This is a genomic window from Cryobacterium sp. Y62 (assembly GCF_002929785.1).
GTDB lineage: Bacteria > Actinomycetota > Actinomycetes > Actinomycetales > Microbacteriaceae > Cryobacterium.
The window spans coordinates 1-57,671 of record NZ_PJJK01000117.1; the positions used below are offsets into that span (position 1 = coordinate 1).

The 57,671-nt window shown below is 64.1% G+C and carries 51 protein-coding genes and 1 pseudogene (1 of these 52 running past the window's edge); 23 read left to right on the plus strand and 29 right to left on the minus strand.

Features of this window, described 5'->3' with window-relative positions; all coding sequences use genetic code 11:
• Positions 1-185: 185 nt before the first annotated feature.
• From CXY71_RS15810 to CXY71_RS15835, 6 genes are all read right to left on the minus strand, one after another.
• Positions 186-1,592 carry a dicarboxylate/amino acid:cation symporter gene (locus CXY71_RS15810; protein WP_104137493.1) on the minus strand — a complete coding sequence of 469 codons (1,407 nt, stop codon included), beginning with the start codon at positions 1,590-1,592 and terminating at the stop codon, positions 186-188.
• Positions 1,593-2,009: 417 nt separating this feature from the next.
• Complete coding sequence (gene narI, locus CXY71_RS15815; RefSeq protein ID WP_233204669.1) at positions 2,010-2,783, minus strand: respiratory nitrate reductase subunit gamma; 774 nt, start codon at positions 2,781-2,783, stop codon at positions 2,010-2,012.
• A 2-nt stretch (positions 2,784-2,785) separates the two neighbouring features.
• The gene (gene narJ, locus CXY71_RS15820; RefSeq protein WP_233198392.1) at positions 2,786-3,499 is read right to left on the minus strand and encodes a nitrate reductase molybdenum cofactor assembly chaperone; all 714 of its coding nucleotides are present in this window, start codon (positions 3,497-3,499) and stop codon (positions 2,786-2,788) included.
• Positions 3,496-5,163 (minus strand): nitrate reductase subunit beta, encoded by a 1,668-nt coding sequence (gene narH / locus CXY71_RS15825; protein WP_104137496.1) that lies wholly within the window; start codon positions 5,161-5,163, stop codon positions 3,496-3,498. Before narH ends, narJ begins: the two co-directional genes overlap by 4 nt.
• Positions 5,163-8,918, minus strand: coding sequence for a nitrate reductase subunit alpha (locus CXY71_RS15830; protein WP_104137498.1), 3,756 nt, complete (start codon positions 8,916-8,918; stop codon positions 5,163-5,165). The genes narH and CXY71_RS15830 overlap by 1 nt, the downstream gene beginning before the upstream one ends.
• Before the next feature lie 428 nt (positions 8,919-9,346).
• Positions 9,347-10,030: a metalloregulator ArsR/SmtB family transcription factor gene (locus CXY71_RS15835; RefSeq protein ID WP_104137501.1), complete on the minus strand. Its 684-nt coding sequence runs from the start codon at positions 10,028-10,030 to the stop codon at positions 9,347-9,349.
• A 152-nt stretch (positions 10,031-10,182) separates the two neighbouring features.
• On the opposite strand from CXY71_RS15835, the gene pdhA reads away from it, so the two are divergent.
• The 3 genes from pdhA to CXY71_RS15850 are packed head-to-tail and all read left to right on the plus strand — an operon-like array spanning position 10,183 to position 13,664.
• Positions 10,183-11,259 carry a pyruvate dehydrogenase (acetyl-transferring) E1 component subunit alpha gene (pdhA, locus tag CXY71_RS15840; RefSeq protein ID WP_104137504.1) on the plus strand — a complete coding sequence of 359 codons (1,077 nt, stop codon included), beginning with the start codon at positions 10,183-10,185 and terminating at the stop codon, positions 11,257-11,259.
• Positions 11,259-12,278 carry an alpha-ketoacid dehydrogenase subunit beta gene (locus CXY71_RS15845; RefSeq protein ID WP_104137507.1) on the plus strand — a complete coding sequence of 340 codons (1,020 nt, stop codon included), beginning with the start codon at positions 11,259-11,261 and terminating at the stop codon, positions 12,276-12,278. Before pdhA ends, CXY71_RS15845 begins: the two co-directional genes overlap by 1 nt.
• 9 nt (positions 12,279-12,287) lie before the next feature.
• Positions 12,288-13,664, plus strand: a complete 1,377-nt coding sequence (locus tag CXY71_RS15850; RefSeq protein ID WP_104137509.1) for a dihydrolipoamide acetyltransferase family protein — start codon at positions 12,288-12,290, stop codon at positions 13,662-13,664.
• Here CXY71_RS15850 and CXY71_RS15855 read toward each other — a convergent pair.
• From CXY71_RS15855 to CXY71_RS15865, 3 genes are read right to left on the minus strand one after another with little or no spacing between them, the layout of a single operon-like run.
• Positions 13,661-13,897 carry a ferrous iron transport protein A gene (locus CXY71_RS15855; RefSeq protein WP_104137512.1) on the minus strand — a complete coding sequence of 79 codons (237 nt, stop codon included), beginning with the start codon at positions 13,895-13,897 and terminating at the stop codon, positions 13,661-13,663. The genes CXY71_RS15850 and CXY71_RS15855 overlap by 4 nt on opposite strands.
• Positions 13,894-14,592: a TrkA family potassium uptake protein gene (locus tag CXY71_RS15860; protein ID WP_233204670.1), complete on the minus strand. Its 699-nt coding sequence runs from the start codon at positions 14,590-14,592 to the stop codon at positions 13,894-13,896. The genes CXY71_RS15855 and CXY71_RS15860 overlap by 4 nt, the downstream gene beginning before the upstream one ends.
• Complete coding sequence (locus tag CXY71_RS15865) at positions 14,585-15,982, minus strand: TrkH family potassium uptake protein (RefSeq protein WP_104137515.1); 1,398 nt, start codon at positions 15,980-15,982, stop codon at positions 14,585-14,587. The genes CXY71_RS15860 and CXY71_RS15865 overlap by 8 nt, the downstream gene beginning before the upstream one ends.
• Positions 15,983-16,268: 286 nt before the next feature.
• On the opposite strand from CXY71_RS15865, the gene CXY71_RS15870 reads away from it, so the two are divergent.
• Positions 16,269-16,829, plus strand: coding sequence for a hypothetical protein (locus tag CXY71_RS15870; RefSeq protein ID WP_146071786.1), 561 nt, complete (start codon positions 16,269-16,271; stop codon positions 16,827-16,829).
• Here CXY71_RS15870 and CXY71_RS15875 read toward each other — a convergent pair.
• The 4 genes from CXY71_RS15875 to CXY71_RS15890 form a co-directional block, all read right to left on the minus strand.
• Positions 16,826-18,217 (minus strand): FAD-binding oxidoreductase, encoded by a 1,392-nt coding sequence (locus tag CXY71_RS15875; RefSeq protein WP_233204671.1) that lies wholly within the window; start codon positions 18,215-18,217, stop codon positions 16,826-16,828. The two genes, CXY71_RS15870 and CXY71_RS15875, sit on opposite strands and share 4 nt — an antisense overlap.
• A complete protein-coding gene (locus tag CXY71_RS15880) occupies positions 18,214-18,927 on the minus strand; it encodes a phosphatase PAP2 family protein (protein ID WP_104137524.1) in 714 nt (237 codons plus the stop codon). The genes CXY71_RS15875 and CXY71_RS15880 overlap by 4 nt, the downstream gene beginning before the upstream one ends.
• Positions 18,928-19,084: 157 nt before the next feature.
• Positions 19,085-20,362, minus strand: a complete 1,278-nt coding sequence (locus CXY71_RS15885; protein ID WP_233204672.1) for a multidrug effflux MFS transporter — start codon at positions 20,360-20,362, stop codon at positions 19,085-19,087.
• A gap of 22 nt (positions 20,363-20,384) precedes the next feature.
• The gene (locus tag CXY71_RS15890) at positions 20,385-21,617 is read right to left on the minus strand and encodes an ROK family transcriptional regulator (RefSeq protein WP_104137895.1); all 1,233 of its coding nucleotides are present in this window, start codon (positions 21,615-21,617) and stop codon (positions 20,385-20,387) included.
• Positions 21,618-21,756: 139 nt separating this feature from the next.
• Here CXY71_RS15890 and CXY71_RS15895 point away from each other — a divergent pair, with 139 nt between their 5' ends.
• Complete coding sequence (locus tag CXY71_RS15895) at positions 21,757-22,761, plus strand: aldo/keto reductase family protein (RefSeq protein ID WP_104137527.1); 1,005 nt, start codon at positions 21,757-21,759, stop codon at positions 22,759-22,761.
• Positions 22,762-22,799: 38 nt separating this feature from the next.
• Positions 22,800-23,645 (plus strand): NAD(P)-dependent oxidoreductase, encoded by an 846-nt coding sequence (locus CXY71_RS15900; protein ID WP_104137530.1) that lies wholly within the window; start codon positions 22,800-22,802, stop codon positions 23,643-23,645.
• Between the two features lie 21 nt (positions 23,646-23,666).
• On the opposite strand, the gene CXY71_RS15905 is transcribed toward CXY71_RS15900, so the two are convergent.
• The 3 genes from CXY71_RS15905 to CXY71_RS20760 are packed head-to-tail and all read right to left on the minus strand — an operon-like array spanning position 23,667 to position 26,316.
• On the minus strand, positions 23,667-24,629 hold the full coding sequence (locus CXY71_RS15905) for a sugar kinase (protein ID WP_104137533.1): 963 nt from the start codon (positions 24,627-24,629) through the stop codon (positions 23,667-23,669).
• Positions 24,626-25,291 carry a bifunctional 4-hydroxy-2-oxoglutarate aldolase/2-dehydro-3-deoxy-phosphogluconate aldolase gene (locus tag CXY71_RS15910; protein WP_233204673.1) on the minus strand — a complete coding sequence of 222 codons (666 nt, stop codon included), beginning with the start codon at positions 25,289-25,291 and terminating at the stop codon, positions 24,626-24,628. Before CXY71_RS15910 ends, CXY71_RS15905 begins: the two co-directional genes overlap by 4 nt.
• Positions 25,288-26,316, minus strand: coding sequence for a LacI family DNA-binding transcriptional regulator (locus CXY71_RS20760; protein WP_158253132.1), 1,029 nt, complete (start codon positions 26,314-26,316; stop codon positions 25,288-25,290). Before CXY71_RS20760 ends, CXY71_RS15910 begins: the two co-directional genes overlap by 4 nt.
• Positions 26,317-26,398: 82 nt before the next feature.
• Here CXY71_RS20760 and CXY71_RS15925 point away from each other — a divergent pair, with 82 nt between their 5' ends.
• Positions 26,399-27,946: a UxaA family hydrolase gene (locus tag CXY71_RS15925; protein WP_104137538.1), complete on the plus strand. Its 1,548-nt coding sequence runs from the start codon at positions 26,399-26,401 to the stop codon at positions 27,944-27,946.
• Positions 27,947-28,115: 169 nt separating this feature from the next.
• Here CXY71_RS15925 and manD read toward each other — a convergent pair whose 3' ends face one another.
• Together manD and uxaC are read right to left on the minus strand one after the other, a co-directional pair.
• Positions 28,116-29,348: a D-mannonate dehydratase ManD gene (gene manD, locus CXY71_RS15930; protein ID WP_104137541.1), complete on the minus strand. Its 1,233-nt coding sequence runs from the start codon at positions 29,346-29,348 to the stop codon at positions 28,116-28,118.
• The gene (uxaC, locus tag CXY71_RS15935; RefSeq protein WP_104137544.1) at positions 29,345-30,823 is read right to left on the minus strand and encodes a glucuronate isomerase; all 1,479 of its coding nucleotides are present in this window, start codon (positions 30,821-30,823) and stop codon (positions 29,345-29,347) included. The genes manD and uxaC overlap by 4 nt, the downstream gene beginning before the upstream one ends.
• Positions 30,824-31,068: 245 nt before the next feature.
• Here uxaC and CXY71_RS15940 point away from each other — a divergent pair, with 245 nt between their 5' ends.
• From CXY71_RS15940 to CXY71_RS15965, 6 genes are all read left to right on the plus strand, one after another.
• Positions 31,069-32,076, plus strand: coding sequence for a LacI family DNA-binding transcriptional regulator (locus CXY71_RS15940; protein WP_104137900.1), 1,008 nt, complete (start codon positions 31,069-31,071; stop codon positions 32,074-32,076).
• A gap of 61 nt (positions 32,077-32,137) precedes the next feature.
• On the plus strand, positions 32,138-33,364 hold the full coding sequence (locus tag CXY71_RS15945; protein ID WP_104137547.1) for an extracellular solute-binding protein: 1,227 nt from the start codon (positions 32,138-32,140) through the stop codon (positions 33,362-33,364).
• 3 nt (positions 33,365-33,367) lie between these two features.
• A complete protein-coding gene (locus tag CXY71_RS15950; protein ID WP_104137550.1) occupies positions 33,368-34,492 on the plus strand; it encodes an ABC transporter ATP-binding protein in 1,125 nt (374 codons plus the stop codon).
• Positions 34,489-35,424 (plus strand): ABC transporter permease, encoded by a 936-nt coding sequence (locus CXY71_RS15955; protein ID WP_233204674.1) that lies wholly within the window; start codon positions 34,489-34,491, stop codon positions 35,422-35,424. Before CXY71_RS15950 ends, CXY71_RS15955 begins: the two co-directional genes overlap by 4 nt.
• Positions 35,424-36,347, plus strand: a complete 924-nt coding sequence (locus CXY71_RS15960) for an ABC transporter permease (RefSeq protein WP_104137552.1) — start codon at positions 35,424-35,426, stop codon at positions 36,345-36,347. The genes CXY71_RS15955 and CXY71_RS15960 overlap by 1 nt, the downstream gene beginning before the upstream one ends.
• On the plus strand, positions 36,337-37,869 hold the full coding sequence (locus CXY71_RS15965; protein WP_233204675.1) for a mannitol dehydrogenase family protein: 1,533 nt from the start codon (positions 36,337-36,339) through the stop codon (positions 37,867-37,869). The genes CXY71_RS15960 and CXY71_RS15965 overlap by 11 nt, the downstream gene beginning before the upstream one ends.
• A 55-nt stretch (positions 37,870-37,924) precedes the next feature.
• Here CXY71_RS15965 and CXY71_RS15970 read toward each other — a convergent pair.
• Positions 37,925-38,685, minus strand: a pseudogene (locus CXY71_RS15970) (aldo/keto reductase).
• 406 nt (positions 38,686-39,091) lie between these two features.
• Here CXY71_RS15970 and CXY71_RS15975 point away from each other — a divergent pair.
• Both CXY71_RS15975 and CXY71_RS20765 read left to right on the plus strand, forming a co-directional pair.
• On the plus strand, positions 39,092-39,589 hold the full coding sequence (locus CXY71_RS15975; RefSeq protein ID WP_104137555.1) for a hypothetical protein: 498 nt from the start codon (positions 39,092-39,094) through the stop codon (positions 39,587-39,589).
• A gap of 39 nt (positions 39,590-39,628) precedes the next feature.
• Positions 39,629-39,892, plus strand: a complete 264-nt coding sequence (locus CXY71_RS20765; protein WP_146071788.1) for a hypothetical protein — start codon at positions 39,629-39,631, stop codon at positions 39,890-39,892.
• Here CXY71_RS20765 and CXY71_RS15980 read toward each other — a convergent pair.
• From CXY71_RS15980 to CXY71_RS16020, 9 genes are all read right to left on the minus strand, one after another.
• Complete coding sequence (locus tag CXY71_RS15980) at positions 39,831-40,988, minus strand: Gfo/Idh/MocA family protein (RefSeq protein WP_104137558.1); 1,158 nt, start codon at positions 40,986-40,988, stop codon at positions 39,831-39,833. The two genes, CXY71_RS20765 and CXY71_RS15980, sit on opposite strands and share 62 nt — an antisense overlap.
• Positions 40,985-41,836 carry a sugar phosphate isomerase/epimerase gene (locus tag CXY71_RS15985; protein WP_104137562.1) on the minus strand — a complete coding sequence of 284 codons (852 nt, stop codon included), beginning with the start codon at positions 41,834-41,836 and terminating at the stop codon, positions 40,985-40,987. Before CXY71_RS15985 ends, CXY71_RS15980 begins: the two co-directional genes overlap by 4 nt.
• A gap of 99 nt (positions 41,837-41,935) precedes the next feature.
• Positions 41,936-43,087 carry a Gfo/Idh/MocA family protein gene (locus tag CXY71_RS15990; RefSeq protein WP_104137565.1) on the minus strand — a complete coding sequence of 384 codons (1,152 nt, stop codon included), beginning with the start codon at positions 43,085-43,087 and terminating at the stop codon, positions 41,936-41,938.
• On the minus strand, positions 43,080-44,003 hold the full coding sequence (locus CXY71_RS15995) for a PmoA family protein (RefSeq protein WP_104137568.1): 924 nt from the start codon (positions 44,001-44,003) through the stop codon (positions 43,080-43,082). Before CXY71_RS15995 ends, CXY71_RS15990 begins: the two co-directional genes overlap by 8 nt.
• Entirely contained in the window at positions 43,996-45,339 is a 1,344-nt protein-coding gene (locus CXY71_RS16000; RefSeq protein WP_104137571.1) for a Gfo/Idh/MocA family protein, read from the minus strand. Before CXY71_RS16000 ends, CXY71_RS15995 begins: the two co-directional genes overlap by 8 nt.
• A gap of 43 nt (positions 45,340-45,382) precedes the next feature.
• Entirely contained in the window at positions 45,383-46,702 is a 1,320-nt protein-coding gene (locus CXY71_RS16005) for an ABC transporter substrate-binding protein (protein ID WP_233204676.1), read from the minus strand.
• Positions 46,703-46,739: 37 nt separating this feature from the next.
• Positions 46,740-48,062, minus strand: coding sequence for an ABC transporter substrate-binding protein (locus CXY71_RS16010; RefSeq protein ID WP_104137577.1), 1,323 nt, complete (start codon positions 48,060-48,062; stop codon positions 46,740-46,742).
• Positions 48,063-48,081: 19 nt separating this feature from the next.
• Positions 48,082-49,020 carry a carbohydrate ABC transporter permease gene (locus tag CXY71_RS16015; RefSeq protein WP_104137580.1) on the minus strand — a complete coding sequence of 313 codons (939 nt, stop codon included), beginning with the start codon at positions 49,018-49,020 and terminating at the stop codon, positions 48,082-48,084.
• Positions 49,013-49,945 (minus strand): carbohydrate ABC transporter permease, encoded by a 933-nt coding sequence (locus tag CXY71_RS16020; protein ID WP_104137583.1) that lies wholly within the window; start codon positions 49,943-49,945, stop codon positions 49,013-49,015. The genes CXY71_RS16015 and CXY71_RS16020 overlap by 8 nt, the downstream gene beginning before the upstream one ends.
• Before the next feature lie 310 nt (positions 49,946-50,255).
• Between CXY71_RS16020 and CXY71_RS16025 the strand changes: the two genes are divergently transcribed.
• The 8 genes from CXY71_RS16025 (at position 50,256) to CXY71_RS22720 (ending at position 57,214) form a co-directional block, all read left to right on the plus strand.
• Entirely contained in the window at positions 50,256-51,296 is a 1,041-nt protein-coding gene (locus CXY71_RS16025) for a LacI family DNA-binding transcriptional regulator (protein WP_104137586.1), read from the plus strand.
• 110 nt (positions 51,297-51,406) lie between these two features.
• Positions 51,407-52,765 (plus strand): polysaccharide lyase family 1 protein, encoded by a 1,359-nt coding sequence (locus CXY71_RS16030; protein ID WP_104137588.1) that lies wholly within the window; start codon positions 51,407-51,409, stop codon positions 52,763-52,765.
• A 277-nt stretch (positions 52,766-53,042) separates the two neighbouring features.
• Positions 53,043-54,197: a Gfo/Idh/MocA family protein gene (locus tag CXY71_RS16035; RefSeq protein WP_104137911.1), complete on the plus strand. Its 1,155-nt coding sequence runs from the start codon at positions 53,043-53,045 to the stop codon at positions 54,195-54,197.
• Entirely contained in the window at positions 54,194-55,354 is a 1,161-nt protein-coding gene (locus CXY71_RS16040) for a dihydrodipicolinate synthase family protein (protein WP_104137592.1), read from the plus strand. The genes CXY71_RS16035 and CXY71_RS16040 overlap by 4 nt, the downstream gene beginning before the upstream one ends.
• Complete coding sequence (locus tag CXY71_RS16045; protein ID WP_104137595.1) at positions 55,351-56,211, plus strand: sugar phosphate isomerase/epimerase; 861 nt, start codon at positions 55,351-55,353, stop codon at positions 56,209-56,211. The genes CXY71_RS16040 and CXY71_RS16045 overlap by 4 nt, the downstream gene beginning before the upstream one ends.
• A gap of 189 nt (positions 56,212-56,400) precedes the next feature.
• The gene (locus CXY71_RS21215) at positions 56,401-56,538 is read left to right on the plus strand and encodes a hypothetical protein (protein ID WP_158253133.1); all 138 of its coding nucleotides are present in this window, start codon (positions 56,401-56,403) and stop codon (positions 56,536-56,538) included.
• A gap of 73 nt (positions 56,539-56,611) precedes the next feature.
• Positions 56,612-56,875 (plus strand): endo-1,4-beta-xylanase, encoded by a 264-nt coding sequence (locus tag CXY71_RS22715; RefSeq protein WP_368665903.1) that lies wholly within the window; start codon positions 56,612-56,614, stop codon positions 56,873-56,875.
• A gap of 15 nt (positions 56,876-56,890) precedes the next feature.
• Entirely contained in the window at positions 56,891-57,214 is a 324-nt protein-coding gene (locus CXY71_RS22720; RefSeq protein WP_368665898.1) for a hypothetical protein, read from the plus strand.
• A 128-nt stretch (positions 57,215-57,342) separates the two neighbouring features.
• Here CXY71_RS22720 and CXY71_RS22725 read toward each other — a convergent pair whose 3' ends face one another.
• On the minus strand, positions 57,343-57,671 hold the 3' portion of the coding sequence (locus tag CXY71_RS22725; RefSeq protein ID WP_368665899.1) for a D-arabinono-1,4-lactone oxidase. Its footprint extends 262 nt past the window's final position; only the last 329 of its 591 coding nucleotides appear in the window; the start codon falls outside the window, past its right edge — the gene reads right to left on this strand; it ends in the stop codon at positions 57,343-57,345.

Here is a 57,671-nt window from a genome sequence, read left to right on the forward strand (position 1 = left end):
CGCCATGCTGCGAGACGGCACCCTCTACGAAACTGAACACCAACTCGCTGCTTGACAAAAACATAGGGGCACCCCCCCGACGGTCGACGCACGGGGAACGAGCGATCGAGACCCGCCCAGGATCTCGATCGCTCGCAAGCTCGCGCCTCGACCAACAATCCGCGCCAACGAGCCGCGCCAGCGAGCTAGGCCCGCATGTCTGCCAGTTCGCTTGGCGCTGATTCCGCGGGGTCGTCCGTGAACGGCTGCGCTGTGCGCGGGGCGTTGTAAAGCTTCTCGTTCAACATGCCCTGGCGCTTGGCCACGATTGTCGGCACGAGGGCCTGACCAGCGACGTTGACGGCGGTGCGGCCCATATCGATGATCGGGTCGATGGCCAGCAGCAGGCCAACGCCGGCGAGCGGCAGCCCCAGGGTGGAGAGGGTCAGCGTCAGCATGACGACGGCGCCCGTGGTACCGGCGGTCGCTGCGCTACCCAGCACGGAGACGAGCACGATCAGCAGATACTGGGTGAGGTCCAGCTGGATACCGAAGAACTGGGCGACGAAAATTGCGGCAACGGCCGGATAGATGGCCGCGCAGCCATCCATTTTGGTGGTGGCGCCGAGCGGAACCGCGAAGGATGCATAGGCACGGGGCACACCGAGGTTGCGCTCGGTCACTCGCTGAGTCAGCGGCAGTGTGCCGATCGACGAGCGTGACACGAAGCCGAGCTGAACGGCCGGCCACACGCCGGAGTAGTACTGCTTCACGGACAGCCCGTGAGATTTGATCAGCACAGGATAGACCACGAACAAGACCAGGATGAGACCGATATAAATGGTGACCGCGAACTTACCCAGCGATCCCATGGTGTCCCACCCGTAGACCGCGACGGCGTTACCGATCAGGCCGATCGTGCCGAGCGGCGCGATCCGAATGATCCACCACAGCACCTTTTGAATGACTGCAAGAGCAGATGCGTTCAGATTGAGAAAAGGTTCGGCCGCCTTGCCCACTTTCAACGCCGCGATGCCCACGACAATGGCAATGACCAAAATCTGCAACACGTTGAAGCTGATGTTGGTGGTCGCGCTTGCGTCGACGACGCTCGTGCTTGCACCGAGACCGAGAAAGTTCTTCGGGAACAGCCCGGTCAGGAACGCCCACCAGTCACCGGTCTTTCCGGAGTATTCGGCATCCACTGCCATGCCGGTACCAGCTCCCGGCCGAATCAGCACGCCGAGGCCTATGCCGATCAGAACGGCGATCAGTGCCGTGATGGCGAACCAGAGCAGTGTGTTCCAGGCCAGCTTCGCAGCGTTGGACACCTGGCGGAGATTGGCAATAGAACTGACGACGGCCGTGAAGATGAGCGGGACGACAGCCGCCTGCAGCAGCGAGACATAGCTGGACCCGATGATCTTCAGTGTGGCTCCGAGGCCATTCGGGTTTGCTTCTGTGCTACCGGTGTATTTTGCAAGCAGTCCGAGACCGAGGCCGATGATGAGCGCGGCGATGATTTGAACGCCGAAGGACTTGACCCACTTGGGGATTCTGCTGGTACTGACGCGAACTGTTGAAGTCACAAGTACGACACTTTCTGTTGTCATGCGGTGTACCGCGCACGCTCGGCCCCCCGGTGCCCCAGGAGCGGGCCGGACCTCGTCAAGAATGGTGTCCGCGTGCGAGCGGCTCTAGGTGCAAGCCAGACCAACGACGCGCTATTCCCCCCTCGCAAGTCGACGCGTGAGCCCCCGTTGGTCGGGGCACGAAGCACGAGCGATCGAAACCCGCCCAGGGATCTCGATCACTCGCCAGGTCGTGCTTCGATCAACGAGCCGGCTACTCCTCGAGGTACCCCGCGAGCACCCGGGCGTGGTTCACGCGCGAGTCCTTAGGCCCCGTAGATCAGGGTTGTGATTCAGGGTTGTGATTCAGGGTTGTGACCCCGCACGGCCACAGCCGATCGACCAACACCCGGCATCCGTCGTCAGTGGATGCCTCCTAGTACACCTGCTTAGTGCGCTTTATTTTCTCGAACGCTCCAGCGGGCGCTCGCTCTTCTCCCAACCGCGACGCGGCGGGCGGGCCCCGGCACCACGGGGGTCGTCGCGCGAACGGTAGACGACGTAGGGACGAACGAGGTAGCCGAGCGGCGCCGAGAACACATGCACCAGCCGGGTGAACGGCCAGAGTAGAAACAGTGCCGTCGCCGTGAGCACGTGCAGCTGAAAGAAGAACGGCACGTCGCTCATGAGCGAGGGATCAGGCTGAAAACTATAGAGCGAGCGGATCCACGGCGAAATCGACCCACGATAGTCGTAGCCGCCGCCGAAGATTTGGTACAGCACCGTCGCCGTTGTGCCGAACACGATCGTGCTTGCCAGGAACACATACATGACCTTGTCCATGACCGTCGTGACGAGCAGCACCCGCTTGGTCAGACGCCGGCGGTAGATCAAAATAGCCAGCCCGGCCACCGTGAGTGCCGCCGCGAAGGTTCCCAGCCAGGTCGCCCCGAGGTGGTATAGATGCTCGGTCACCCCGAAGTACTCGAGCCACGACTTCGGGATGAACAGGCCGACGACGTGCCCGCCGATGACCATGAGCATGCCGTAGTGAAACATCGGCGAACCCCAGCGCAGCAGCCGGTTCTCGTAGGTCTGGCTCGATCGCGAAGTCCAGCCGAACTGGTCGTAGCGGTAGCGCAGCAGGTGCCCGACTACAAACACGCCGGAAGCGGCGTAGGGAAAGGCGACCCAGAGCAGGTAATCCCAGGCGGTCATACTCTCAGTACCCATTTCTATCTGGCTTCATTTGCGTGCGCGGAGAACGGCTTCAAATTGCCGAGATAGGTCATGCCGACCGTCTCGGTCGGCGGCCCCTCGTTTACAAGGTCCAGGTAGCGTTCGCGGGTTTCGTCATCGATCTCGGGAAGCGACAGCGACACGGCCTTCACAAGGTGGGCGTAGGGGCTGTCGAACTTCTCCAGCGCCGTGCGCAACACCTCGATGCCGTCCCGGTGTGCGGCAAGCAGCTCCTGCGCGATCGGTGAATCCGACAGCGCCGAGAACTCGAGCACCATCGGCAAGTAGTCGGGCAGTTCGTCGGCATCAACCTGCCAGCCAGCCGCCCGGTACGCCTCGACGAAACGCACGAGCGCCATGCCGCGGCGACGAGTATCGCCGGCCGCGTAGTAGGTGAGGTAGGGGCAGCATTTGCGCTTCAGATCGAAGGTCGCGGTGAAATGGGTGGCGAGGTCCTGCTCGCTCCAGCCGTCGATCGCCGTGAAGAATGCGTCGAACGCCTTTTGCAGCGGGTCAGGCAGTTGAGTAACGGACGCCCGCACCAGCGAAAACTGCCGCTGCCGCTCCGGTGTGGGGTAGTCCAGCAGAATCGACGCCGCCATGTGTGCGATGACCCCTTGCTCCGGCATCAACGGCACGGCAGCAATCGCCCGCAGAGCCACCTTCGGCGCCCGAAAACCAAAATTAAGGCGAGGCGGGCGGATGCTCATGCCGGACTCCCGGCATCTGCTATCGGCGGGAACATGCCCTGAGGTACGCCGGAGCCGTTCCAGTTGAGCAGGTTGACCCGCCCGGGTGTGGTCGGCGCGGTGGCGCTCGACCGCCCGGTCATCTCGTTGTAGTTGTCGACCGTGGCACCGAGCGGCATGCCGACGGTATTGCCGTAGGGGCCGCTGTGCCCAGCCGAGGCGGGCCCGCCCATGCCGGGTCCGCCGTCGTTGTCGAGCGAGCAGCCGAGTTCTTCGAGCTCTCGCGCGGTCTCGACGTGGGCCTTGGGAATGACGTAGCGGTCTTCATACTTGGCGATCGCGAGCAGCCGGTACATGGCGGTGATGGTCTCGCCGGTCATTCCGACCGCGTTCGGGATGCGCTCATCGGGCTCGTTGCCGAGGTTGATGTCGCGCATGTAGGCGCGCATCGCGGCGAGCTTGCGCAGCGAGAGCTCGACCGGAACGACGTCGCCCGCCGAGAACAGTCCGGCGAGGTATTCCACCGGAATGCGCAGTTTGTCGATCGCAGCGAACAGGGTGCGTGCGTCTTCGCCGTCGCTGCCGGAGTTGCTGACCACGTCGACCACGGGCGAGAGCGGGGGGATGTACCAGACCATGGGCATGGTGCGGTATTCCGGGTGCAGCGGCAGTGCGACCTCGTACTCGGAGATGAGCTGGTAGATGGGGCTGTTCTGGGCGGCTTCGATCCAGTCGTCGGCCATGCCCTCCGCCTTGGCGGCGGCGATGACCTCGGGATCGAACGGGTCGAGAAAGCAAGCACGCTGGGCGTCGAGCAGGTCCTGATCGTTTTCGATCGAGGCTGCGGCGAGCACCGCATCGGCGTCGTAGAGCATGAGGCCAAGGTAACGCAGACGTCCGACACAGGTTTCGGAGCAGATGGTGGGCTTACCCTGCTCGATCAATGGGTAGCAGAGCGTGCACTTCTCGGCCTTGCCCGTTTTGTGGTTGAAGTAGACCTTCTTATAGGGGCAGGCGGAGACGCACATGCGCCAGCCACGGCATCCGTCTTCATCGACGAGCACGATGCCGTCTTCTTCGCGCTTGTACATGGCGCCGGAGGGGCAGGCGGCCACGCAGGCGGGGTTCAGGCAGTGCTCGCAGATGCGCGGCAGGTAGAACATGAAGGTCTTTTCGAACTCCATTTTCACGTGCTCGCTCATCGTTGCGAGAATCGGGTCTTGCGCGGCGGTCTCCTGCGATCCGCCGAGGTCGTCGTCCCAGTTGCCCGACCACTTGATGTCGATGTCCTGGCCGGTCAAGAGCGATTTCGGGCGTGCGACCGGGCTTTGCGTGCCGGCCGGAGCGGTGGTCAGCATGTCGTAGTCGTAGGTCCACGGCTCGTAGTAGTCGTCGATCTGCGGCAGGTTGGGGTTGTTGAAGATCTGCGAGAGCTTCTTCAGTCGTCCGCCGGCCGCAAGCTGCAGGCGGCCGCGCTTGTTGCGCACCCAGCCGCCCTTCCACTTCTCTTGGTTTTCGTATTCCCGCGGGTAGCCCAGGCCTGGCCGCGTCTCAACGTTGTTGAACCAGGCGTATTCCACGCCGGTGCGGTTGGTCCACACCTGCTTGCAGGTGACCGAGCAGGTGTGACACCCGATGCACTTGTCGAGGTTCATGATCATCGACATCTGGGCCATGACACGCATTAGTAATCCACTTTCTGGCTGCGGCGACGAATCACGGTGACCTCGTCGCGTTGGTTCCCGGTCGGGCCGAGGTAGTTGAAGGCGAAGGACAGCTGGGCATAGCCGCCGATCAGATGGCTGGGTTTCAGCAAAATGCGGGTGAGCGAGTTGTTGGTGCCGCCGCGCATACCGCTGGTTTCGGCGACCGGCACGTTGATGGTGCGGTCCTTCGCGTGATACATGTACACCGTGCCCTCCGGCATGCGGTGCGACACGATCGCGCGGGCCACGACGACGCCGTTGCGGTTGTAGGACTCGATCCACTCGTTGTCGATCACGCCGATCTTGTCGGCGTCCTGCGGGCTCATCCAGATGGTCGGACCGCCGCGGGAGAGCGAGAGCATGAGCAGGTTGTCCTGGTATTCGGAGTGGATCGACCACTTTGAGTGCGGCGTCAGGTAGCGCACGGCCACCTCGGCGTGACCGGTCGGGGTCTTACTCGTGGCGCCGACGATCGAGTCGTCGAACAGGCGGTACATGTCCAGCGGCGGCCGAAAGATTGGCAGTTGCTCGCCCAGTTCGATCATCCAGTCGTGGTCGAGGTAGAAGTGTTGACGACCGGTGAGAGTGTGCCAGGGCTTCAAGTGCTCGACGTTGATGGTGAAGGCGCTGTAGCGGCGACCACCGTGCTCTGAACCAGACCATTCCGGGGAGGTGAGTACCGGGATCGGCGCACCCTGGACATCCGGATAGGAAAAACGTCGACCCTCGTTGTCGCTGGCCAGCTGGGCGAGCTTGACGCCGGTGCGTTCCTCGAGCTGCCGAAAACCCTGCGTGCCGAGGCGGCCGTTGGTCGTGCCCGAGAGCGCGAGCACCATTTCGCAAGCGTGAATAGCGGTCGACAGGCGCGGGCGGCCGGCGGCGGGACCGCTGGGAACGAGCCCGTTTTTCTTGCCGAGGTAGGCGACCTCGACGTCGGGGTTGAATTTCACACCCTTGGTGACCATGCCGAGCTTCGCGGTGAGCGGCCCAAGCGCGCCGAGCTGCGCGGCGAAGGCCGGGTAGTCGCGTTCGACCACGACGAGCCTCGGCATGGTGACGCCGGGGATGAGCGGCTGGTCGTTCAACACGGTGCCGTGCGGGGTGGCCATGCCGTCGGGGGTGTCGTGTTGCAGCGGAGCGGCGACGATGTCCTTGCGCACCCCGAGGTGCGTGACCGACATTTCGGAGATCTTCGCGGCGAGCACGTGAAAGATGTCGAAGTCGGTCTTCGCCTGCCACGGCGGCGCGATCGCGGGGTTGAATGAGTGAATAAACGGATGCATATCCGTCGTCGAGAGGTCATTCTTCTCATACCAGGTGGCCGGCGGCAAGACTACGTCACTGTAAATGGTTGTCGAGGTCATGCGGAAGTCGCTCGTGACCATGAGGTCGAGCTTGCCTTCCGGGGCGCTCTCGTGCCATTTCATGGTCTTCGGGCGGCGAGCCGGCATGGATTCCACTCCGCGTACGGCGGAGTCGGCGCCGAGTAGGTGCTTGAGAAAATACTCGTTGCCCTTGCCTGAGGAGCCGAGAACGTTGGCCCGCCAGACCACGAGCACCCGCGGAAAGTTCTCGGGGGCATCGGGGTCTTCGCAGGCGAACTCGAGCGAGCCGTCCTTCAGGGAATCGACGACGTATTCGGCGGGTTCCTGCCCCACGGCAACCGCGTCGTCGACCAGGTCGAGCGAGTTGCGGTTGAAGGTCGGGTAGCTCGGCATCCAGCCGCGCTTGGCCGATTCGACCATGGTGTCCGCGGTGGTGCGTCCCTTGAATATCCCGGTACCGAGCGGGCTGGCGAGGGTGTCGGCGCTCAGGCCGTCGTAGCGCCACTGGTCGGTGGCGAGGTAGAAGAAGCCGGTGCCGATCATCTGGCGCGGCGGGCGCACCCAGTCCAGGCCGAAGGCGTACTGGCCATAGCCGGTGAGCGGACGCACCTTTTCCTGGCCGACGTAATGGGCCCAGCCGCCACCGTTCACGCCCTGGCAGCCGGTCATGGTGGTCAGTGCGAGAAAGGTGCGGTAGATGGTGTCGGAGTGGAACCAGTGGTTGGTACCGGCTCCCATCAGAATCATCGAGCGACCCTGCGAGTCTTCGGCGTTCTGCGCGAATTCCCGGCCGATGCGTGCGGCGGCCTGCCACGGAACCGAGGTGATCTCCTCTTGCCAGGCTGGAGTTCCGGGGGTGGAGGCGTCATCGTAGCCGGTGGGCCATTCGCCCGGCAGACCGTCGCGGCCGACGCCGTACTGGGCGAGCAGCAGGTCGAACACGGTCGTCACGAGCACTCCGGCAACCTCGCGTACGGGTACGCCGCGGCGCACGATGCCGGCGGCACCGGCGTGGCGCTCACCGACGCTGTCAGCACTCGGCGTGATGTCGAAGCGGGGCAGGTCGATCGCGACAGAGGCACCGTCGTAATCCGGGGCATCCGCGATAGAGAGGAGTGGGTCGCGACCCTCGAGGTCGAGGTTCCATTTGCCCTTGTCGGCCTCGCTGAACCGGTGCCCGATCGACCCGTTCGGCACGAAGGCCTCACCGTTCTCGTCGAGCATGACCGTCTTGAAGGCTGCACTTGAAACGGATGCGTCGATGCCAGGCAGCGCATCGGCCGTCAGAAACTTGCCGGGCACCCACGCATCCTGACGCGGGGTGAGCGCGATCAGGTAGGCCGAGTCGCTGAACTTCTTCATGTATTCGACGAAGCGCGGGGTACGGCGGTCGACCAGGAATTCCTTGAGCACGACGTGGCCCATGGCAAGGGCGAGGGCGGCGTCGGTGCCGGGGTGCACAGCAAGCCACTCGTCGGCGAACTTGGAGTTGTCGGCGTAGTCGGGCGCGACGGTGATGACCTTCTGGCCGCGGTAGCGGGCCTCGACCATGAAGTGCGCGTCGGGGGTACGGGTGACGGGAACGTTCGAACCCCACATGATGAGGTAGCTGGAGTTCCACCAGTCGGCCGATTCTGGCACGTCGGTCTGGTCGCCGAACACCTGCGGGCTGGCGACCGGCAGGTCGGCATACCAATCGTAGAACGAGAGCATGGTGCCGCCGAGCAGCGAGATGAACCGGTTGCCGACGCCCTGCGACACGATCGACATGGCCGGAATCGGGCTAAAGCCGGCGATCCGGTCTGGGCCGTACTTCTTGATGGTGTGCACGTGGGCGGCGGCGACGATCTCGGCGGCTTCGTCCCAGGTCGCACGAACCAGGCCGCCCTGGCCACGGGCACTCTTGTACTGGCGGGAAGTTTCGGGATTGCCGGTAATCTCGGCCCAGGCCAGCACAGGGTCACCGAGGCGAGCCTTCGCTTCGCGGAAGAGGTTCAGCAGCACACCGCGCACGTAGGGGTACCGCACCCGGGTGGGCGAATAGGTGTACCAGCTGAACGCGGCGCCGCGGGGGCAGCCGCGGGGCTCGTATTCGGGGCTGTCCGGGCCGACACTGGGATAGTCGGTCTGCTGGGTTTCCCAGGTGATAATTCCGTCCTTGACGTACACCTTCCAGGAACAGCTGCCGGTACAGTTCACGCCGTGGGTGCTTCGCACCTCTTTGTCGTGGGTCCAGCGGTCACGGTAGAACGCGTCGGCGGCGCGGCCGCCGGTCTTGAACACGCTGCGCAGGTCCTCGCTGGTTTCGCCGCGGCGTAGAAAGCGGCCGAGCTTGAGCAGCGAATCGGTGACCGGACCGTCGGTGCCGGGCTTGCTGGTGGTGCTGGTCGTACCTGTGCGTGTTTTCACGGCTGCCCCTTGCGTGCCGGGGAATGCCGTAGTGGCACTCACCCTCAGAACGAGCTTCGCCGCTCACGTCGAGGCCTACAACCGCAAACCACCGTGAATAATGTTTTGCCCGGCCGGCGGCGCTTTCAGCGGACCAATCACAGGCTCTGGACAGTTGGGGCGACGTACGAGACGACACAAACGACCCTCGGGGCTTCGCGATGGGGCGTTTCGAAGCATCTCAGGTGGACGCCCGCGGCGAATTCGGCACCCCGATCAGGTTAGGCACCAAGATCGGGGTTCCCGTTTTAGTTTCAGAAATTTACCGCAAAGTCACGATCGATCCGCTCGATTTCTCCAGCGCCGCAGTCTGTTCTTGTGTCGTCACCTTATTGGCCATGATCATTCCCCATGTTGCCGTTCTGATCGGTTCGATGACGAATCTTCGATCAAGTTCGGCGCAAATCCCGCGTATTCAGAGGCTTGGTGTCGTCGGTCGCCACCGCCGTTGCGACGACGTCGATCACGCACAGGTGCGGGGCGTTGATGATGTTCAGTCCAACCGCGCGCAGCGGGCCATCGGCCTGCTCCAGCACTCCTTGAATCAACCGGTAGTGCACACCACAGACCTCGGGGTGGTCCTTGACCATCTCCGAGTATGGGCAGTCGTGCAGGTTGACCTGTTCACCATTGGCGGCGACGCTCGCGTCGAAGCCGGCCTGATCCAGGTGGTCGTCGAGGGCGTCGAGCTGACGCCGGGCTGCGGGGCCGGTGCAGCCGGCCAGGGCGGGCTGGCCTGCGGAAAGAAGCGGCAGCATCCGTCTCAACTGCTCGGCACGCTCCTGCGCGGCCGCGATCTTGCGGGCGCGAATCGAACCGAGTTCGGCACTAACCCCGCTGGCAGCGCTGTAGAGCATCTTCGGCCGCCCCTTGCTGTCGCGCGACTCGGGAGCACAGGTGACGAAACCGTCATTGATCAGGCGATCGAGGTGTTCGCGGGCGGTATTGGGGTGCAGACCAGCGGCTTCGGCGAGGTCGTTGACCGTCATCGTTCCGCGACTTTGCAGCTGGTAGAGCAGGTTCATGCGGCTCAGACTGGCGAGCGTTTTGTAACTCGGGGGTTGGGCGGCCATAACTCCATTATGACCTCCCGCAATGGGCGGCAGCAGAATAAATTATATTTCAACCCTTCCACCGCAGATTCTCCCGCTGAACGGTTGGAAAGCAAATCATTGCTCGCAAAGTAATAGTCTTAATAGACGAAATACGCAGGAAGTGGGACCACATGGCGGCAAAAGCCCGCACGCGACCGAAAGCAGGAGTCGAGTCCACTGGCGGTGAACCCGCCGAAACCCTCCGTGACTATTATGAGCGGATGTCGCTGGTGCGGGCCTTCGAACTGCGCTCCAGCGAGATGTATGCCCGCGCCAAAATCGGCGGCTACTGCCACCTAAACCTCGGTGAAGAGGCCACCGTGGTCGGCCTGACGGCCGCGATCGAAACCCGCGACTACCTGTTCACCGGCTACCGCGACCACGGCTACGCCCTTCTGCGTGGCCTGTCGCCTGAACGCGTGATGGCCGAGCTGTTCGGCAAGGTCACCGGCGTCTCCGGCGGACGCGGCGGTTCGATGCACATGTTCGACTCCGAAGCGCGCCTGCTCGGCGGCTACGGCATCGTCGGCGGGCAGATTCCCCCGGCCACCGGCGCCGCCCTCGCTCTGAAAAATCAGGAAACGGCTGGCCCAGACGCGGCCGCCGTGATGTGTCTGCTCGGTGACGGCACCACCAACATCGGCGCTTTCCATGAATCGCTCAACCTGGCCGGTTTGTGGAAGCTTCCCATCGTCTATGTGATCGTCAACAACGGGCTCGGCATGGGCACGACTGTGGAGATGGCATCCGCTGAGCCCGATCTGTACAAGCGCGCCGCGTCGTACCGCATGCCCGGCGTGCGGGTTGACGGGGACGACGTTCTCGCCGTGCGCGACGCCGCCCGGGACGCCCTCAAGCAGGCCCGCGAGTCGCGTCAACCGGTGCTGCTCGAGGTTATGTGCTATCGACTGCGCGGCCACTCAGTGGTCGACCCGGCCCGCTACCGCTCACCCGAAGAGACCACGATCGCCCAGCAGTCCGATCCGGTGCCGAGCTTTCGCGCCGAACTGATCGCCTCCGGTGTGCTCAGTGAAGCGGATGCCGCCGCCATCGACGAGGCCGCCGACGTGCGCGTCTCTGAGGCGGTCGTGTTCGCCGAGGAGAGCCCGGAGCCCGCTCGAGAAGACCTGTTCAAGTATGTATACGCAACCCCGGTGGCGAATGCGCCATCCGCTTTGCCCGGAGAACCCGTTATGGACGCACTGTGATGACTACCGAAGTAGCAACAACCCGCACGATCACGTATCGCCAGGCACTCAATGAGACCCTGCGCGCCGAGCTCGAGCGCGACGAGAAGGTCTTTCTGATCGGCGAAGAGATCGGAGTGTTCGAGGGGTCATACAAGATCACCGCCGGACTACTCGAAGACTTCGGCCCAGAGCGGGTGCTCGACGCCCCAATCGCCGAGGAAGGTTTCGTGGGCGCAGCCCTCGGCGCCGCGATGCTCGGCATGCGGCCCGTGGTCGAGATCATGACGATCAACTTCAGCCTTATCGCGATCGACCAGATCGTGAACCACGCCGCCAAAATGCGGTCGATGTTCGCCGGTCAGGTCTCCATTCCGCTGGTCATTCGCATGCCCGGCGGCGGTGGCCAGCAGCTCGCCGCGACCCACTCGCAGAACCTCGAGGTGTGGTTTGCGCACATTCCCGGGCTCAAGGTTGTCGCCCCGTCGACCCCGGCCGACGCGAAAGCGCTGCTGACCGCGGCGATTCGCGACGACGACCCGGTGATCTTTCTTGAGAACCTCTCGCTGTACAGCGCCAAGGGCGAGGTTCCCGACGGCGAACAGGTCGCCGAAATCGGCAAGGCCGCGGTTGTCAAGACCGGCACCGACCTCACCATCGTCAGCTATTCGCGCGGTACCACGACCGCCCTCGAGGTAGCCCATCAGCTCGAAGCCGAGGGTCTGTCAATCGAGGTCGTCGACTTGCGCAGCCTGCGTCCGCTCGACCGCGACACCATCTGCGCCTCGGTGAAGAAGACCGGCCACGCCGTTGTCTTCGAAGACGACTGGCTCAGCTACGGTATCGGCGCCGAGATTTCGGCGACCATCGGCGAGGGCGTGTTCGACTTTCTTGACGCCCCCGTGCGCCGCGTCGCCGCCGCCGAGGTGCCGCTGCCCTACGCCAAGGCCCTCGAGAAGGCTGCGCTGCCCAATGCCGCCGACCTCGCCAAGGTCGTGCGCGAAGTACTCAACATCTCAACTACCGCGAACGACAAGTAGGAGCCGGCCATGCCCGACGTCATCATGCCCCGCCTCTCCGACACCATGGAGGAGGGCGAACTCAGCCGCTGGATGAAGCAGGTCGGCGACGAGATCCACAAGGGCGATGTGCTCGCCGAGATCGAAACCGACAAGGCCACGATGGACCTCGAGGCCTTCGACAACGGCGTTCTCGAACAGCTGCTCGTCGTCGCCGGCGCGCTCGTACCGATCGGCGCGCCGGTCGCCCGCATCGGCGACGGCAGCAACATCGTCAAGGAGGACGCGCCCGCCGCTCCTGCCGCCACTCCTGCCGCCACTCCCAAAGCGGATGCCGCAGCTCCGGCAGCAGCACCCGCCGCGTCAGCTCCAACCGCCGCCGCGGTGGCTCCGGTTGCAGCGCCTGCCGCGTCAGCTCCAACCGCCGCCGCGGTGGCTCCGGTTGCGGCGCCTGCCGCATCAGCTCCAACCGCCGTCGCGGTCGCTCCGGTCGCTCCGGTCGCTCCGGCCGCAGCGTCGACGCCGAGCGGCGAGCTCCGCACCTCGCCGCTGGCCCGCAAGATCGGCCGCGAGCACGGAATCGACCTGCACACGATCGCGGGCACCGGGCCGCAGGGCCGCATCACCCGCACCGACGTTGACACGGCGATCCTGGCTCAGGAATCCGCAGCATCCGCTTCGGTGCCGGTAGCAGCTCAGGCAGCCCCGGCCGCCGTTTCGACCGACTCGGTCTCCGTGCCGGTCAGTCGCATTCGGGCTGTCACAGCCCGCCGACTCACCGAGAGCCAGGCTGTGCCGCACTTCTTCCTCACCAGCGTCGTCAACGTCGAGCAACTCGTCTCGTTCCGTGCCAGCGTCAACGCTTCGCTCGAAACGGTCGGCAGCAAGGTCAGCCTGAACGACCTGTTCGTGCGCGCCTGCGCTGTCGTGCTGCGCGCCCACCCCGAGGTAAATGCTTCCTGGGGTGATGGCGTCATTCTGCGCCACAACCGAGTCAACGTCGGCGTGGCCGTCGCCACCGACGATGGACTGCTCGTTCCGGTGGTGGCCGACGCCGATCAGAAGTCGCTCGCCGCCATCGCCACCGAGACGCGCACCCTGGCCGGACTCGCCCGTACGGGCAGTCTGTCCCTGGCGCAGATGTCTGGTGGAACGTTCACCATCAGCAACCTCGGCATGTTCGGCATCGACTCGTTCACCGCCGTGCTCAACCCGCCGGAGGCCGGAATTCTGGCGATCGGCGCGGCCACCGAGGTTCCCCAGGTGCGCGACGGCGAGCTCGTGAGCGTGCCCATGGTCAAGATCACCCTGACCGTCGACCACCGAGTGCTCGACGGGGCAGTCGCGGCCGCGTTCCTGCACGACCTGACCCAGCTGCTCGAGGAGCCGCTGCGCATCGTTCTCTAACCCGGGATCCCCCGCCGCCGGCGCGGCTCGGGCGCAGGCGGCACCTCTTTCGCGGCCACGACGTCGACCATCGCGAGAGTCACCAGTCCGCGCTTGGTTTGCACCGAAACAAATGCCGCGCTGCGGCTGCGCAAAAAACCGAGCGCGTCCGTATAGCCACCGGGGATTCGCGTGCGCACGACAACCCGGGTGCCGAGCGGGGCATCCGCTAGAAAAGTGAAGGGACCGCTCATCGCATCAGGCTGTACTTTTCGACGCGCGCCGACTCCCCGGCGACAAGGATGATGTCGCCATCTTCGATCACCGTGTCGAGCGAGGTGTAGCTCCAGCCCACGCCGGGCCGGTGAAACGCCGTCACGGTCACGCCGTAGCGGGCACGCACCTTGGCTTCGCCGAGCGGAACGCCGATCAGTGCGCCCGGCGGCGCCGTCTTTACGAGCGCGAAGTTCTCGCCGATCTCGATGTAGTCCTGCATGGCACCGCGTACGAGGTGCGCGACCCGTTTACCCATGTCCTTCTCAGGGTAGATGACGTGGTTGACGCCGAGTTGGGTGAGAATCTCACCGTGCGGGTCACTGACGGCCTTGGCCCAGATGTTCGGAATACCGAGCTTGAGCAGCAGTGACGCGGTCAGGATGTTCGCCTGAATATCACCGCCGATAGCCACCACCACGCTTGAGAACTCGGGCACCGAGAGCTCGCGCAGCGTCGCTTCCTTGGTCGAGTCGGCGCGCACGACGTGCGTGAGTAGTCCGTTGTGGGCCTGCACGATCTCTTCGTCACCGTCGATGCCGAGTACCTCGGTGCCGCTCTTCATGAGTTCGAGGGCCAAGGAGCTGCCGAACCGGCCGAGGCCGATGACGACGACCGATTCGGCTTCGGCCAGGCGAGCCGGGTCACGATGCCCGAACAGCGAATATTTAGCCAATGATCGGCCTTTCCTTGGGGAGTTCATAGGTGGTGTGCCGTTCGCGCAGGGCGATAGCAGAGCCGATGGTGATCGGACCGAGGCGGCCGATAAACATGAGCAAGATGAGAATGATCTGGCCGCCCCAGGGCAGCCCCGCAGTGATTCCGGTCGACAGCCCCACGGTTGCGAAGGCGCTGATCGCCTCGAATAGCAGGGCGTCCATCGAGATTTCCGTCATGAGCATGAGGGCCGCCGTTGCGGCGATGATCACGGCCACCGCGAGCAGGGCAATCGTGATCGCCTCCCGGTGCACCGCCCGGGAGAGGCGCTTGCCAAAAACGTTGACGGCAACCGCACCGCGCAGCTCGGTCCAGAGGATGAAGAACAAGACGGCGAAGGTCGTGATCTTGATGCCACCAGCGGTTCCGGCCGGGCCGCCACCGATCAGCATGAGTACATCCATTCCGAGCAGGCTCGCCGAGTCCATTTGGCCGATATCGATGCTGTTGAAACCCGCGGTGCGGGTCTGCACCGACTGAAAGAAACCGGTCAGCAACTTTCCGGGCCAGTCCAGCGGCCCGAGCGTATTCGGATTCGACCATTCAACCGCGGTGATATATGCCGTTCCGAGAATGAGTAGTGCGATCGTGCCGGCCACGACGATGCGGGTATTCATGGTCCAGGTGCGAATCGACCAGCCGCGCCTTGGATTCCGCACCTGCGCTCGCAGCTGCCGTCGCAACTGCACGATCACCGGAAAGCCCAACCCGCCGAGGATCACGGCGGCACTGATCGGAAGGCAGATCCAGGCATCCGTTGCGAAACTCATCAAGTTGTCGCTGAACAGGGCGAAACCGGCGTTATTGAAGCTTGACACGGAGTGGAACACGCCGAGCCAGATAGCCCGGCCAACCGGCTCGCCGTAGCCGATCATGAACCGTAAGGCCAGCATGACCGCGATGGTCACCTCGATGGCGAGGGAGATGCGCACGACACCGAGCACGAGTCCCTTGACGTCTTCGAGGCCGACACTCTTGGTCTCGGCGACGGCCGTGACGCGCGAGCGCAGCGAGAGTTTGCGGGCGATCGCCAAACCGACCACCGAGGCGAACGACATGATGCCGAAGCCGCCGATCTGGATCAGCACCAGAATCACGATCTGGCCGAACGGCGTCCAGTAAACCGCCGTGTCGACGACGGTCAGCCCGGTGACGCAGACGGCGCTCGTGGCGGTGAACAGCGCTTCCAAGAAGGACGCCCCGCCGGGGCCGACGCGGGAGTTCGGCAGCATGAGCAGGGCGGTACCGACGAGGATGGTCAGGGCGAAGCCGGAGACCACGACTTGCGCTGGATGCAGGCGGTAGCGCTTCGTTGTGTTGCCGCGTTCGCGGACTGCCCGTGAGTGCACGGTCCAACTCTACGCTGGGAGCGCCCGCTGGCCCGGACGGGCAGGAATGTGGGGTACACCCGGCTCCTCGTTCCTGAGCGTGGGCGGACACAAACTCCCCGAGCCCGCCTTATGAACCTGGGCCCAGTTTATTGACTTGGCCCACGTTCCGGGCCCCATGCAAGCGCGTGCTGGCCGGGTTTGTTCGGCAGTCATTTGTAGTCGGTTCGACGAGCTTCGTCTAGCCCCTTTTTTCGGTACGCGGCGACCACAACAGGTACGCAATACTCGACACTGGGGGAAAATAATGATAAAGCGCGAAGGACTAGAACCGGTACGAATACGCGTGCTGCGGCCACAGGAACGGATCCTGTCGCACGCGATGATCGCGGCGCTCGCCCTGTTCATCCCGCTCTTTCTCGTGTTCTACTGGTTGTCTATTCCACGCCAGACCTGGCCGTTTGTGCTCGAAATTCAGTGTGGGGTTACCGCCCTCGGCGTGATCTTCGCGCTCGGAGTCAGCAAAATGACGCTGCGCGTCGCCCCCGATCGTCTGTCGGTACGGAGTCTGCTCGGCCGCAAAACGCGCGTCGCCACCGCCGATATCGACAGTCTCGTGCTGGTCGAGCTCTATCAGAGCGAATCTATCGATTGTCTGCCGTACCTGTACCTGCTTGATTCCGGCGGCGATGTGCTCGTGCGGCTGAACGGACACGTCTGGTCGCGGCAATCGCTTGAAACCGTGATCGACGAGCTCGGCGTTACCGTGCTGCGCCCACCCGATCCGTTCACGGCGGCCGAACTCGGCCGCCTGCGGCCCCAGCTGGTTGGCCGCTTGACGCGACACACCGCAAAACTGATCGGTTAGTGCCCGCGTCCCGACACCACATCGGCCACCCGCGCGAGCGGAGACGTCGTGTGGCGACCGGTCAACTCAGTGCGGTCGGCGAACGAATAAGCGCGATACAGCGCCGTGACCGCGAGCCAGCGGAGCGGTTCCGGCTCCCACGGGCGTACCCGATGGTTCACCCAAGGCAGTCCGGTGAGCGCACTATCGCGGCCGAGAATCAGGTCAGTCAGGGTGCGTCCGGCCAGGTTCGTGGTCGCCACCCCGGTGCCCACATAGCCGCCGGCCCAGGCCAGTCCGGTCTGCGGGTCAAGACCGACGGTCGCGGCCCAATCCCTGGGCACACCGAGCACGCCCGACCACGCATGATCGATATTGGCGTCCTTAGTCGCAGGAAAGAAGCGCACCAAAATCTCGCGCAGGGCGTCGATGGTGGTTTGCGGGGTCTCGCCGTCGGCATCCGTTTTCGAACCGAATCGGTAGGGAACCCCGCGCCCGCCGATAGCGATGCGGTCGTCGCACGTGCGCTGCGCGTACATATAGGCGTGCGCCATGTCCCCCAACGTTTCCCGACCCGACCAGCCAATCTTTTCCCAAATGGATGCATCGAGCGGCTCGGTCGCGATCAGCGACGAATTCATGGGAAGCCAGGTACGGTGCAACCCCTTGAGCGCGGCCGTGAACCCCTCGGTCGCGCGCACGACGAACGCGGCGTCGACGGTACCGTATTCGGTCACTGCCCGGTTGGCCGCGATCTCGCTCACCAGGGTGTTTTCGTAGAGCTCAACGCCGAGCGCTTCGACCGCGCGGGCCAGCCCAGCCACGAGCGCCGCCGGATTAATGCGCGCGCAGTGCGGATGCCACATGCCCCCGGTGGTTCCCGTCACGTTGATGCGGTTTTGCGCTTGGGCCCGCGAGAGCAACTCGACGTCGGTGTGCTCCCAGGACTGCTCGGCCCGCGCGGCATTTTCGAGTCGCCGCTGCTGCGGGGCATCGTAGGCGATGGTGAATTCGCCGCCCTTGACAATGCCGGCATCGATGCCCTCCGCTGCGGCCACCCGGATAACCTCGTCGACCGTGTCGTTCATCGCGGCTTGAAAGTTTTCGACCGCCGGTCGGCCGTGTTTTTTCAGATACTGGTCACGACCGCCGGTGATCGAGTTCGTGAGCCAGCCGCCGTTACGTCCGGAGGCGCCGAACCCGGCGAAGCGGGCTTCGAGCACCACGATACGCAGCTGCGGCGCCGCCTTCTTGAGGTAGTACGCGGTCCACAGGCCGGTATAGCCGGCGCCGACAATGACGACGTCGGCCCGGGTCGACCCGGGCAGGGCTGGCCGAGGTACTGGCTGCCCGAGCTGGTTCCACCAGAAGGAGACGTCGCCATTGCGCCGGGGGGTCACTCGAGTCACGATTGGGCTGCCTTCTTTCGGTCTCGTTCGAGCCGCAGCCGGGCAGCGAGTGCACGTTCGCCATCGAGCTTTGCCGCCACCGGAGCCCAAAGCACAACCGCAACTCCGGCACCGATCAGCAGCCCGCCGATGGTATCGGTCAACCAGTGCACGCCGAGGTAGGTGCGGCTGAGCAGCATGACAATCGTGTACGCGGCACCGGCCAGGGCAATCCATAGACGCGGAAAAATGATGGCGAAGCACACCGCCATGGTGGCCGCATTGGCGACGTGGCCAGACGGAAACGAGCCAAAATCGGAGGTGACCAGCATGTCTTCCGGCCGGGCCCGACCAAAGACCTGCTTCAGGACTTGCACAGCGCCAGCACTGACCACGGTAGCCGCGAGATAGTAGCCGGCCGCCCACGGACGTTTGATAAACACGATGACCAGGGTGATGACGATCGGCACGATCAGCACGCCAAACAGACCGCCACCGAAGGCGTTCATGAACAGCGACGGAATCTCCCAGATCGGAGAGCGGTGTTCGATCACCTCGCCCATCCACTCGGTGTCGACCTCGAGGACGAGTCCGTTGGCACGCACGACGACGACCAGACCAAGCAGGGCGGCCAGTGCGACGGCAGACATCCCGCTGATCACGGGCCAGCGGCGGGAGATGCGGCGCGCTGCGGGGTCGGCGGCGCGCTCCGGAGACTTCGGGTTCATCATCCCGCCATCGTAGAACAGCCGCTCCCGATTCGGCCATCGGCGGGCCGAACCCGCACCATCCGCTCCCCGGCGTTTGCACCGGGCCTAGGTCCGAAAACTGGGCCCATCCTAGATCATGGGCCACGACCCTTAGGTGCGCCCAGAGCTGCGAGCGGGCTTAGCGCTCGAGCGCCGGCACGGTGCGCGGCCGCACGATCAGCCAGAGCGAGAGGAGCGACACCACCGCGGTGACTCCCATAACGGATGCCATCGGTATCGACGTTCCTACTCCCAGCAGTCCCACAACCGGCGAGATCAGGCCGGCCACACCGAAGTTCGCCGCGCCGAGCAAGGACGCCGCGGTTCCGGCCTCATGCCCGTGCGCGTTCAGGGCGATGACCTGAACGCTCGGCAGAGTGAAGCCGCAGGCGGCGATGAAGAACCACAGCGGAACCAGCGTGCCCCACAGCCCCATGCCGGCAAAGTCCAGGAGCACGATCGCCCCGGCAGTGAGCAGCAGCACGATCGTGGAGACCGACAGAATCCACTGCGGGCCGATGTTGAATCGGTGCATCAGCCGCGAGCTCAACTGCACACCGGTGACGACACCGAGCGAGTTCACGGCAAAGAGCAGGCCGTATTCCTGCGGACTGAACCCGTAGACATCCTGAAAGAGAAACGGCGAGGCCGAGAGGTAAGAGAACAGCCCGGTGAACGTCATCGCGCCGATGATCGCGACGCCGACAAAGGTGCGGTCGCTCAGCACAGCTTTGTAGCGCTGCGCCAGGGTGTTGTGCCCCTTCACGTGGAGCTCGCTCTCGGGCAGGGTCTCCACGATCCAGAACGCAACGGCCAAAATCACGATGACGCCGTAGGCGGCGAGCACCCAGAAGATGCCGCGCCAGTTCATCACGAGCAGAAGCTGCGAACCGATTACCGGCGCAAGTACCGGCGCAAGGCCGCTGACCAAGGCCAGCCGGGAGAGCATACGCACGAGCGGCTTGCCGCCGAACAGGTCGCGCACCATGGCCATCGCCACGACCGCACCGGCCGCAGCGCCAAAGCCCTGCAGCACGCGAAACACCGCGAGCACAATAATGTCGTTCGACATCGCGGCACCGACGCAAGCGAGAATGTGCAGGCCGGCCGCCAGCATGAGCGGCAGCCGTCGGCCCACCTTGTCGCTCCACGGACCTACGACGAGCTGCCCGAACCCGAAACCGATCATGGTTCCGGTCAGGGTGAGCTGAATGACCGACGGCAAGACACCGAATTCGCTCTCGAGTGTCGGGAAGGCGGGCAGGTAGAGGTCGATCGTGAACGGGCCCAGGGCGGTGAGGGCTCCGAGAATGAGAATGTAGACGATGCGCTGTCGCCGGCTCAGCTTGTCCCCGGGATGCACGGCAGTCGAGGAGAGTTGCTCGGCACTGATGACGGGGATGCTGGCGGTAATCACGTAGCGGATGTCCTTGGTTGGTTTAGCGAGGATGGCTGGCGGGCGACACGGCCGCCCTTGCGCCAAGCGCGGAGAGCGCGAAAGTATTCCCACGATCCAGCTGCGGGTCGAGCAGCAGCGCCTCGAAGGCCAGCTCGGCCGCCCCGATCAACAGCAGATTCGAGCCGAGCAGCGCTGGCGCGATCCGCACCCCGTCGAACGCGGTCCCCAGTGACAGAGCGGCGACCGCGCGGCTGAGCCGGTCGGGGTCGACGGCATGCAGCGCGGAGAGAAAGCCGCCGAGCACGATCACCTGCGGGTTGAGCACGTTGACCGCGCCAGCCAGGGCGACGGCCAGAAAATCGAGCTGCCGGGCGACCTCGGCGTGCACCACCGGGGAGTCGGAGGCGAGCAGCGCGCGTTCGAGGGTATCGGCATCCGTTTCGCTCGCGCGGAGGCCTAGCGCCTCGAGCAGGGCGTCGCGGGTCACCTCGGCTTCGAGGGTGCCCGCGATGCCAGCTGAGTCTTTCTGCCCACTCGCACTGACCCGGACGTGCCCGAATTCTCCGGCGTAGCCCGCTCGGCCACCGGCCGCGACGCCCCCGACTACGAGGCCGCCGCCGATTCCGCTCGACCCTCCGTTGAGGTAGATCAGGTCGGTCATGCCTTGCCCGGCGCCAAAGTAGCGTTCAGCGGTGACGCCGAGGCTCGCGTCGTTCGCCGCGACGACGGGCAGGCCCGTTGCCGCCGCGAGCAGATCACCGAGCGGCTCGTCCACCCAGCCGAGGTGTGGGGCGTGGCGCACCAGACCGTCGGACGCACGCACCAGGCCGGGCACGGCAACGCCTATTCCGATTATGGAATATTCGCTCAGCTCGGACCGAAGCTTGTCAACGATGCTCACAGTGATCGCCACGGCCTCGGCGGCCGTCGGCGACGATCTTGTTGCGAAGCGGATTCGGCGGTGCACGACGCCGCTCAGAGCGACCACTCCCACGGTGATCGCGTCGATCTCGGGGTTCAGCGCGAGGGCCACCACTCCGTCGCTCGCCGCGACGATCGGACTCGGCCGACCAGCCAACCGGGTCGGGTCGGGCATGCGCTCCTCAACCAACCCGCGCTCGACGAGTTCGGCAACCAATGCGCCAATCGTCGACCGATTCAGGCCGGTCAGTCGGGTGAGCTGCGCCCGCGACGCTGCCCCGCCCCGGTGCACCAGGCGCAGAATGATCGACAGGTTGCGGCGACGCAGATCGTCATGGTTGGTGCCCTGCATGGCGTGCACTGCTCTCGACTCTCACTCGTGGGTCAGAATTCAGGTTACCGCCCCGGATGGACTCCGTAGAGTGATACGTTGCCAGAGTCAACAAATCATCGACGGCGCTAACAGTCAAGAGGTGCCAGACAGGGACACCATGGAATTTCGTTATCTCGGCAACAGCGGATTAAAAGTTTCTGAAATCACCTACGGCAATTGGCTCACCCACGGTTCGCAGATTGCGAATGACACCGCGACGGCCTGCGTGCGCGCGGCGCTCGACGCGGGAATCAGCTCCTTCGACACCGCGGATGTGTACGCCAACACCGTGGCAGAGCAGGTACTCGGCAACGCACTCAAGGGCGAACGCCGCCAATCTCTTGAGATCTTCACCAAGGTTTTCGGCCCAACTGGCCCCAAAGGTCACAACGACACCGGGCTATCCCGTAAGCACATCCTCGAATCCATTGATGGCTCGCTCACTCGGCTGCAGACCGACTACGTCGACCTGTACCAGGCACACCGCTACGACGTGGAGACTCCGCTCGAAGAGACCATGCAGGCCTTCGCCGACGTTGTGCGCCAGGGTAAGGCCCTATATATCGGAGTGAGCGAGTGGAACGCCGAGCAGTTGCGGGCCGGCCACAAGTTCGCCGCCGACCTGGGTGTTCAGCTCATCTCCAACCAGCCGCAGTATTCGATGCTCTGGCGCGTGATCGAGTCCGAGGTGGTTCCGGCCGCCGAGGAACTCGGCGTCTCCCAGATCGTCTGGTCCCCGATTGCACAGGGCGTGCTTACCGGCAAGTATCTGCCGGGGCAGGCGCTCCTTGAAGGCAGCCGGGCAACGGATGCCAAGGGTGGCGCCAACACGATCCAGCGCTGGATGAGCACCGAGGTTCTCACGGCCGTGCAGAAGCTGCGCCCGATCGCCGACGACCTCGGGCTCACCATGGCGCAGCTCGCGCTCGCCTGGGTGCTCGCGAATAAGAACGTCGCCTCCGCCATCATGGGTGCCTCCCGCCCAGAGCAGGTCGCCGACAATGTGAAGGCTGCCGGAGTGCAGCTCGACGCCGACGTGCTCACGAGAATCGATGCCGCCGTGCGCGACCTGGCCGAGTTTGACCCGCGCAAAACCGTCTCGCCGGAGCAGCGCGAAGCGTAAGCCAGCGGCATCCGCTTTATAAAATTTAGGAGTACGCAATGAGAATCGCCGTTACCGGTGGCAGTGGCAAGCTCGGACGCAGCGTCGTCGCGCGCCTGGCGGGCGAGGGCCACAAAGTCACCAACCTCGACCAGTCGGGAACTCGCGATTTCGGATTCACGAAAATCGACCTCACCGACTACGGCCAGGTGAGTGACGTGATGTTCGGCATCAACGACCGCACCGACGGGTTCGATGCCGTTGTGCATCTCGGAGCCATTCCGGCACCGGGAATCGCGCCAGACGTGGCTACCTTCCACAACAATATGCTCGCGACCTACAACGTGTTTCAGGCGGCGCGGCGGGCCGGCATCAAGACGATCGTCTACGCCTCAAGCGAGACGACCCTGGGCCTGCCGTTCGATATCGACCCGCCATACATTCCCGTCGACGAAGAGTACCCGGCACGGCCCGAGAGCACGTATTCGCTGGTCAAGCACCTCGAAGAGCAGATGGCCATTCAGCTGGTGCGCTGGGACCCGCTGCTCAGCATCACGGCGCTGCGCTTCTCCAACGTGATGAATCCGGACGACTACGCGGCCTTCCCCGGCTACGACGCTGACGCCACCCTGCGCAAGTGGAACCTCTGGGGCTACATCGACGGTCGCGACGGCGCTCAGGCCGTGCTCCGGGCGCTCGAGCAGGCACAGCCGGGCTTCGAGACGTTCATCATTGCGGCCGCCGACACCGTGATGAGCCGGTCGAGCGCGAGCTTGGCCGCCGAGGTCTTTCCAAACGTCACCGTCACTAAAGAGGTCGACGAACACGAGACTCTGCTGTCGATCGACAAGGCGAAGCGGATGCTCGGCTTCGCCCCCGAGCACAGCTGGCGCGACCACGTGTAGTTCGCCACCGCAACCGCAGGCCTAACGACTGACGCGCTCGCTTGCCCCCAGGACGGCGAGCTCACTGCGGCGCGGCATGCCCTCCCAGTCCCCCGGAACCAGGCAGGCGTAGGCACCCACCGTGACGGCGGTGGTCAGCCGGGTGGCCACGTCGCGGCCCAGCAGGTATTCGGCGAGGTAGCCGGCCACGAAACCGTCCCCGGCGCCCACGGTGTCAAGCGGCGTGGTGGGAATGGCCGCCCGCTCGTATTCCAGGCTCTGAACGACGGCAACCGCACCACGCTCGCCGAGTTTCACAACGGCCTCGCCGGCCCCAGCCTCGATCAAATGATGCGCCAGCAGCAACGGCGTCGCCGCATCGCCGACCGCGATGGCCGCCTCGTCGTCGCCGGCGAAGACGACGTCAACGAACGGCAGGATGCGGCGGTATATGGCGCCGGCCTCAGCGGGCGACCAGAGCTTGCCTCGAAAATTGAGGTCGAATGACACGGTGACGTCGGCATCGCGAGCCACCCTGATTGCCTCGAATACGGCGTCAGCAGCGGTGTCAGAGAGAGCGGGCGTGATGCCCGTGAGGTGCAGCAGCGACGCAGTGCGAATGAGCTCGGGGTCAATGTCGCCTGGCGTCAGTCGCGGCCCGGCATTGCCGCGACGGTAGTACCAGACGCGGGTATCCCGGCTCGTGCGACGCTCCTTGACCATGAGCCCCGTCGGTGCCTCCGAATCGCGGATTCCCACCACCCGCACGCCCTCCGCGCTGATTTCGCGCAGCACGAGGTCACCGAGGGAGTCCTCGCCCACCCGACCGATCCAGGTGACCGGCGTGCCAAGGCGTCGCAGCGCGATGGCTACGTTGCTCTCGGAACCGCCAATGCCCAGGGTCATGGCCCGGGTATGCTGCAGCGGCCCAAAGGTGTCTGCGCTCATCAGGGCCATCGTTTCGCCCAGGGTCACAACCGAGGGAGCGACGGATGCGGCGCTCATCGCTGCGCCAGGGCATCCGCTGCGAGGCTGGTCACTCGCTGCGCCCGTTCGGCGAGCGCCACGAGCGACCCACCTTTCAGCGCGTCGCCCACGAGCGGGCCGCCGAGACTCACGGCGAGGGCACCGGCGTTCAGCCAGCGCGGAATGTCTTCGAGGCCGATCCCGCCGGAGGGAACGAACTCCAGGTCGGGAAACGGCCCGCGCAGGTGCGAACCGTACTGCGGCCCCACGGTTTCGGCCGGGAAAATCTTCACGGCGGTGGCACCGGCGGCCCAGGCGCCGTAGAGCTCAGTGGGCGTCAGCCCGCCCGGGAACACGGGAATGCCCTCGCGCACGGCGAGCGCGATCACATCGAGGTTTACGATCGGGGTCACGAGATAGTGCGCCCCGGCCGCGATGGCGAATTCGGCCTGGCGCACGGTCACGATGGTTCCAATCCCCACTTCGACGTCGTCGCCCACCCGCGTGAGCAGGGCGGGCAAATGCTCGAAGGTGCCGGATGTGCTGAGTGTGAGTTCGATCGAGCGCACGCCATTCTCGGCGAGCGCGTCGACCACGGGATCGTAGTCGGTCGCGGCGCTCGCGCGCAACACGGCGATGATCGGGTGCTGGCGCAGTCGAGCGGATGCCGGCACGCGGGCCGGCGAGGGGGCGAGGGTCACGGTGACTCCTGGGTTTGTTCTACACGGGGGTTGAAACTTGGGACGGCACTGGCCGTCGACCGACGAACGATGAGTCGGGTGGGGACACTGCCGGTCTGGTGCGTTTTGGGGTTGAGCACAGCGGCCGCGGCAAGGGCGCCAAGGACTCGGCTGGAGCTGTCGACGGTGGTCAGCGCTGGCCAGGCGAGCCCGTCTGGGAGGGAATCGTCACAGCCGATCACGCTGATTCGGCCCGGAACATCGATGCCGCGAGCGCGGAGCGCCGCGAGCACTCCGAGCGCGACCTGGTCGTTGAAGGCGAGCACGGCAGTGGCCCGGTCGGTGTCGAGGTCGGTGCCCGCCGCGAGCCCGGCCGCGAAGTCGGGCCGCTCGATCCCCACGATGGTTAGGTTCAACCCGAGTTCGCCGCAGACTCGGATAAGTGCGGCTCGTTTCTGGCGCGCCGACCAGGAACGGGCGGGTCCGTCGAGATAGGTGAGCCTGCGGTGGCCGAGCGCGTGCAGATGGGTGACGGCCGACGTGAAGCCAGCGTCCACGTCAATGACCACCTGGCTCAGCCGAGGTGGCACGTCCACGCCGACATCGAGCCGTCGGTTGGCGAGCACAACCGGCAGCCGGCCGGCCGCGGCCACGATCTGTTCGTCGGTCAGCCGGCTGGAGGTGAGCACGAGGCGATCAACCTGGGTGGACATCTGACGCACCAGGGCGTACTCGCGGTCGGGATTCTCATGGGAATCGCCGATCACAATGCCCATATCGTACGCGCCAACGAGCGATTCGAGTTCGGCCAGGAACGAGGTATAGAAGGGGTTGGTGATGTCGGGAAAGATCACACCGATGTTGCCGGTCGTACCGGTCACGAGGCCGCGCGCCAGTCGGCTCGGGGTGTAGTCCAGTGCAGCGGCTACTCGCACGACGCGGTCTTTGGTCGCGGCTACAACGGCATCGGATCCGCTCAGCGCGCGCGACGCGGTAGCGATCGACACGCCGGCGGCCTCAGCAACCTGTCGAATCGTTGTCGCCACTTGACCCGCCCGCCGGAAAGAATGAGAATAGGGAATGAAATCGTTTACATTTATCCTATAACAGCCACAAGGATCCCGCCAGATGCCCACCAGAGTCTTGCTCCGCGACGTTGCCCTGCACTTGAACGACCGGGATGAGGTGGCCGTCGCGCTGCGTTCGCTACCCGCCGGCACCCTGATTGATCTCGGCATGGGAGGCGCGGAACTAACCCTCCCAGCCGATATCCCGCGCAGCCACAAGTTCGCCCTCGTCGCCATCGCCACGGGCGCACAGGTACACAAATATGGGCAGTCCATCGGTCGCGCGACCGCGGCGATCGCCGCCGGCGAGCACGTGCACAGCCAGAACCTCGGCATGGACGACACCGGGCGCACCCACGAGTTCGGCACCAGTCGCACCGACCTCGCGGTACCGAGCGAGCCCATGCCCACGTTTCTCGGCTACCCGCGCGCCGACGGTCGAGTGGGCACCCGCAACTATGTGGGCATTCTCACCTCGGTGAACTGCTCGGCCACGGCCGCCAACCTCATCGCCGAGGCCTTTCGCGGCTTCGCCCTCGACGAGTTCGAGAACGTCGACGGCGTGATGGCTCTCACGCACCAGAGTGGATGCGGCCTGGTCCCCACCAGCGAAGGTGGCCAGGTTCTGCTGCGCACCCTCCGCGGCTACGCGGCGCACCCCAACTTCGGCGGCCTGCTCGTCGTGGGCCTTGGCTGCGAAATGGTCCCGGTCGAGTCGCTCGTGCAGGGCTACGATTTGCCGAGCGACACCCTCGTGTCTTCCATGAACATCCAGGGCGAGGGCGGCGTGCGCGCTACCGTCAAGGAGGGCATCGCCCGCATCCGCGCCATGCTGCCCGAGCTCAACGCGCGCTCGAGGGTTCCGGTTCCGGTATCCGAACTCGTGCTGGGCCTGAACTGCGGCGGCTCCGACGGCTTCTCCGGCATCACCGCGAACCCGGCCCTGGGTGTGGCGTCGGACTTGCTCGTGGCGTATGGGGCGACATCCGTTCTGGCAGAAACACCGGAGGTGTTCGGCGCTGAGCATTTGCTCACCAGCCGCGCAGTCTCGCCCGCGGTCGGGCAACGACTGCTCGACCGCATCGAGTGGTGGCAGGGCTACGCGCGGCAGGGCGGCGGTAGCCTCGATAACAACCCGTCCCCCGGCAACAAGGCCGGCGGGCTGACCACCATTCTGGAAAAGTCACTCGGCGCCGTCGCGAAGGCCGGGCAAGCGAACCTCTCCGCAGTATATGAGTACGCCGAGCGCATCACCGAACGCGGTCTCGTCTTCATGGACACCCCCGGCTACGATCCGGTGTCGGTGACCGGCATCATCGCCGGCGGCGCAACTGTCGTGTGCTTCACCACCGGTCGCGGCTCGGTGTTCGGCTCCAAGCCCACGCCGTCGATCAAGCTCGCCACCAACTCGGAGACTTTCAACCGGATGCCCGATGACATGGACCTCAACGCGGGCCGCATCGTCGACGGCACGGCCACCCTCGCCGAAGTCGGGGCAGAGATCTTCGCCCTCATCATTCGAGTGGCATCGGGCGAACAGACCGTGAGCGAAGAGCTCGGCGTTGGCCAGGAGGAGTTCATCCCCTGGCAGTTCGGCACCGTCACCTGAGCACCCCGGCCGCAAGTTCTCCGCGCATAACTCCTGCAAATCGAGACGGCCGAGCCGGACTGCCGCGTGATTCCGGGGCCGACTTGTGGTCTGCCCCGGAATCTGCAGGAGTTACACGCCGGGGCCGGCGGACCGGTCCGCCGACACTCGGCGAGCGGATTCCTCTGGTTTACCAGTCGTGCATGGTCCCGTCGCGCTGCAGCCGGTTCACCGGCAGGTACGCGGGCGTGTAGTCGAAGGTAGCGGCGAGCGCCTCGTCGTACTCGACACCGAGGCCGGGGTTGTTGCCCGGGTGCAGCAGGCCGTCCTTAAAGGTGTAGCTCGTCTGAAACACCGACAGGGTGTCTTCGGAGTGCTTCATATACTCCTGGATGCCGAAGTTGTGAATGGCGAGGTCGAGGTGCAGGGCGGCTGCCTGGCCGACCGGCGAGATATCGGTTGGTCCGTGGAAACCAGACTTGATCTGGTAGATCGCCGCGAAGTCGATGATCTTTTTGAGCGCGCTGATGCCGCCGGTGTGGGTGACGGCACTGCGCACGTAATCGATGAGCTGCTCGGTGATCAGGGTCTGATAGTCGAAAACCGTGTTGAAGACCTCGCCGATGGCCAGTGGCGTCGTCGTCTGCGCGCGCACCCGGCGCAGGCTCTCCTGGTTTTCGCCGGGGGTGCAGTCCTCGAGCCAGAACAAGTCGTAGGGCTCGAGCGATTTACCGAGGATGGCAGCCTCGTTCGGCGTAAGCCGGTGATGGCCGTCATGCAGCAGCGGCAGGTCATAGCCGAATTCCTCGCGCACGGCCGCGAAGATCGTCGGGATGTGCCGGAGGTACGCGCGGCTGTCCCACTGCTCCTCGGTAGGAACCGAAGTGCGCTTGGCTGGTTCGTAGTCGTAGCGCTCGCCGGGCTTCTGGTTCGTGGCCACACCGTAGACCTGGCCGAGGCCGGGCACGCCCGTTTGCACGCGGATGGCCTTGAACCCCTGGTCGAGGTGGTTCTGAATGGAGTTGAACAGCGACGGCAGGTCCGATCCGGACGCGTGCCCGTAGGCGAGGGCCCCCGTGCGGGAGGCCCCACCGAGCAGTTGATACACCGGCTGGCCGGTAACCTTGCCCTTGATATCCCAAAGGGCAACGTCCACCGCTGCGATCGCCGCCATCGTGACGGGACCGCGACGCCAATATGCCCCGCGGTACAGGTACTGCCAGGTGTCTTCGATCGCCTGCGGGTCGCGGCCGATCAGCAACGGCACGATGTGCTCCTGCAGGTAGACGACCACTGAAAGCTCACGCCCGTTGAGAGTCGCATCGCCGAGGCCCGTCACGCCGTCCGACGTGGTGATCTTCAGAGTGACGAAGTTCCGGCCGGGGCTCGTAACGAAAACTTCTGCATGTTTAATGACGCTCATAGTGCGGCTCCTTCTGGTGTTATAGAGACTGGTGCGATGCCAGCGGATGCGTCGTCGCGCCGCGCGTATGCCGCCAGCGGCAGGGTGTAGGCGAGGTCGATGGCTGTCTCCGTCGCCTCGTCCAGGGTGAGTCGGTGTTCGGCCACGAGCTTGGAGAGGTAGCCGGCGTCGATGCGTCGGGCGAGGTCGTGTCTGGCCGGAATCGACGCGAACGCACGGGTGTCGTCGACGAAACCGCTCGTGTTGTAAAAGCCAGCGGTCTCGGTGACGAGCTCACGGAACCTCGCCATGCCTCCAGGCGAATCGAGGAACCACCAGGGTGCACCGAGCCGCACCGAGGGGTAGGCCCCCGCGATCGGGGCAAGTTCCCGCGAATACACGTTCTCGTCGGTCGTGAACAGGATGATGCGAAACCGCGGGTCAAGACCGAAGGCGTTGAGCAGCGGCTGCAGCCCGCGGGTGTAATCCACCTGGCGAGGAATGTCGAACCCGTTGTCCGGTCCGAAGGCGGCAAAGATCTGGTCGGAATGGTTGCGCTGCACTCCCGGGTGCAGCTGCATGACGAGCCCGTCTTCGACCGACATGCGAGCGCTCTCGAACAGCATGTTGGCTGCGAAGGCCGCGCCGGTGGCCGCATCGACCGGCCCGGCGAGCGCCTGGTCAAAGATGCGCTGGGCATCCGCTGCGGAAAGTGGGGTGGTATCGGCGGAGAGGTGGCCATGGTCGGTGGCCCGGGCGCCGGCCGCCACGAATGCGAGCCGTCGTTCCTGCACGGCCACCAGGAAACTCGCGTAGTCCGTGATCTCGGTGCCGTTGCGGGCGGCGAGCGCGCGCACGGAGGCCCGCCATGCTGCGCGATCGGGGTAAAAAATTCCGTCGGGCCGGAAGGTGGGAACGACGCGCTCGCCCCAGCCGTCTGCGGCGAGCGCTGCATGGTCGGCCAGGTCGGAATCCGGCGCATCCGTCGTGCTGAGAATCTCGATATTGAAACGATCAAAGAGTGAGCGGATGCGCCACGACGGCGCGGCCAGTGCGGCTGACAGCTGGTCGTAAATCGCATCAGCCGTGGCTGCGGAGGGTTCTTCGGCAATGCCGAAGACCTCTACCAGCTCGTGTTCCATCCAGTACCGGGTGGGGGTTCCCCGAAACAGCTTCCACATGGAGCAGAAGCGCCGCCAGACGAGGCGGTGGTCGGTCTCGTACGCGTCGCCGTTCAGGGGCCGAACGCCGAGATCTTGTTGACGGTAGCCCTGGGACACGAGCATTCGCACGAGGTAGTGGTCTGGAATGATGAACAGTTCGGCCGGGTCGCCGAAGGCATCGTTGCGCCGGATGGCCCCGGCATCAATGTGCCCGTGCATCGAGACGATCGGCAGTGCGGCGACGCTCTGGTAGAGCTCACGGGCGATCGAGCGCTGGGTCGGTTCGGCCGGGAGCGCCCGGTCAGGGTGAAGTTTCCATGGCGTCTTGGCCATTTTCTGCCTCCTCGTTGAAACAAAATGAGTGTTGTTGCAGTCGGTCGAGCCCGATGAACGCGTCATTGCCGGGTCCGTTGAGACCACTATATGCACGTAAGTAGGAGTAACGGAACGGTCATGGTCGCCAATAATGCAAACTTTCTCTCGTTATAAAACTGAGACTTGACGAAACGCTGCAAACGTTTGCAGACTGTAGCCACGGTCCGCAAACGCTCGGACCATTACACAGGGTGGTGGTGAGCATGGTCGTGACCATTCGCGATGTGGCCCGCGCCACCGGAGTATCGATTTCCACGGTCTCCCGGGCGCTGGCCAACCCGGAGCAGGTTGCCGAGGCCACCCGCGTGCACGTGCAGGAGACGGCCCGAACCATGGGCTACCGGCCTAACCGCGCTGCCCGGGGACTCGTCACCGGCCGCACCGGCAGCATCGGCCTCGTCGTACCCGACCTCGAAAACCCATTTTTCGGATCAATTTGCAAGGGAGTGCAGGCCCGTGCCCGCGCCGCTGGCTACGCAGTGTTCATCGCCGACACCGACGAAGATCCGCTCCTCGAAGACGAGGTCGTGCGCGGCCTGACCAAGCAGGTCGACGGCGTCATTCTCTGCTCCCCCCGCGGCTCCGACGAAGCCGTCGGCCGCGTCGCCGAGGACAGCTCACTCGTGCTCGTCAACCGCACCCTGGCCGGCGTCCCGTCGATCACATTCGACAATGGCGGCGGCGCCCGAGCAGTGATGCGGCACCTGGTGGCGCTCGGTCACCGCACGATCGCCTACGCGGCCGGCCCGATCACCTCGTGGTCAAACCGGGAACGCGACACGGCCCTGCGCGACTTCGCCGAACAGTCCAACGATGTTGAACTGATCGAACTCGGCAGTTTTCCGCCGGTGTTCTCCGGAGGAACCCAGGCGGCGGACCTTGCACTCGCGAGCGGCGCCACGGCTATCGTGGCCTTCAACGACCTCGTCGCTGCCGGGCTCGTCGACCGGCTGCGCCACCGCGGCATCACCGTGCCGACCGACATCAGCGTGACCGGCTTCGACAACGTGCCGATGTCCACCCTCGTCTGGCCCAACCTCACGACGGTGGACTTTCCCCGCATCCAGATGGGCCGTGCGAGCGTCGATGCTCTGCTCGACACAGTGCTGGGCCGGCGCAAGGAGCCACGCCCCAACCTCGAGATCCCGGTGGAACTCGTCGTGCGGCAGTCCACGGGCGTTTTACCCGCCAGCCGCGCAGCATCCGCTTAATCAGCGGTCCCCACAGCTTCCAGACACAGCCGTTTGGTCAGAACAGAAGGAAAAAATCGAAATGAGAGCTTTCACCCGCACTTATGTCACAGCGGCAGTCGCCGTGGCAGCCCTCGTTCTCACGGGGTGTACCGCACCGAATTCCGGCACCGCACCGGCCACTCCAGCGACCAACGCCTCCGATGTGCCCGACAAGCCGTCCGCCCCGGTCACCCTGAACATCCTCGACGTGGCCGGCAACCAGAAGCTCACCGGACCCATGGTCGACGCCTTCGTGGCTGCGAACCCTGACGTTATCTCTTCCGTCACCTGGGAGAGCGCCGGCGCGCCCGACCTCGTCGGGTCGATCAAGCCCCAGGTCGACAGCGGAAGTCTCTCGATCGACCTCGTGATGACCGGAACCGACGGCCTTTCCGCCGGAATCGGCCAGAACCTGTGGATTCCGCTCGTCACCGATTACGGCGGCCGGCTATCAAATCAGGACGACTACATCGAGCCCGCCGCTAACATGCAAAAGCTCGCAGAGGGCTTCGGCGTCGTCACGACCTACTACCCTTCCGGCCCGCTGCTGCAGTACGACCCCGCCGTAGTAACTGACGTTCCAACCACCCCGGAAGAGGTACTCGCCTGGGCGGAGGCCAACCCCGGCAAGTTCGGTTATGCGCGTCCGGCTAACTCCGGACCCGGCCGAACCTTTCTGCAGGGCCTGCCGTACATCCTCGGCGACTCCGACCCGACCGATCCCGTGAACGGCTGGGACAAGACCTGGGCTTACCTGAAGGAACTCGGCCTCACCATCAACAACTACCCCACCGGCACCGGTCAGGTCATTACTAACATGGCCGACGGAACCTGGGCAATGATTCCCACCACGACCGGCTGGGACATCGAACCCCGCGCCACGGCCAAGATGCCCGCGAGCATTGAAGCTGCCCCGTTCGACGACTTCACCTGGGTAACGGATGCCCACTACGCCGTGGTTCCCCAGGGCCAGACCGCTGACAAAATGTCAGCCATCCTGCTGCTTCTGCAGGACATCCTCACCCCGGAGACCAACGCCATGGCGTACGACACTGGCTATTTCTACCCCGGTCCGGCCATCGAGGGCGCAACGATCGACAAGGCGCCCCAAGCCAGCCAGGACGTCATTGCCGAGTTCGGCCGCGATTGGTACGACGACCTGATCGAGGAGATGCCCAAAGCAGCTCCGCTCGAGCCTGGCGCCCTCGTGCAGGCATTTGACATCTGGGACCGCGAAGTCGGCTCGGGAAAATTTGAGGCGAAGTAGCTCATGACACGGTCGACCAATACATTTGACACCCTCGAATTGAAGAACGTCGGTCGCAGCTTCGGCGGCCAGAATGCGTTGGTCGACCTAAATCTCAGGGTTCGGGCGGGCGAATTCATCGCCCTGCTCGGACCGTCGGGATGCGGCAAGTCCACCGCACTCAACTGCCTCGCTGGCCTTCTCCCGCTCACCCACGGTGAGATCCTGATCGATGGCAAGCGGATCGACGTGCTGCCCTCCGAAAAGCGCGACTTCGGAATGGTCTTTCAGAACTATGCGCTCTTCCCCCACCTGTCCGTGGAGAAGAACATCGCGTTCGGTCTGCAAATGCGCAACCTACCCAAAGCGGAGGTCACCCGGCGAGTCGCCGACGGCCTCGCCCTCGTGAAGCTGCAAGATCAGGCGAAAAAGCGGCCGGGCCAGTTGTCGGGCGGCCAGCAGCAACGCGTCGCCATCGCTCGCGCCGTCGTGCTCGAACCACGCCTCGTGCTGATGGACGAGCCGCTCTCCAATCTCGATGCAAAGCTTCGTCTGGAGATGCGCACCGAGATCCGTCGCCTGCACCAGTCCCTCGGGCTCACCACAATCTACGTTACCCACGATCAGGAAGAAGCCCTTTCCCTCGCCGACCGGCTCGTGGTGCTGCGCGAGGGCCGCGTGCAACAGATCGGCACGCCCGAGCAGCTGCACAACAATCCCACCAACTGGCACGTTGCCGACTTCATGGGTTACCGCAACATTGTCGACCTCGAGGTCGAATCGGTCGTGGGAGACCTCGCCCGGGTAACAGGGCGTGGCATATCGATCATGGCGACCCTGGCCCAAACGGCGGCCGTCGGGGACACCGTTCGCGTAGCCATCCGTCCCTCCGATCTTGTCGTTACCGGGCCCGACACGCCATCCGGTCGGGACGCCATACAGGCCACCGTGAACGTCGTTGAGTACCAGGGGCGCGAATTTGCGGTCGAAGTCACGACCACCGAAGGCCAAAACCTGTACGTACACGCCTACACGGCGCTCCTCCCCGGCTCTACCGTGCGGCTCGCCGTCGATCCCTCCCGTGCCCTCGTCTACCGCTCGAGCCTCGACGGAGTCGCCGCGCCCCGGGAACTCTCGGCGGTGCGATGATGACATCAGCCACCCATACGGGCTCCCGCGCGCGCGGTTCGGCCAGCCTCAAGCACCGGCTGGCCGAACGCGGAGTCGACACGAAACTACTGTTGCTCGTGCCGGCCATCGTGTTCGCGCTGCTGCTGTTCGTGTACCCCTTCGCCTACGGCATCGGGCTCACCTTTCAGCCACTCGCGGCCACCCAAGAGCAGTGGGGCGGCGGATTCTTTGCCAACTATGTGGCGTTCTTCAAGGACGCGTTCATCTTTGACTCTGTCTGGATAACGCTGCGGCTCGCCCTCCCCGCCGCGCTGTTCAACGTGCTCGTGTCTATTCCGATCGCGTTCAAGCTCCGCAGTAAATTCCGCGGCAAGCGGATGCTGCAGACCCTGCTCGTGCTGCCCATCACGCTGGGCACCGTGCTCACCGCCCAGGGCCTGCTGATCTTCGCCGGGCGTCAGGGCTGGCTCAACCGGTTTTTGCTGGAAAACGGCATCATCGATCAGCCGCTCCAGCTCGTTAACAATTACCTGGGCGTTATGCTGTCACTGATTATCTCCGGCTTTCCCTTCGCGTATCTGCTGATCTCGTCGTATCTCTCCGGAATCGATCCCTCGCTCGAAGCGGCCGCGAAGACCCTCGGCGCCAACTGGAAGCAGCGCTTCCGGCGCATCACGCTGCCGCTGCTCGCGCCCGGACTGGCCACGACCTTCATTCTCACGTTCGTGCTCGCCTTCAGCGTGTTCCCGTCGGCGCGGCTCGTCGGTGACGCCTCGGGTGAAACCCGCGTGCTAGCGCTGATGGCCTACCGAGCGTTCTCGGAACAGCTGGACTACAGCATGGCCTCCACGATCGCCATCATGATGGGGGTGGTGGAGCTCATCGTGATCGCGTTCGTGTTCCTGGGCCGCTCCTTCCTTTATAAGGGTTCAACGGGAGGGAAGGGCTGATGTCCAACTCAAAGCTCACGGCCGCTCCACCCACCGAGGTGGTCAACATCGTCAAGAACCGCAACCGAGGCAAGCTGGCGCCCGGCGAGAAATCCCTCGCCGCTTCGCCCGGAACCTGGTTTGTCTGGTTCGGTATCGCCGCGTTCTTCATCTTTTTATTTGGCATCGTGCTCAGTGTGCTCGTGGACTCGCTCGGCAAGCCTTGGTTCAACACCTGGCTGCCGGAGACCTTTACCCTGGGCTGGTACCAGGAGTCCTGGGCCCGCTTCGACCTGACACATATCATCGGGGTGACGCTTCTGGTCGCCTTCTCTGTGATCATCATCTCGGTGATCATCGGCGTGCCGGCCTCCTATGTGCTCGCCCGCAGCAACTTTCCGGGTAAAAAGCTCGTGATGCTGCTGTTTCTGTTGCCCATTCTGATTCCGCCGATCACCTTCGGCATCCCGCTCGCGACCGTGATGTACAACTTCGGCCTCGGCCGGACGGTGCTCGCCGTCATTCTGGTGAACCTCGTGCCGTCGGTGCCGTTTGTGATCATCACGATGACGCCGTTCATCGAGCAGATCAACCCGGCCATCGAAAATGCCGCTCGCATGTGCGGGGCCAGCATGTTTCGGGTTTTCACCAGGATTCTGGCTCCGCTGCTGATTCCAGGAATCCTCGCCGCGAGCATCCTCGTTCTCGTTCGAACGGTCGGCATGTTCGACCTCACTTTTCTGGTGTCGGGACCCCGCTCGGACACCCTGGTCGTCGCCATTTACCGGGCCATGACGAGTGCCGGCGGTGGAGAGGCCCGACAGCTCATCTCCTCGATGGGCGTGATTTACACCGCGATGATGCTTCTGATTCTGATCATCGCCCTTCGTTTCATCAATCCCACTCAACTGGTGGCCCAAGTCAAGGACTCCCGTGAAGACTGACACGATACGTACGACTGACCGACTATCGCTTGAGACAATTTCCAGCGGATACCCGGGGGGAGCCATCGGGCCGCACGTCGACCCTGAAGTGCTCACGATCGGAATCGTGCACTTCGGAATTGGGGCATTCCACCGGGCACACCAGGCAGTATTCACCGAAGATGCAGCTGCGGCAACCGGTGACACTTGCTGGGGAATCCTCGGCGTCACCGGGCGCACCGATTCCGTGGTTCAGCAGCTGAAACCGCAGGACTGCCTCTACGGCGTGCTGCAGAAGGGGGCCTCCGAAACCTCGCTTCGCATCGTGGGTTCGGTTCGCGATGTGGCCTGGCCGGCGCGAGATTCGGAAAAAGTCGCCGCCTCGCTCGCGAGCGCCTCGACCCATATCGCGACGCTGACGATCACCGAAAAGGGCTACCTGAGCGCTGGCGACGGTATCGACCTGAACCTTCCGATCGTGCAACAGGACCTGGCCCTGATCGAGCGAGAGCTCCTCGACGAGGGCGACCTGCCGGCCTCCGGCAGTCCAATCGGGCTGCTCGTTCGCGGCCTGACCCGGCGTTTCCGCGCGGGTGGCCGACCGTTTACCGTGCTCTCCTGCGACAACCTCGTGAACAATGGCGCCTTGACCCGCACGTTGGTCTTCTCGCTGGTGGAAGCGCTCAAGCCGAGCGTCCGGCGAGACGAACTGCTCGCCTGGCTCGGGACATCCGTTTCTTTTCCCTCGAGCATGGTCGACCGCATCGCCCCCGCCACAACGCCAGCCGACCGCGCAGAGGCGCTCGGGCTGCTCGGACTGCTCGACGAAGCACTCGTGGTGGCCGAGCCCTTCACCCAATGGGTCATCGAAGACGACTTCGCCGGGCCGAGACCTGCCTGGGAGTTGGCCGGAGCGATCCTCACTGCGGACGTAACCCCCTATGAGCGCGCCAAACTGCGCATCCTCAACGCCACGCATACCCAACTCGCCTACCTCGGAGCCCTCAAGGGGCATGCAACCATCGCCCAGGCGATCGCCGACCCGGCGCTCCGGGCGGCAGCGCGCCGCACGATTGACGCGGATATCCTGCCGACCCTGGATGTACCCTTCGGGCTCAACCTCGACGATTACCGCGACAGCGTTCTTGACCGGTTCACGAACCCGAATCTGCCGCACACCACAATGCAGGTCGGCATGGACGGTTCGCAGAAGCTGCCTACGCGCATCCTCGGCACCGTCACCGACCGTCTCGTCGCCGGCCACACGCCCGAGGGGCTCGCTCTAACGGTAGCCGCCTGGATCTCGTTCGTCGCGTCGACCCTGGCAGCGGATGGCCCTACCCTCGACGACCCGCTCGCTGACCTGCTGCGGGAGGCCGCGGGGTCCGTCGACGCAGCGGTCACGGAGCCGACCGCCCTCGTGGACCGCTTCTTCGCCCTGGCCGAGGTTTTCCCGCCCGCCGTCAGCGCGTCTGCTGTGTTCCATGCTGCCGTCGTGGACCAGCTCGGTGAAGTGCAACGGCTCGTGCGCAGCATGGCCTGAGCCGCGGCCGAGTGTAACGCTGCGCGAGACGTCACACTCGGCCGTTAAACTCAACCTAGTTATTCTCGGCCGGATTGCCACCCATACGACGATTCTCGTCCAGCGCGTCGATCACGGCCATCTCATCCAAGTTGAGTTCGAAACCGAAGACATCGAGATTCTGGGCCATGCGCTCTCGCGAGTTTGACTTCGGGATCACGATGGTGCCAGTCTGCAGGTGCCAGCGCAGCACGACCTGCGCCGGCTGCACGTCATGCGCCTTCGCGGCGGCCTGAATTGTCGGCATTCCGAACAGGTCATATTTGCCCTGGCCGAGCGGTCCCCACGCCTCGGTGCGGATTCCGTGCTTCGCGTGGAATTCCCTCAGCTTGCGTTGTTGGAAGATCGGGTGCAACTCCACCTGATTCACCACGGGCACAATGTCCGTCTCGGCGAGCAGCTTCTCCAGGTGCGGGACGAGAAAGTTACTGACGCCGATCGACTTCGCCTGACCATCCGCTAGGAATGTCTCGAAGGCACGCCAGGTCTCGACGTAGAAACCGTTGGCCGGCATGGGCCAGTGGATCAAGTACAAGTCAAGGTAGTCGAGCTCTAGGGCGTCCAGGCTACGGGAGAACGCACCCTCCACGTCGCGCGCCTTATGGTGATCGTTTCGCAGCTTCGTCGTCAGGAAGATGTCCTCACGCGGTACCCGACCGCCAGAGCGTCTTCGACAACACGTTGCGTGTCCGCTGGATCGACGAGAAACACACCGAAACCCAGCTGCGGGATACTCACCGAGGAGTTGAGCTCAATCTGCGAAACTGCACTAGTCATATCGCGCTGTGTCTTCATACTCGGACTTTATCGGCCCACGACATTGGCGCCCAACAACTGAAATCGTAGACATTGAGCTATTTGACTACTGAATAGCCGTTCAACGGGCGACAGGTCGGCGCCGCTCGCCGAGGTGAAGCAGCTCGTGAGCCCCTCTGCCTGAGCCGCGGCGCGGGCTGCCGGAGAGGCCTGCACCGAGCGCGCACAGCCAGCTGCCCCTACTTGCAAGACTCGGCAGCCGGAGTGCGCCAGCTCGATGGCGCGGTCGCCTTCGGCCTGGCCGTCGGCGATCACAGCGGCATGGGAGACGACAATCTCTCCCCGTCGCGATGTCGTATTCCTCACTGAAGAACGGCGCGGGATTTAGAAGGCCGAAGTTCTCGCTGCGGACGAACCACTTCGGCGAATGGGAGCCCTCATCCAAGTGGCCGAGCAATATCACCTGGAGCCGATGCTGAGCAGCCAGATCGCGGTCGCCCGGTCTGGAATCCTGGGAACCGTACGAGAGGCATCCGTTTCGGTGTGTCATGACTATCACGGCATGAGCGTGCTGAGACGGATGCTCGGAATCGGCTTCGAGAACGCCACTATCACGGCGCAGGAGCGCGTTGCCCCGCTCGTGGCCGGCCCCACGAGGGCGGGCGACCCGCAGGGAGAACACCTGCTGACCGAGACCCACTCGAGCGCGCGGCTCGATTTCGGCGACCGTCTGGGGTGCTACGACTTCAGCTCCGACCAGTATCGGTCGTGGATTCGCTCCCACAGCGTGCTGGTTCGCGGCGAACGCGGCGAACTGCGCGACGAACGCGGCGAACACGTGCGCACGCTGGATCAGGGCGATTCGCCGTTGCATCGAAGGTTCGCCCGGGTAGCCGCCGGCGGCGCCGGCAACCACGAGGGGTAGTTTCTGCGCGGGCTCACTCTGGGCGACGAGTGGGCCTACGTGAACAAGTTTACCCCGGCCCGGCTGGCCGACGACGAGCTCTCGATCGCTGCCCTGCTCGCCGGCATGAGCGACTTTGTGAACGGTGGCCCCGAGATATATAGTCTCGCCGAGGCCGCGCAAGATCACTACCTTCAGCTCGCGATCAAGCACGCCATCGCCTCCGGGAAGCGTGTGCGCACCGAAACTCAGCCCTGGGCGACTAGCGCGTCGGGCCGGTCGCCACGACAAGTTCGTCATACGATCCGTTCAGTACGTCCGTGAAATCTACAGCGCGGCCCACCGTGGCCGAGACGTAGATGGCACGAACCAGGGCGAGAGCGGATGCCGCCTCCCGCACGCCAACGACCGGGTCCACTCCACTTCTGATGGCAGTAACTACATCGGCGTATTGGCGCTCGTGAGCCGACAGGAGATCATCGGCGCCACTGGTGTTTTCGGCAGACTCCCGCTCCCCTACCTCCTCTGCGGCCTGGTTGCCCCGCCCGGCCAGCCCATACGACGAGCCAGATTCCGGGTGATCCCCTGCGGCATGAAAGTAGGAGAGGCGATCGTTGTCAAGAACGGCAGAACCCCGATCGCCGTGCACCTGCAGCCTCGCGGTGAGGCCCGGGTAGGCGGCCGTAGTGCAGTGGATGACGGCGAGGGCACCGGATTCGAAGCGCACGGTGGCCACGGCAGTGTCCTCAACTTCGATGCGTTCGTGCGCCGAGAGCGCGGTGTAGGCGTGTACCTCGACCGGCGTGCCAAGAAACCACAGCAGCAGGTCGACGGTGTGCACGCCCTGGTTCATCACGGCACCACCACCGTCGAGGTCCCAGGTTCCGCGCCAGTCTCCTGAATCGTAGTAATCCTGGGCGCGCCACCACGCCAGCGACGCCACCGCCGATGTGACCCGGCCGAACCGACCGCTCTCGATGGCGCGCGATACCGCTACGCTGCCAGCGTCGAACCGGTGCTGGCTGATCACGGAGGTGACCTGACCGCGCAACCGGGCAGCATCCGCCGCACTCATCACAGCACGGGCACTGGCGAGGTCGACGTCAATCGGTTTCTCGATGACAACGTGCGCGCCGGCCTCGAGGGCTTGCACGGCGAGCGTGGCATGCAGCCCGCTGGGTGTGCAGATGGCCACGAGGTCGATCGTTTCGTGCACCAGGGCAGCAGCCAGATCGGTGTAGACCTCTGGCCGCGGATGCCCGGCGACCTGCGCCGAATCGGCGAGTGCAGTGCCCACCATTGGCAGCGGATCGACGACGACGACGAGTTCCAGGCCGGGATTGGCGGCGACGACGGTGGCGTGTTGTCGCCCGATGACGCCGCAGCCCACGATGGCCACGCGCAGAATCGGCGTGCTCACTTTGTGCCCACTCCGGCTTCCAACAGTATTCGATCGAAGGCCCGTCCGGCCACGCCGAACGCCACCGGTCCGGAAAATCCGCCGAGCTGGTGAGTGTCGGCGAGGTGCGGTTCGAGGGACGCGAACCCCTGGAAGCCGTCATCGCGAAGCGCATTGATCGTCTGCTGGACCTCGCCGTCGCCCTCGCCAGCCGGGGTGACCCGCTGGTCGTCCATGCGGGCGTCCTTCACCTGCAGGTACTCGAGGTAAGGCCGGAGTTTGGCATAACCCTCGGTGAACGGCTTGATGCCGACCTGCACGAAGTTGGCGGCGTCCCACGCGAGCCGGAGTGCCGGGGAGTTCACGCTTTGCACGATATCGAGCACCCGGTCAGGAATGTCACCGAAGATGTCCTTCTCGTTTTCGTGCAGCAGGATTACCCCGCTCTTCTCTGCCTCGTGCGCAAGGGCGCGCATATGCACCATCACGGCGTCGCGGATGGATTCTGGCGTGGCTCCCCTGGAACGATAGAAGGAGAAGATGCGGATGTAACGGGTGCCAAGTACCTGCGCGGCGCGGATGGCACGTTTCAGCCGAGCTACCTCGACGGCCACGGGCTCGGTCACGTCGACTTTGCCGATGGGAGACGCAATGGCCGAGACGCCCATTCCGCTGTCACGCAGAATCGTGTCCAGGCGCGCAAGGTCCGCCTCGCTCAGGTCCACGATGTTGGTGCCCCAGGCGCTCCGCACCTCGATATGGCGGGCTCCAAGCGCCTGCAGCACGGCGATTTGCACGACCGGATCCGGGCTGATCTCATCGCCGAATCCGGAAAGAGTCCACTGCGTTGTCTCTGCAGTCACGGTCAAGCCTCACTTAAATGTTGGGTTGAGCAAGAAAAACGGTAGGCGGACGCCAGCCGAACAAGTCATCAACGATCTCCGCCGTGCTGAATCACTCACGACTCTTCAACGATTCGTCGTCCAGGGCGCGCCGAGCTCGGCGAAGGTGCGGTGCTCGTTCCCGGCCCGTCCCACCCACTGTTCGATATCGCGCACCACAGCGTGGGCGTCGCCCCCCTCGCCGACCCAGACAACGGATGCCTCCGGCATCCGTTTCGGATCCGGCGCACGACGCACGGCGTCGAGCACCACGGTGAAGCCTTCCGTATCCGCGAAATCGCAAACGAGCGATCCCCCGGCGCCTCGCCGGTGCGCTACGAGGTCATCGAGCAGCCTCGCACGGTCATGCGCGGTGGTGGTCGGGTCGCGATCGTCGAGGAAAACCTGAACCAGGTCGAGCGTATAGTAAAACACGATGCGACCCGCCGTGCCCTGCACCGTCACAGAAGGCTCGGAGCGTTCGGCTGCACAGAGTGTCAGTGCGAGCGTCACAGGTAGTCCTGACGTGGTGCGGATACGCACGACGGAGGTGTCGTCGGCGTCGATGTCATTGGCCCGGTATTGGTCGAGGTCGACGGATGCGACCTGGCTGGCCCGAGTCGCCCCAGCGAGCGCGAGGGCGGTCGCCACTGCATGGGCCAGTGGGTTGGTCACGACTCCGTCGACGACCTCGATGCCGTTCAGCACGCGCTTGCCGGCCCAGGCCGCGCGCCGCCAGTAGTCCCGGGTTCGCACCCAGCATCCGCTCGCGCTGACGCCAACGACCTCGCCGATTTCGCCAGCCGCGATCCGCTCACGAATGGCGGCTATCGCGTGCGAGCCGAGGCTTTGAAAGCCAACCTGGCAGAGTCGGCCGGTCGAGCGGATCAGCTCGGCGAGCTCGCTGAATTCCTGCAGTGAGCGCACGGGTGGTTTCTCGAGGAGAACGTCCGCACCGGATTCGAGGGCGAGTGCGGTGAGCTCAAAGTGGGTGTGGATGGGCGTGCAGAGCACGACGACATCAACGCTGACCTCGGCCAAAAGGTCGGCGAGGGAGGTGAACTCGCGCACGCTCGCGTCGAAGGTGCCGGGCTGTGCCGGACGCAGATCAGCGACCGCGACCAGCACGGCCTCGCCCGTGCCCTGCAGGTGTTGGGCACGCACCACGTGGGAGTGGCCGTGGCCATGAATGCCCACGATCGCCAGACGCACGGGATTGGTGCTGCCTGGCTCACTCATGCGCGCCGCTCTTCGCCAAGGCCAGCAACGCCGCGGCATCCGATTCATCTTCGACCCATCGATCGAGCACGATGCCGCGCAGGCTCGTGGTCAGGGCGCCGCCGTACTCAATCACCAGGCGCTCGTTTGGCGCGAGCATGGGGCCGCCGCCCACATATTCGGTGGCTCGCAGAAACCAGGGCCGAATTGTTGTCGCCGGCTGGCTCAGCAGCAGGCCGATTCGCTGCCCGGCATCATTCTGGTTGATGGCGATCCAGGGTGACTGGGATTGGTGTGCTCGGTCTTCGCCGGCGCCGTCGATGCTCAGGATGTGGTTCTGCTCGCGCGTGGGCAGTCGCCAGAAGATTCCGCCATAGCCGGCGCCGAGCCGGCCGTTGGTGGCCGGTGAACCGAGGGAGACGGTGCGTTCCGTGGCCCGCAGCACACTGGTCCAGGTGAGGGCCCACGCGTCGCCGCACGGGAGCAGTCGCGCGTCAATCGTTCGTGATTCGGTGAGCTGTCGACCTCCTCGTTCATTGCGCCAGAGCAGCTCCTCCGTCAGCACCCCGCCGACTGCGGCGCGGGACAGACCCTCTTGCTTTCCGTGGTTCGCGAGCAGAGTCGACCCGTGGTCGCGCACGAAAGTGCTTCCGCCCCAGTACGACGTTCCATCCACGTCGGGCACCGCGAGGGAGACGCCGAAGTGGTGTCGATGATCTGCAGGGGCCGTCTCGGACATCAGACGGCCACCTAACGTACCGACCGGGTGAAGGAACGGGCGAGGTGAATCTTGCGGTGCCATCCCGGCGGCGGTTCGGTATTCAGCGACGGGCCGGCCGAGGAGGCTGAGGCAGTGCCCGCCGAGCTCGAGTGACCAGAGGGGTGCCGGAGCGGCAGCGTCGCGAGTCTGGGCGTCCGTTGCCTGCGTGTTAGACAAGGACTCGACCGAATTCAAGTTCCTGAATGCTCACGGGCAGGCCGGTCTCAAGGGACTTGTTGCCTGCGATTCCCACCGACACCGCGCGTACTCCATCGAGAAAGCCGGCCGGTCGGTCGAGGGCGTCGCTCGTAACCCGGCCAAACACGTCGGAGAGCATCTGTTCGTCACCCCCACCGTGAGCGCCGGCACCCTCGGGGATGGGCACGATGACGGCCGATTCCCAGTGCCGCTGCACCGTCAGCGTCTCAGACGCCGGACGCACATCGTTGTCAATGCTCGCACCCGGCTGCGCGCTCGGATCGAGAATCACGGCACCATCCGCATCGATCAGGGCCGCGCCGCGTTCGACCACCGAAAGCTCGGCCCGCCCCTGAGTACCGTTGACGACGACCCGATACCCCTCCCAGGGGCTGTGGGCATTGAGCGAGTAACTCATGGTCGCCCCCGAGTCATAATCAACCACGAGGGCGAGGTTGTCTTCGATCGTGATTCCGCTGTCGAAGACAGAACGGTCGCGCAGGTACCCGTCCACATGTTCGGCGTCGAGGTAGAGCGCCTTGAGCCGCTCGTCTCGGGTCAGGTCGAGGGCGAACGGGTCGTGCTCGGCATGCCCGGTGCCGCGCTCGGGTGACGCCGCCAGCCCTCGCGCCGCGGCATTATCCGCACCGTAGAACCGCAGCCCGCCGCTCGCGTAGACGCGGGTAGGGACGGCCGCGATCCACCAGTTCACCAGATCGAAATGATGGCTCGCCTTGTGGATGAGCAGGCCGCCCGATTTGGTCTTGTCCCGGTGCCAGCGACGGAAATAGTCAGCGCCGTGCACGGTGTCGAGCACCCATTCGAAGTGCACCGACGTGACGTCGCCGATCCGCCCTCCCGCGATGACCTCTTTCAGTGCGCTGTTACGTGGGCTGTAGCGATAGTTGAACGTCGTCAGTACCTGCTGGCCGCTCTCGGCGAGCGCGGACTCGATCTGGCGAACGCCGACCGCGTTGATCGTGAGCGGTTTCTCGACGACCACGTCGACACCGGCCAGGAGACACCGCGAGACGATCTCGGCGTGGGTGAAGTCGGGCGTCGTGACAATGACCCGGTCGAGTTTCTCGTGGGAAATCATCCGCTCGATCTCGTCGGCACCATATCGAGTGGGCAGCGGATGCCCAGCCGCACGCAGCCGCTCCTCGTAATAGTCGACGCGCACCGAGTTCGTGTCACTCCAGGCCACGAGCTGGCCAGCCAGGGAATGAGTGCCGGCGAGCGCATCAATGTACATCTGGGCGCGGTGGCCGGTTCCGATGAGGCCGTATCGTTCGGTGCGTGCTGCGTGAGGCATGTGCTTCTTCCTTGGGTATCGATCAGGATTGGTCGAACCCGGACTATCCGGCAGCGACCGCACTCTTGAGAGCTGCGACGAAGCCTTCGGCGGCCTGGGCGGGGGTGGCCTGCCCGAACAGAACCTGTTCGGTGAATGGCGATAGCAATCCCTCCATGGCGCTGGCCCCGGCGGGAGTGACGGATTCAACCTCACCGATGTCGTCGGCCAGATTGTCTAAGAACTCCACCACGGCAACGTCGTTCGGGGAGAGATTCGCCTTGATGTGCTCCCGGATCTTCTCATTGGCCGGTACGCCACGCTCGGTGAGCATGATGTCTCCCGCGGTTTCGCTGTTGGCGAGGTAGTCAAGAAAGAGCGCAGCTTCGGCGGGATGTTCGGTGCGGCTCGACACCGACCAGAACATGCTCGTCTTGTAATATGCGGAACCGTCGGCGCCGCCATCCGGTGTCGGCACGCGCATGATCTGAAGCGGCGCGCCGCTCGAATCCGCGAGGGCGGTCAATTGGCTATTCCACCATGTGCCCATGCCTGCGCGATTGGTCGCCGTCATCGATTCGGCCTGACCCGCAGTGAGCTTCTCTACGACAGTTGAAGCCGGAGGCATGACACCTTCGTCGACCATGGCGAGCATGTACTCGTACCAGTCCTGTACGGCTTCCGTCTTAATGGAAACTTCACCGTCCGTGTAGAGCGAGTCTCCGGCCTGGCGCGCCCAGGTGCGCAGGCTCCCGTCCTCGAAGCCCCAGGTCTGCACTCCGAAAACATCTCCACCGCCGCCCGCTGAGATTTGGGCGCCAAGCTGTTTGAAGTCGTCCCAGGTCCAATTTTCATCGTCCGGCAGAGGGACACCGGCCTGTTCGAATAGGTCAGGATTCACCATGATGGCCTGGCTGTTGAGTGCAGTCGGGATGCCATAGCGCCCGCCGTCGATCTCCCCAGTTGCGAGGGCAGACTCCGGAAACTCCGACAGGTCAATCGCGTCGCCCGTGGTGTCCAAGTCGAGAAGCGCGCCGCGTTCCCCGTAGGTCGCGATGTACTTCTCATCCATCTGCATAATGTCCGGCGTGTCGTTCGCGGCTGTAGCGGTCGCGAGTTTGTCCCAGTATCCTGCCCAGTCACTGAGCTGGCCCTCGATAGTGATGTTGGGGCATTCCGCTTCAAAGGCCGCGATTACCTCATTTGTTGCTGCGGTACGCAGGTCATTGCCCCACCAAGTGAAGCTCAGTGTGACCGGCTCATCCGACAGCGTCGCTGCGTCAGACCCGACTCCGCTGCTGGCGCACGCCGACAGCAGCAGGGCAGTTGTGGCGGCGAGGGCGACGAACACGGTGGTCTTCGCGGTACAACGGTTGACTCTCAAGGTGAAACCTTTCAATGCGAATCGGGAGCGGTTGTTGCTAGGCAGCTGCGATGGACGCTGACAGATCCTTAATGAAGCCCTCGGCCGCCTGGGCGGGAGTTGCCTGACCGAACAGGACCTGCTCGGTGTACTGCTTGAGCAAGGAGTCGACTGCGCTTCCGCCGGGCGGGGTCAGCGCCGGTGCGTCTCCGACGACGTCGGCCAGGTCGTCGAGGAACGCCACGACGGCTTTGTCGGTTTCGGAGAGGTTCGGCTCAATGTAGGCGCGGATCTTCTCGTTCGCCGACACGCCGCGGTCAGTGCCCAGAAGGTCGGCTGCTTCCTCGGTGTTCAGCATGTAGTCGAGGAACAATGCCGCCTCGGCTGGGTACTCCGTGCGGCTCGACACCGACCAGTACATGGACGGCTTGTAGTATGCCGATCCCTCTTCCGCATCGGCCGTTGTCGGAATGCGCAGGAGTTCCATGGGCGTCCCGCTGGCATCCGTCAGAGCCGTGAGCTGGCTGTTCCACCACGGACCGAAGGCTGCGGTGTTCGTTGCCGTGAAAGACTCGGCGAGACCAGCGTTCTGCTTTTCAACCGTGCTCGACGGCGGCGGCGTCACGCCCGATGTCGTCATGCCCTTTAAGTACGTCCACCACTCCGTCAAAGTTTCGACCGAGACGCTGACCTCGCCTTCATCGTTGTAGAGGTCTTCGCCGTGCTGTCGTGCGAAGTTCTTCAGGTCGCCGTCGCTGAATCCCCAGGACTGCACTCCGAACACGTTTCCGCCACCCGATGCTGACACAGCAGCGCCGGCCTCAGAGAGGTCATCCCAGGTCCACGACTCGTCGTCGGGCATCGCCACACCGGCGGCCGCCAATAACACCGGGTTCGCCATCATGGAGTAACTCGTGAGGCCGACGGGAATGCCGTACAGGGCCCCATCCATCGTTCCTGTGGAAATTGCCGAGTCGGGAAATTCGGACAGGTCGATGGCATCGCCAAGTTCGTTCAGGGCGAGGAGTGCGCCGCGCCCCCCGTAGGTGCTAATGTACTTTTCGTCCATCTGGATGATGTCCGGGGAATCGTTAGCGGCCGTCTCTGTCGCCAGCTTGTCCCAGTACCCGCCGAAGTCGGTGAACTGCGGCTGAATGGTGATGTTGGGATACTCCGCTTCGAAAGCCGCGATGACGTCTTCAGTCGCAGCCGTGCGCACATCGTTGCCCCACCACGTGAAGCGGAGGGTGACTGGGTCTTCGGAAAGCTCGGCCGTGGGTGGCGTGCTCCCTCCGCCTGCGCAGGCGGACAGCGCCAATGCTGCCGCAGCGGCGATCCCTATCAGACCGGTCGCCTTGCGTCCGACTCGAGTGCCTCTCATTGTGTTTCCTTTCATGGGATTACTTGCCCCCGGTTGTTGAAATACCGGCAATCAGGAATCGCTGGCCAAACAGGAAGATCAGGAAGATGGGAATTAGCGACACCACGCTCATCGCGAAGAGCGGACCCCAGGACGTGGCCGACGTCGCGTCCATGAACGCGCGCAGCGCGAGCGGAACGGTGTACATCTCCGGTTTCGTCAGATACAGAAGCTGGCTGAAGAAGTCGTTCCAGGTCCAGATGAAGGTGAAGATAGCCGTTGTGGCCAACGCCGGCGTCATGAGCGGCAGCATGATCTGCGCAAAGATACGCGGATGCCCACAGCCATCCAATCGTGCCGCCTCATCGAGTTCTCGAGGGATGCCTCGAATGAACTGCACCATCAGAAAGACAAAGAATGCGTCCGTCGCCAGGATTTTCGGCAGAATTAGCGGGATGAAGGTATTTACCCAGCCCAGCTGGCTGAACATGATGTACTGCGGCACGATAATCACGTGAATCGGAAGCATGATCGTGGTGAGCATCACGACGAACCACCCCCGCTTACCGGAGAATTTCAGCCGGGCGAAGGCGTACGCCGCCATCGAGCACGAGACCAGATTTCCCACGATGCAGCCCACCACGACTAGGGTGGAATTCAGTAGGAAGACGCTGAACGGGCTCGAGAGTGTCGTCCAGCCGTCGGAATAGTTGCTGAACTCGAGGTTGCTGATCACGAGGCCCGGATTGCGGAAGATCTCGTCGGTCGGTCGCAGGGAACTGACCACCAGCCACAGCACCGGATAGAGCATGACTAGACCGGTCAGCGTGAGCATGATGTGCTTGAGCACCGCCTTGCGGGTGCTTCGGCCGCTCGCCCGCTTGAGCGCCTTCCGATTGCCGCGGGCAACTGGCCCCGAGCGAACGTCCGGGAGATGCTTGGCCTGGTCTGCAGCGGGACGGGTCTGTGTGTCAGTCATCGTAGAACACCCAATACTTTGAGGCCCAAAAATTGATCGCGGTGAACACACCGATGATCAGGAGCAGGAACCAGGCCATCGCCGAGGCGTAACCCATGTCGAAATTCGCGAATCCCCTGTTATAGAGGTACAGGGTGTAGAAGAGCGTCGAATCAGCGGGGCCGCCGTTACCCCCGGAAATGATGAACGCCTGCGTGAATGATTGGAACGCGTGGATAATCTGCAGGACGAGATTGAAAAAGATGATGGGCGTGAGCAGCGGCAAGGTGATCCGAAGGAATCGCTGCCATTTGCTCGCGCCGTCGACCTCAGCGGCCTCAAGGTACATTTGCGGCACTTGGCGCAGACCGGCGAGGAAGATGACCATCGGTGCTCCGAAAGTCCAAACGTTGAGGATGATCAGAGTAGACAGCGCCGTGGACGGGTCGGAGATCCACCCGTGCCCCTCTGCCCCAAAGAGCCCGATGAACACGTTCACGAGTCCTTGCGTACCGAATACCTGTTTCCAGAGCACGGCAATTGCCACGCTGGAGCCGAGCAGTGACGGCAGGTAGAACACGGAACGATAGAACGACAGACCTCGAAGACCACGGTTCAGGACGACGGCAAGCGCCAGGGCCAGCCCCAGCTGCACGGGCACTGAAACGAACACATAGACGAACGTGACGCCGAGGGAGTTATGGAGTCGTTCGTCTCCCAGCATCCGCTCGAAATTGCCGAAGCCGATGATTTCCGGCGGCTGCAACAAGTTGTATTTGGTGAAGGAGAGATAAAGCGAGGCGAGCATGGGACCCACAGTGATAATCGCGAGTCCTAGAAACCAGGGCAGCAGAAACAGGTACGCAGCCTTGTTCTCGTTCTTCTCCTTCGAACTACCAGCGACCTTCCTGTGGCCGATCGTGCGCAGCTCACCCAGGGCGCTCATGCGGAGCTTCCTCGGGAAAGCCGTTGTGTGTACCCGCGGATGTCGTGGGTCGTAATGCGATGCACCGGCGCACCTCCTTGGCAATCGTCTTTGATGTCCGAATTGGGAAAGCGTTATCCGTCTCCTGCTACTTGTTTATCATCAGTTCCCGCTTGGCGCAAACAAATTGCCGAACCCCGGCCCATTTTTCTCGCAGAACGGGCAATAATTCTCCCTACCGAGTTGGCCAAGGCTAGCGAGCCGCGCGACAATTTCGGAATAGGCTTTCCATAACATCCGCACGCTGCGGGGGAGACCGGAGGACGAACCAATGAATAGTCGACCCAGCGCATCACCCGCCACACTGCAGGACGTCGCTCGCGAGGCTGGCGTGTCTCTCGCGACAGCATCCCGCTCTCTCAACGGCAGCGTGCGCAAAGTGCACGACGATTACCGGCAGCGCGTGCTCGAGGCCGCAGCGCGCCTGAACTACAGTCCCAACCTTTCCGCACAGGCCGTGGCAAAGGGTGCTTCTTCCACCGTTGCCCTCCTGGTCAGCGACATTGCGGACCCCTACTTTTCCTCCATCGCTGCGGGGGTGATCCGCGCCGCGGAGGCGAAGGGCCTCATCGTCACCATGGCGGCAACGGCACGCAGCAGCGTACGGGAACTGGAGTTGGTGCGAGCCTTGCGCGGGCAACGTCCTCAGGTGATCATTTTGACCGGCAGCCGACTGGAGGGGCCGCCTGCGCACGATGCTCTGGTCGCGGAATTGCAGGCATTCATCAACACGGGTGGGCGCGTCGTGTTGATCAGTCAGCGCGAACTGCCCTTCAGTACCGTCGTCGTCGACAACTACCTGGGCGCTCGAGCGTTGGCCAACAGCCTCGTTGAGCAGGGATATCGCCGATTCGCTGCCATCGGTGGGGCGCGCGCCCTCATGACATCGACCGATCGGTTGTCGGGATTTGCCGACGGCCTCGCCGAACACGGAATTGCCATTCACCCCAACCACGTCGCCAGGGCCGAGTTCACGCGCGACGGCGGCTACACTGCGGGCCAGCACCTTCTGGCCACCGGAATCACAGGCGTTCAGTTGGTCTTCGCCGTAAACGATGTTATGGCTATCGGGGCGATGTCAGCTTTTCGGGACGGCGGTTTGGCCGTTCCTGAATCAATCGCAGTGGCTGGATTTGACGACATCTCCACTGCACGAGACGTCACGCCAGCACTGACCACCGTTCGCGTCCCCTTGGAGGAACTGGGCTCCCGCGCCGTCGAGCTTGCCTTTTCCGAGTCAGATTCGCCGGCTAACGACGTCGTCACCGTGGGCACGACGGTCGTTCTGCGCGAAAGCTCGCCCGCGATCTGACGACGGCCGGCGCACCACCCTCGTCTCTTGACATCCTCCGCTAGCACTTCTAGGCTCGGGAAAACGCTTTCTCAGAAAGCGTTTTCTCAACGAAGAGGAGCTTGTTACAGATGCATAAGGCAGGAATAACAGCATTACTCGCGGTCGGTTTGACCGCCGTATCGATCACTGGCCCGACCTACGCCGGACCGTCAGAAGAGCCGGGCGACCGCGCACCAGCACCCGCCGCCGCGCACCATGACCTCGGCCAGCAGGTCCTGGGTGCGAACGACGGCTGGGCCTCCGCCGAAGGCGGAACAACAGGAGGCTCCGCCGCCACCGCAGAAAATGTCTACCGAGTAAGCACCTGGCAGGGCCTGCGCGAGGCTCTCGGTGGCAACGACGCACGCGGCGACACGACGCCTCGCATCGTCTACCTCGACGGCACGGTAAACGCCAACGAAGCGGCCGACGGCACGCTACTCACGTGCGCCGACTACTCCGACCCCGCCTACAGCCTCGATGCCTACCTCGACCAGTACGACCCGACCAGATGGGGCGCCAATGACCCGATGGGGCCGCTCGAAGAGGCCAGGGACCGATCCAACGGTGTCCAGGACGACCAGGTGCGCCAGTACATCGGCAGTAACGTCACCCTCGTGGGCGTTGGAGACACCTCGGGCATCGTGAACGCTTCAATGACCATCCGCGGTTCCGACAACGTCATCGTGCGCAATCTGGAAATAGCGGATGCCTACGACTGCTTTCCAGCGTGGGACCCGAACGACTCTGGCGGAAATTGGAACTCGGAATTCGACAACATCTCCATCCTGGAGTCGACCCATGTGTGGATCGACCATGTCTCCCTCAATGACGGCGAACACCTTCCAGAATTCCTGCCGACCTACTTCGGCAAGAAGTACGAGGCGCACGACGGCCTGCTCGACATCACCAACGGATCCGACCTCGTTACGTTGTCCTGGAACACTTTCACCGACCACGACAAGGTCATGCTGATCGGAAGCTCCGACAGCCGAACGACCGACCGCGGGGCACTACGGGTCACCCTGCACCACAACCTCTTTGAAAACACCGGCCAGCGCACGCCCCGAGTGCGCTTCGGCCAGGTGCACATCTACAACAACTACTACAACGAAACAAACGAGGGCGGCTACTACCAGTACGGCTGGGGCGCCGGCAAGGAGTCTGAAATTCTGGCCGAGAACAACTTTTTTGAACTCGGAGATGGGATAGATGCATCCGCTGTCATCCATAATTGGGGCGGCACCATGCTCGAAGAAAGCGGCTCCTTCGTGAATGGTGCGTCACTGCACCACCAGGTCGACCTGCTCGCCGCATACAACGCCGACGCTGACACCATTCTGGGCGACTCGGTCACTTGGGACGCCACGCATCACGAGCGCATCGAGCCCACCCAGACCGTTCCGCAGCGGGTCCTGAAGAACGCTGGCTCCGGCACCCTCCAGTAATTTTCACTCGCCGGAATTTGTCGGCCGATGGACGGGTCGCGGCCGTGACTTCCCTGAAGAATCACGACTGCGACCCCCCACAGGGTTGCAGTACCTTCGAAAACTACGTTCTCGATTACCCGCAGGCTCCTCTCCACATTGCGGCAATCACAACCACGCTCTAGAGTATGGGTAATCGCTTTCCCACTCAAGAGTGCGGCAGAGCAAACCTTCTCGGCCCCGTACACTCCCCAAAAGAAAGAGCTTTCCCGTGTCAGAGACGACAATCGGCATCATCATGAACGGCGCCACCGGGCGCATGGGCTATCGCCAGCACCTTGTGCGCTCAATCCTCGCCATCCGCGAGCAAGGCGGCGTGCTGCTGGAGAGTGGCGACCGAGTGCAGGTCGAGCCGATCCTGGTGGGGCGCAACGAGAAGACCCTCAAAGAGCTCGCCGCCAAACACGGCATCGAGCACTACACCACCAACCTCGACGAGGCCCTCGTCGACCCGCGCTGGCAGATCTACGCCGACTTTTTGGTGACCAAAGCCCGAGCCTCCGCACTCCGCCGGGCCATCGCGGCCGGCAAGGCGATTTACACCGAAAAACCCACCGCCGAGACCTTTGAAGAGGCCCTCGAATTGGCTGCCCTCGCCCAGGCCGCCGGAGTGAAGAACGGCGTCGTGCACGACAAGCTCTACCTGCCCGGCCTGCAGAAACTCAAGCGCCTCATCGACTCCGGCTACTTCGGCCGCATTCTGAGCGTGCGTGGCGAATTCGGCTATTGGGTGTTTGAGGGCGACTGGCAGCCGTCCCAGCGGCCCAGCTGGAACTACCGCAAACAAGACGGCGGCGGAATCATCGTGGACATGTTCCCGCACTGGAACTACGTGCTGGAAAACCTGTTCGGCCGCGTCGAGTCGGTCTATACGCAGGCATCCACTCATATTCCGCTGCGTATCGACGAGAGCGGCGACCCCTACGAGGCCACGAGCGACGACTCCGCGTATGCCATCTTCGAAATCGAGGGCGGCATCGTCGCCCAGCTCAACTCGAGTTGGACCGTGCGCGTCAACCGCGACGAGCTCGTCGAATTTCAGGTCGATGGCACGCTCGGCAGCGCCGTCGTTGGCCTGTTCGGCTGCAAAATCCAGCCGCGCAACGCCACTCCCAAGCCGGTGTGGAACCCCGACCTCGCCGAAACCCACGACTACTCGACCGACTGGCTCGAGGTGCCAGACAACGACGTCTTTGAGAACGGCTTCAAGACCCAGTGGGAGCAATTCATCCGCTACGTTGTCGAGGACGGCCCCAACGAATTCGACCTGCTCTCCGGCGCCCGCGGCGTGCAGCTCGCCGAGCAGGGTCTGGTGAGTTCCGCGACCGGTCGCCGCATCGATCTGCCGCTCGTCACCCTGCCCGTCGTCGCAGCGAGCCTCGTCCAGTCATGACCGAGGTCGTTTTGCTCGACAGGCAGGGGACCACCCGGCGCACACCGCTGCATCCGTCCCTCGCGTTTGCGAAACCGCGAGCGCCGCTCACCTCGCGCGTGGCTTACGCCGCCGCCCATGTCATTCCACAGAACTGGGCCGACAACGTTCCTGGCTCCCCCGCCGACATCGATTGGGACGCCACCCTGGCGTTTCGTCACCATGTCTGGTCGTGGGGCCTCGGCGTCGCCGACGCCATGGACACCGCGCAACGCAACATGGGTCTCGATCCGGCCGCGACCCGTGAACTGATCACGCGCAGCGCCACCGAGGCCCGTTCGGTGGGCGGCAAGCTCGTGGTCGGCGTCAACACCGACCACGTGGAGGAAGAGCAAATCTCCATCGACGCGGTCATCGACGCGTACAAGCAGCAGCTGCACTTCACAGAGGATGCCGGTGCCGGCGTGGTCTTGATGGCCAGCCGCCACCTGGCCCGCGCCGCAACATCCGCTGACGACTATCGCCGCGTGTATCGCGAGGTACTGACGGCGGCGAGCACGCCCGTCACCCTGCACTGGCTCGGCGCGGCTTTCGATCCGCTGCTCGCCACGTATTTCGGTTCGACCGACAGCGCCGTGGCCTCCGACACCATGGTCAACATCATCGAGGAAAACCGGGAACACGTGGCGGGAATCAAGATGAGCCTGCTCGACGCCGACGCCGAGATCGCCGTCCGCTCACGGCTGCCCGAGTCGGCACGCATGTTCACCGGCGACGACTTCAACTACGTTGGCCTGATTGCCGGCGATGGCACTGTCCATTCCGATGCCCTGCTCGGCGCCTTCGCTGCGGTCGCCCCGAACGCGTCGGCCGCCATCCAGGCGCTCGATGCGAACGACCCCGCCGAATACGCCCGCATCCTCGGCCCGACCGAGGAGCTGTCCCGGCAGATTTTCGCGGCACCGACCTTCTATTACAAGACCGGCGTGGCTTTTTTGTCCTGGCTGAACGGCCACCAGGCCGCTTTCAGCATGGTCGGTGGTCTGCACGCCACGCGCAGCCTGCCGCACCTGTCCGAAATCGTGCGCCTCGCCAACGACTCCGGCGCCCTGGAACGCCCCGAACTCGCTGCCGCCCGCTGGCGCGGCATGCTGACCCTGAACGGAATCGACGCATGAATCTCGTGATCGCGTCCCCTCACCCCCGATTCTCCCTCAATCAGGCCACCATCAGATACGCCTCGCTAGCCGAGGCCGTGAACCTCAGCAGCGAGGCCGGCGCGGAGAGCATCGGCCTCTGGCGCGAGCCTGTGGCCAAGGCTGGTCTCGACGAGGCCGTTCGCCTCGTGACGGACGCTGGCCTGCGCGTATCGAGCCTCTGCCGCGGCGGGTTCTTCACCATGCCGGAAGGTCCTGCACGCCGAGCCGCCATCGACGACAACCGCCGAGCCCTGGCCGAGGCCGCAGCCCTCGGCGCCCCAACACTCGTGCTCGTAGCCGGCGGGTTGCCGGAGGGCTCCCGCGACATCGCTGGAGCCCGAGAACGCGTGCGCGATGCCCTCGGCGAGCTCGCCCCCGACGCACGCGCTGCCGGGGTCACCCTCGCCATCGAGCCCCTGCACCCGATGTATGCCTCCGATCGCGCCGTTATCTCCACGCTCGGGCAGGCGCTCGACATGGCCGAGCAGTTCGGAGCGGATGCCGTGGGTGTCGTCGTCGACACCTTCCACGTCTGGTGGGACCCGCAGCTCTTCGCCCAGATCGCGCGTGCCGGGGCCGGCGGCTACATCGCGAGCTATCAGGTCTGCGACTGGGCCACCCCACTGCCCGCCGACGTGCTGCTCGCGCGCCAATTCCCCGGCGACGGAGTGATCGACTTCGAGCCGATCACCCGCGCCGTGCTTGCTGCCGGCTACAGGGGCGACATCGAGGTGGAAATCTTCAACCAAGGTATCTGGGATTCCCCCGCTGCAGACGTTATCACCCGAACCATTGCATCGTTCGGTGCGAACGTTGGCGTGCACCTGAAACGGTGACGGTAGGCTCAGTTCGCGCCGACCCGACCCGCCCGAACACCAACAGTCGTCATTTGAGGGCGATCGCTGACCAAGACACCGGGGCAGCGTCACGGTCAGCACTCCGTCCGTAAGAACAACCCCGGCGAGCGACTTCAGGCCGACCCTCGTCTGATCTGCCAGCGTGTTCTTGGCGTAGACGTCAGAATCGTGCAGACTGACCGCCTCGTCGACGACGGATGCGCCCAGTTCGGCCACATCGATGATCACCTGCAGCGACTCGGTCTGGCTGCGATTCACCAGGAACACCGCAGATTTTCCGCTGTCCTGGTCATAGGTCGCCACTGAATCCACCAGCGGAGCCGCGCCGTAGACGGCAGCCTCATAGGTTCCCACGTCGATCCGCGCCTATGAGGACCTCATCGAGGAGGTTTTGGAGGCCGGCATCGAGATCGATGCCCTCGGGCTGCAGACCCATATGCATCAGGGGTACTGGGGCGAGGACGTCATGCTCGAGATGGTCGACCGCTTCGCCCGGTTCGGCCTGCCGCTGCACCTGACCGAGTCATCGCTTGTCTCAGGCCATCTCATGCCGGCCGACATCGTGGACCTGAATGACTACAAGATTCCCAAGTGGCCATCCACTCCCGAGGGCGAGGCGCGTCAAGCGGACGAGCTCGTGTGACACTACCGCTCGCTCGTGTCGCACCCCTCCGTCGAGGCCATTACCTACTGGGGCATCACCGACGCAGGCGCCTGGCTGGGCGCACCGATCGGGCTGGTGCGTGCCGATGGCACTCCGAAGCCGTCCTGCCAAGCGTTGCACGGGCTGGTCAAGGGCGAGTGGTGGCTGGCACCTACGACCGTGGTGACCGACGCGGATGGCAGGATTACGGTCAAGGGATTCTCCGGCGAATACCAGCTCAGTTCTGGTGCCAGCTTCGCCGCTGGGGCACAGCCCACCCGATTCACTCTCCGTTCACAGGAACAGCAAATTCGCGTCACCCGCCCATCGATCGGCTGATCTCTCGGCGCTGGTCAGGCTGCGATCGGGTCAATCACTTGCTAAACCATGAGGCGTGCCGAGTGCGTGGATCCGAGAATTCTGCAGAATCGAGGTTTCGTGAATTGGCCACGCTCGCAGACGCACGATCAGCGCCCGAACACCGTTCGCTCCAGAAAGTCGTTACGAAACTTGCCCGCCGGGTCGAGCCGATCAGCAAGGGCTCGAAAATCGTCGAGCCAGGGAAAGCTGGTCGCAAGTGTCACGGCATCCGTTTGAAAGAGCTTGCTCCAATGCGGCCGGACCGCAAACGGGGCCAGTGCCGCTTCGAGCGCCGGCAGCAACGCCTCTACGGCGGCCTGCTCGGGCTTCCAGGTGAAGTGCAGTGCCACGCCGGCCCGTTCGGAGTTCGGGCTGAGCCAGAGGTCGTCGGCCGCGATGCTGCGAACCTCGCTGACCAGCAGCAGCAGCGCGATCC

Excerpts from the sequence above, each read along its gene's own strand:
- CXY71_RS15810 (WP_104137493.1), bottom strand. The coding sequence starts at position 1,592 with ATGACAACAGAAAGTGTCGTACTTGTGACTTCAACAGTTCGCGTCAGT.
- narI (WP_233204669.1), bottom strand. The coding sequence starts at position 2,783 with ATGGGTACTGAGAGTATGACCGCCTGGGATTACCTGCTCTGGGTCGCC.
- narJ (WP_233198392.1), bottom strand. The coding sequence starts at position 3,499 with ATGAGCATCCGCCCGCCTCGCCTTAATTTTGGTTTTCGGGCGCCGAAG.
- narH (WP_104137496.1), bottom strand. The coding sequence starts at position 5,163 with ATGCGTGTCATGGCCCAGATGTCGATGATCATGAACCTCGACAAGTGC.
- CXY71_RS15835 (WP_104137501.1), bottom strand. The coding sequence starts at position 10,030 with ATGGCCGCCCAACCCCCGAGTTACAAAACGCTCGCCAGTCTGAGCCGC.
- pdhA (WP_104137504.1), top strand. The coding sequence starts at position 10,183 with ATGGCGGCAAAAGCCCGCACGCGACCGAAAGCAGGAGTCGAGTCCACT.
- CXY71_RS15845 (WP_104137507.1), top strand. The coding sequence starts at position 11,259 with ATGACTACCGAAGTAGCAACAACCCGCACGATCACGTATCGCCAGGCA.
- CXY71_RS15850 (WP_104137509.1), top strand. The coding sequence starts at position 12,288 with ATGCCCGACGTCATCATGCCCCGCCTCTCCGACACCATGGAGGAGGGC.
- CXY71_RS15855 (WP_104137512.1), bottom strand. The coding sequence starts at position 13,897 with ATGAGCGGTCCCTTCACTTTTCTAGCGGATGCCCCGCTCGGCACCCGG.
- CXY71_RS15870 (WP_146071786.1), top strand. The coding sequence starts at position 16,269 with ATGATAAAGCGCGAAGGACTAGAACCGGTACGAATACGCGTGCTGCGG.
- CXY71_RS15880 (WP_104137524.1), bottom strand. The coding sequence starts at position 18,927 with ATGATGAACCCGAAGTCTCCGGAGCGCGCCGCCGACCCCGCAGCGCGC.
- CXY71_RS15890 (WP_104137895.1), bottom strand. The coding sequence starts at position 21,617 with ATGCAGGGCACCAACCATGACGATCTGCGTCGCCGCAACCTGTCGATC.
- CXY71_RS15895 (WP_104137527.1), top strand. The coding sequence starts at position 21,757 with ATGGAATTTCGTTATCTCGGCAACAGCGGATTAAAAGTTTCTGAAATC.
- CXY71_RS15900 (WP_104137530.1), top strand. The coding sequence starts at position 22,800 with ATGAGAATCGCCGTTACCGGTGGCAGTGGCAAGCTCGGACGCAGCGTC.
- CXY71_RS15905 (WP_104137533.1), bottom strand. The coding sequence starts at position 24,629 with ATGAGCGCCGCATCCGTCGCTCCCTCGGTTGTGACCCTGGGCGAAACG.
- CXY71_RS15925 (WP_104137538.1), top strand. The coding sequence starts at position 26,399 with ATGCCCACCAGAGTCTTGCTCCGCGACGTTGCCCTGCACTTGAACGAC.
- manD (WP_104137541.1), bottom strand. The coding sequence starts at position 29,348 with ATGAGCGTCATTAAACATGCAGAAGTTTTCGTTACGAGCCCCGGCCGG.
- uxaC (WP_104137544.1), bottom strand. The coding sequence starts at position 30,823 with ATGGCCAAGACGCCATGGAAACTTCACCCTGACCGGGCGCTCCCGGCC.
- CXY71_RS15940 (WP_104137900.1), top strand. The coding sequence starts at position 31,069 with ATGGTCGTGACCATTCGCGATGTGGCCCGCGCCACCGGAGTATCGATT.
- CXY71_RS15945 (WP_104137547.1), top strand. The coding sequence starts at position 32,138 with ATGAGAGCTTTCACCCGCACTTATGTCACAGCGGCAGTCGCCGTGGCA.
- CXY71_RS15950 (WP_104137550.1), top strand. The coding sequence starts at position 33,368 with ATGACACGGTCGACCAATACATTTGACACCCTCGAATTGAAGAACGTC.
- CXY71_RS15955 (WP_233204674.1), top strand. The coding sequence starts at position 34,489 with ATGATGACATCAGCCACCCATACGGGCTCCCGCGCGCGCGGTTCGGCC.
- CXY71_RS15960 (WP_104137552.1), top strand. The coding sequence starts at position 35,424 with ATGTCCAACTCAAAGCTCACGGCCGCTCCACCCACCGAGGTGGTCAAC.
- CXY71_RS15975 (WP_104137555.1), top strand. The coding sequence starts at position 39,092 with ATGGGAGCCCTCATCCAAGTGGCCGAGCAATATCACCTGGAGCCGATG.
- CXY71_RS15990 (WP_104137565.1), bottom strand. The coding sequence starts at position 43,087 with ATGAGTGAGCCAGGCAGCACCAATCCCGTGCGTCTGGCGATCGTGGGC.
- CXY71_RS16000 (WP_104137571.1), bottom strand. The coding sequence starts at position 45,339 with ATGCCTCACGCAGCACGCACCGAACGATACGGCCTCATCGGAACCGGC.
- CXY71_RS16010 (WP_104137577.1), bottom strand. The coding sequence starts at position 48,062 with ATGAGAGGCACTCGAGTCGGACGCAAGGCGACCGGTCTGATAGGGATC.
- CXY71_RS16015 (WP_104137580.1), bottom strand. The coding sequence starts at position 49,020 with ATGACTGACACACAGACCCGTCCCGCTGCAGACCAGGCCAAGCATCTC.
- CXY71_RS16020 (WP_104137583.1), bottom strand. The coding sequence starts at position 49,945 with ATGAGCGCCCTGGGTGAGCTGCGCACGATCGGCCACAGGAAGGTCGCT.
- CXY71_RS16025 (WP_104137586.1), top strand. The coding sequence starts at position 50,256 with ATGAATAGTCGACCCAGCGCATCACCCGCCACACTGCAGGACGTCGCT.
- CXY71_RS16030 (WP_104137588.1), top strand. The coding sequence starts at position 51,407 with ATGCATAAGGCAGGAATAACAGCATTACTCGCGGTCGGTTTGACCGCC.
- CXY71_RS16035 (WP_104137911.1), top strand. The coding sequence starts at position 53,043 with ATGAACGGCGCCACCGGGCGCATGGGCTATCGCCAGCACCTTGTGCGC.
- CXY71_RS16040 (WP_104137592.1), top strand. The coding sequence starts at position 54,194 with ATGACCGAGGTCGTTTTGCTCGACAGGCAGGGGACCACCCGGCGCACA.
- CXY71_RS16045 (WP_104137595.1), top strand. The coding sequence starts at position 55,351 with ATGAATCTCGTGATCGCGTCCCCTCACCCCCGATTCTCCCTCAATCAG.